Origin of the sequence: Pedobacter sp. SG908 (assembly GCF_011759615.1) — a bacterium.
Classification (GTDB): Bacteria; Bacteroidota; Bacteroidia; order Sphingobacteriales; family Sphingobacteriaceae; genus Pedobacter; species Pedobacter riviphilus.
The window spans coordinates 2,869,599-2,927,269 of the sequence record NZ_JAAOYY010000001.1; the positions used below are offsets into that span (position 1 = coordinate 2,869,599).

Here is a 57,671-nt window from a genome sequence, read left to right on the forward strand (position 1 = left end):
TTCTTCCACATCCTGTGCTTTTACCGAAAAGCTACCAAACATAACAGAAAAAACAGATAAGCTAAGTATTTTAAAATTCATCGTAAATAATTAAATAATGATTTACGAATGTATCGCGATGAATTGTTAAATTTTGTTATTTAACAGGCTTTAACATTAGCTGAGTTTGGAGTTAAGCGTTTTGCGGTTGGGGTTAATTAACCATCCCCTCAATAGGTCACCCTGAGCGGAGTCGAAGGGGCTGGTAGATGTTCTAAAGTTGAATGCAATGCGTTTGGCGTCAATTAACCGATTAACCAATTTAAACAGTTAACCCATTTACAAATGACAAATGAACCAGTGAACGAATGAACCATATAAAAACAAAAAAAGTCCCGATTTACATCGGGACTTTCCTTTTATAACTTGTTACCAATTATTCTGCAGATGCAGCTTCTTCAGTAGTTTCGTCTTTTTTAGCTGCTTTTTTAGCTGGAGCTTTTTTTACAGGAGCAGCTTCTTCAGCTACAACTTCTTTTTTAGCAACCGCTTTTTTAGCAACTGGTGCTTTAGCTACTGCTGCTTCGATCTCTGCATCAGTGATAGGAAGAATAGAAACGTATGATTTGTTATCTTGTTTCTTTTTGAAAACAACCGTACCATCAACTAAAGCGAATAAAGTATGGTCTTTACCAATACCTACGCCTTTATCAGGATGGTGTTTTGTACCACGTTGACGTACTAAAATGTTTCCTGCGATAGCTAACTGACCACCGAAAACTTTAATACCTAAACGCTTACTATGCGATTCACGTCCGTTTTTCGAACTACCGGCTCCTTTTTTGTGTGCCATGATTTTATATTTTGTAACCCGCCAAAAAGCGGATTATTGGGTTAACAATTAATTATAACGTGATGTCAGAGATCTGAATCTTAGTGAAAAACTGGCGGTGACCGTTTTTCTTTTTGTAACCTTTTCTACGTTTTTTGTGGAAAACGATTACTTTATCACCTTTTAAATGAGATACGATCTTAGCTGAAACTTTAGCACCTTTAACTGCAGGAGCACCTACAGTAATTGCACCACCGTTATCAACCAACAATACATTATCAAATTCAATACTAGCGCCTTCATCTCCTTGTAATCTGTGTACAAAAAGGTGCTGGTCTTTAGCAACTTTAAATTGCTGCCCTGCTATATTTACTATTGCGTACATTGTTTAAATATTAGTTTTTTAATTTTTATTTAACGAGGTGCAAATATAGAACAAATTCAATTAACACACAAACACATATCGAAAATATTTTTAACTAAAATCGTACAAGATTAGGATTTGGAAGATTTTAGGATTTCAAGATCGATTTTAAATTACACTTTTCAGAAATTTCTTAAGCTAACCTGCTGCTTAAATGCAGCTAAAACACTAACATTATTTGGAACGCAATGCCAGTACAAAACATTCAGTTCCTCTCCCGTTTTCCGCTTATACGCTCCGCTGCCTCGTTGCTGCAGGGATAACACTTCAACCGTCTGCCTGTAACGGGCAGGGGGGCTAATTGGCCTAATCAGCTTTCCATTTTTAAGGTTGCAGGGCGCAAAAACCGCTGTTCCTAAACCCGATTGCAGCGAACATCCCGATTTTTTCATCGGGATAAAGCGCAAAGCGGGACTGAAGCCTGCCAGGAACCACTACCCGCTCCTTTCCAAATAATAATTAAGTATTATAAGAACATACCACTGGGACCTGGTCAGTGAGACACCAACCGATAGATTTATCGCCATTCATTTCCAAATCATAAAACATTTGCCTCTGCGCTATTCAAGCTCCGAAGTAGATCTTTCGACGCCGTTCAGAATGACAAACTGAAAAGAACTTATGTATTATGAATATTCGTGACTAAAATATTGTCACCCTTCATTGCCTATTATCCATTTTACATCTTCGCTTCGTTAAAAAATGTTAAAGCGCTCTTCTTATTACGAATATTTCGTAGATTTACGAAAATTAAATAGACAATTAAAAACAAAACTCATGAAACTAACCCTAACCATCTGTTTAGCAACAGCTTTAACCATTTCGGCAAAAGCCCAAAGTCCTGATAAGGCCCTGGCAAGAGTAAGATATACTTTTACCCATATTGCGGATACAACGCAGAGAGATAAACCCCGTAAGGAGAATATGTTGCTTGTAACTGGAAAAAATGCTTCTGTGTACACCAGTTACGATAAGCTGAACCAGGCATTAAATACCCAAAAGCAGATACAAGAGCAGATTAAAAACCAAACGGGCAACGGTAACATAAAAATTGAAGTAAAAAGCGAAATGAAAGCCCCGCTTACCCAGGAAGACTATTTCTTTTTTGCCAATGAACATAAAATGATTACCAAAGAGCGCCTGTTTAACAATTACCTTATTGAAGAAACCACTCCACAAATTGACTGGAAGATTTTGAAAGATACGATGAGCTTTTCGGGGGTTGCCTGCCAGAAAGCAACTACTCATTTTAAAGGCCGCAATTGGACAGCCTGGTTTGCAACCGAAATTCCTTTTCAAAGCGGTCCGTGGAAATTGAATGGCCTACCGGGCTTAATTATAGAGGCTTATGACGATAAAAAGGAAGTGAAATTTGAATTTGCAGGGCTTGAAAATGTAAAAGATGCAGATGCTGCCTCCAATTCTGATGGCGACGTTAAAATAGCGGCTCCAAATGGCGGAGTGGGTTCGGTAAAAATTATGGGCATAGATGTAAGCACGAGCTACCTTGGAGCCGAAATTAAGTTACCTGCCGACGCCATAAAAACTACCCGTAAAGAGTTGGATAAACTTAAAGCGGCGCGTGATAAGGACCCACAGGGCTTTATGCAGGCACAAATGGCAGCAAGTGGCATGCAGGGTTCGTTCAGGAGCAACCAGGCACCCCGCCCTGCAGGAACAACTGCAGTTAAAGCCGAAGTTAACAATCCGATAGAAATTAATGACAAAAAATGAAAAAGCTCGCTTTAACCTATTGGCTCTTACTAGCAGCTTTTTCAGTTTTTGCCCAAAAGCCACTTAAAGGTGTAGTAAAAGATACCGGTGGGAAAGGTGTAGAATCGGTTAATGTAACTTTAAAAGATACTGAAGGTAACATCATTAGCTTTACGCGCAGCAACAAAAACGGTGCTTTTAGCATGGAGCTCAAAAACGACCAGATTGGAGGTTACAAAATTGAAGCATCGAGCATTGGCTATAAAAAGCTGACTACCACGGTAACAGATGCCACTAAAAATTACGAACTTACTTTACAACCCAGCGAAACCACACTGGAAACGATTAACGTTAAAAACCGGCCATCGTTAACGGCCAGGGGCGATACTTTAAATTACCGCACATCTGACTTTGCAGACAAACAAGACAGAAGCATTGGCGATGTGCTGAAAAAAATGCCCGGCGTAGAGGTTGCTGAGGATGGCAAGATTAGCTACAACGGCAAATCGATTTCAAACCTGTATGTGGATGGCGATAATTTGCTAGACGATAAATACAATATTGGTACCAAAAGTATTCCCCATGGCGCGGTTGATAAGGTTCAGGTAATCCAAAACGATCAGCCCATTAAAATGATGCGCAAAAATAATACGAGTGATGATGTTGCCCTAAACCTGGTGATAAAAGATGAAGCCAAGCTTAAAGTAATGGGCGATGCTACCGTTGGCGCAGGTATGCCCAACCGCTTTGACGAAAACCTGACAGCTATGTTGTTCAATAAAAAACTGAAGTTTATTAACAACATTAAAGGCAATAACATTGGCAGCGATCCGGGTGGCGACCTTATTGCGCACAATTTTTCTGATTATTTAAAAAAACTGGATAACGATAAACCCAGTGGACTCCTTTCAACAGGCGCTGCCGGGGTACCCTCGCTACCGCAAAGTAGGTATCTTTTTAATAAAGCTGGGTTGATTAATCTCAACAATTTATACAAATTTAACACCGACCTGCAACTAAGGGCCAATATTTCATATTTATATGATCAACGACATCAGGAATACAATAAGTTTTCGGAAACTTATCTCCCCGGTCAAACCATCCGCTACACGGAAACGCAGAACAATACCATTAACCCGCAAAAGCTGAGGGCGCAGTTTAACTTAAATGGGAATGCCGATAAATATTACTTGAACAATAACCTGATATTGGAATATGCACCTTTTAAAACCACATCGGGTTTTGTAATTAACAATGTAGCAGCCAACCAGGTACTTAAACAGGAGACCTTCGATTTATCGAACGAATTTAATTACCGAAAAAAATTAAAATCGGAAGATGTAATTAACCTCTACTCTTTTTTAAACCGCACTACGCAACCAGAAACATTAAATATTACACCCGGACTAAACTCCGACATCCTAAACAACGGAAACAGTTATCTTGGTTTAACACAATACATTAAAATACCAACCTGGTACACCAACAACTATGTATCTTTCGCCTTTGTAAAAAACAATTTCGTTCAAACTTATAAAGCGGGGTTCAATATACAGCAGCAACAGCTTAATTCGGAACTTTATCGTACACAGAACAACCAGCAAACAGAGCTGGTTACCGGCAATATGATAAATGATCTTGACTGGCTAAAAACCAAACTCTATACCGAGGCCACCTACGAGTACACTACTGATAAGCTAAAGGCAGGTTTGAGCTTACCGTTAAGCTACAACCGGATCAACTACAGTGATGCGTTAAACCAGCTGGATAACAGCCTGAACAGACTATTTATAAATCCCGCTTTTAATTTAAAATACCAAACCAGTACCGAAAATTATGTAACGGCTAATTATAATTTCAAAAATGACCTGGGGGGTATTAACGATATTTACCGTGGTACTATTTTAAAAAATTACCGCTCGCTGTTTTCGAACGATGCACCGATTGCTGAATCCAAATCGCATAATGTTGGGGCAGGCTTTAATTTTAGAAAAGCCATGCAAATGCTGTTTGCTAACTTAACGGCCAATTATAGTGATACAGAGTTGAGTACCATTTCGGCCTACAACCTAAGCAACAATATTCAGCAAAAGATTGTACTGCCACTTAATAACCATATCCGCAGCCTATCTTTAGCCGCAAATGCAAGCAAATACCTGTTTAGCTTAAAAAGTACAATAAACGCTGGTGTAAATTTTGCACAAAGCAAATACAGTCAGCTGCAGAATAATGCACTTCTACCATTTAACACGCAAACAGTGGCTTATAAAGTTGGCATTGAAGCAAAGCTAACCAACTTCATTAACTGGTCTTACGCGGCTAATTTTGCTATTACCGATAATAAAGCCCTGGTAGCAGATGGGATAAAGACCAATTTTAAACAATTGAGACAACAGTCTGCTTTAGCCATTACTACAGTTAAAAATCTTTACATAAATCTATCTGCGGAACACCTTTTAACCCAGCAGTCATCGCAGCCCGATTTGAAATACCTCTTTGCCGATGTGAACATGCGGTATAAATGGTTAAAAATGAAAACCGATATTGAATTTGGGATCACCAACCTTACCGATATTAAAAGCTTTGATGCAATTTATCTTTCGGCAAACTCACTTACAACTGGAACATATTATATTCCAGGAAGGGTGGCCATGCTAAAGGCTACGTTTAATTTCTAAGTATTTTGATCAGCGGGAGAAATGGCAATATGCTAACCATCTCCCGCTCATTTAATGCTAACGCAAATTATTATGGAAACATTTATTGGATTGGCAAATTCTGTATAACCTGTAAAAAAAAGCAAGTGATTAAGGTTTAGTAGTAATCTGGATAAATTGCCTGTTTTGATCCATTTTGAGGCCCATAATCATATTCGGATTAAGCTTTTCCAACTCTGCTTTGCTTACCTTTTTCCCGTTTAAATAATAACCGGTATTGGTAACCGACGGTTCATTTACTTCTGGCTTGTCTTTTCCATCCCCACCAGTTCCTTTTGTATTGAAGGTAGATTGCATGACAAAAACAGCGGTTATCCTTTTCCCTTTGCCGTCAGTCAAATTTCCAAAATCCTTATTTACCTGATCGGCCAGGATAGCCTGTTCAATTTTCTCATTGGTAGGTACCGAATCAGTAAAGCTAAAATGTTTAACAAAGGTTCTTTTACTTAGCTTGCCATCTGTTTTAAAATCGAATTTAACATTGCCAACCATTTTTTTCATCACCTCACCAATCTGGTGCTGTACCGAATCTCCTTCCTTTCCGATCATTTTAAAAACAAAAGTCAGCTTGTTGGCCGTATCTATTTTTTTAATCAATGGTAAAACGGCCCTTCTCTTATTCCTTATTTTTGTACTTGTTTTGGCCGGTACAATAGATTCGGCCTCCTTATGCGGCATAACATTAACCACCATTTTACTAAGGGGAACCAAACTTTTCTGCATTGCTTTTTTATCGATGGTAAAAGCGAGTGTGATGCAAAGCAATACAGGTAGCACAAATAAATACCGGGTTAGGTTTACTTTCGAAGAACGTTTCGCATTCATCATTTTAATCCGTTTTTTAAGATCAGAGAGATTAAAATTATTTACGATAGCAACAGATGGCTGTAATGTCCCTACATCTAACAAACTGTACTGATAAGCTTTTTTATCGATACCTTTCTTCAAAATTTTCGCATCGGTAATAAATTCAATGTTCTCCCTTACCGCTTTTTTCATTAACCAAACTCCTGGATTAAACCAGTAAAAAACCACACAGATCTCAGCCAAAATAATATCTAAAGTATGCCATTCTTCTACATGTACACGTTCATGCTCAAGAATATTATCCAAATCCTGTTTTTTATGTAAACGCGGATTGATATAAATGGTCTGCCAAAAGCTAAATGGACTTACTTCATCATTTAAAATCCGTACCTTATAATCATTTAGCTGATCCGGTGAAGATTTTTGATGCATCTTGTAAAGTGAAAAAAACTGCACCAACAATCTCATGGCCATTAATACAACACCAACATAAAAAAGTACGGTTAAACCTTGCCAAAATATCGAAACGGCATCTTGTTGCACCAATTTACTTACCTGTTGATTAAATTGTGGAACGAAGGCAGGCATGGCTTTTTGAGCAGTAAAAAAATCGGTGAGATTAATAAATGGATAAGCTGAAGAAAAGACGATCCCAAACAACAGAAATACCCTGTTGATGGAGTAGAAAGTTAGTCTCCGCAATACCAGGTAATAGGCTGCCGAAAACAAGACCAGTACCAGATTAATTTTGAATAAGATGATAAAGAAATGTGGCATGGCATTTACTTTTCAGGGTTCTCTATTAAACTTATAATCTCTTTAAGTTCCTCCGCACTTATTTTTTTATCCTTAGCAAAAAAAGCAACTAACTCTTTATAAGAACTTTGGAAATAATTATTCACAAAACCGCTCATAAAGCGCTTTTTATATTCTACCTCTTTCACTTTTGCACTATAGCGGTTGGCATTGGCAAAACGTTCGCTCATCAGGTAGCCTTTACGTTCTAAATTCTTGATGGTTGATGCCAGTGTAGTATATGGTGGTTTCGGATCGGGAAGTACATCCATAAAATCTTTGATAAACCCCTTACCTATCTGCCAAACAGCCAGCATGGCTTCCTCTTCCTGTAATGTTAATTTTTCCATTATTACGAATATATCGTAAATATACGAAAATATCCTAAAATAAAACTATTACAAAAAAAGTCGTCATCTCCACTGAAATGCAGCGAAATGACGACCTTGTGTATTGTATTTTCCTTCCTTGACTCAAGACTACAGACCGAGGACTCAGGAATTCGGACTAACCTACTTCCCGCTTCTTTTTTCAGCTTGTAATAAAGTTTCCTGAATGATTTTTCTCATTTGTACTGCAGCATCCAGTAGTTTTGGATTGCCATCAAAGTCGCCATAAATGATTACATGTTTTGATTTTTTTTTATAATTGAAAGTAATATCGTAACGCGGTACTAACCTTGATTTATCACTTTTTTTACCAATGGTATCCGGAAAATTCCAAAGGCCAATTTCATTTGCTTTTCTGTGCATGTATAACACATCATTGCTCGTTAAAAAGAACTTTTTGTTAACCACTGAATCCTTATTATTTACGTACCTGTAAACACCAGTTTTTGAATCATATGTGTTTTCCAAAGTATCTTTTAAGCCATAGCTATACTGCATTGACACAAAATCGTCCTTACGGAAAGGCGCATTCTGTATAATTGGCTTGTAATAGATATAACAATAAATGATCATCGGAACGATAATAGTAATGGCTAAGAATATTTTTTTTCCCCTGCTTGACACTTTTTATATTAATTAATTATTGAATGAATGAATTACTGAATTATTTAATGACCAGTATTTTGAATGATTGCATGTTTTTGACTCAAGACCCCAAACTTTAAGCCTCCGAACTCTCTTTAAGCTCTCCTTCCCACTTACTTACTACTGCTGTAGCAATGCTATTTCCAACAACATTAGTTGCAGAACGGCCCATATCCAATAAAGGATCAATACCAATTAACAAAGCTAGCCCTGCTTCCGGAATATTAAAGCTCGCGATAGTGCCAGCAATTACCACTAATGATGCTCTCGGTACACCTGCAATTCCTTTGCTGGTTAACATGAGGATTAAAAGCATAGAAATTTGCTGTTCGAAACTTAAATGAATGCCATAGGCCTGTGCAATAAATAAGGAAGCAAAAGTCATGTACATCATCGAACCATCTAGGTTAAACGAGTAACCCAATGGCAGCACAAAGCTTACAATTTTATCTTTACAACCAAAACGTTCTAACAACAGCATGGTTTTAGGGTAAGCAGCTTCGCTACTGGCTGTACTAAAAGCCAATACTGCCGGCTCTTTCATATCGTTTACCAAACGGAAGATACGTTTTTTCAGTACCAGGAAGCCAAGGAATATCAATAATCCCCAAAGAATGGCTAACCCAAAGTAAAACTCACCGATAAAAATGGCATAAGTATTTAACACACTTAAGCCTTGTTTGGCAATAATAGCCGTCATGGCGCCAAAAACAGCTAGCGGTGCAAAGTTCATTACATAGCCTGTCATTTTTAAGATGACGTGTGCAATGGCATCAAAAGCTTTAATCACAATCTGCCCTAAATCGCCGATTGCTGCTGTAGCCACCCCAAAGAATAATGAGAAAACTACAATTTGAAGAATTTCGTTATCCGCCATCGACTCTACAATACTCTTTGGGAATACGTGCGCAATAAAATCTTTTACACTCATGGCTGCCTTTTGTATCCCCGTATCAACCAAATGATCAGGCAGCGATAATTTCATGTGTTTTCCGGGCTCAAATAAATTCACCAAAATCATTCCCAGTACAAGCGACATTAGCGACATGGTTAAAAACCAGCCCAGCGTTTTACCGCCAATACGGCCCACTGCTTTAATATCGCCTACTTTAGCAACACCAACAACCAGGGTAGTAAATACCAATGGTGCAACAATCATTTTAATCAGGCGTAGAAAAATATCACTCAACAAGGTAAAAAATTCCAGTTTTTTCTCTCTTATCCCCTCGTTTTCTTTTTTGATTTTAGCGGCAGCTTTTTTGTCAGCCTTGAGTTGTGCATAAACCGCACTGGTCGTATCGGTCGATTTTGCAATATTTACTTCTATACTTTTAACCTTTGCGTCAGCATTAAGGATATTCTGGTTGTAAACGTTAATGGAATTTACATTTAAAATATAGCCCAGTGCAATTCCTGCAATCAGCGCTATAAAAATAAAAAGCGTGAGTTTGTTTTTCTTCATGAATATAAAAAGTTTGTGGCAACTTAATTTGGTAAAACTACGATATTTACAGCGTGTAACAAATTTTGATAATAGGAGAGATCAAAAAATGCATCAATGCTGGCGAGTAGAACCACTCGGCAAAGAAGAAAAAAATTAACCAGAGATAGAAAGGATGCGCAGAGATATGAAAATCAGTGCTTATCTGTGCACATCTGTGGTTAAGAACTTTTAACTCAATGACATTAAAAAATATATTATTTTTGATTCCTGCTGTAACAAAAAACGTACATCACCATCTAAAACGCAACTATAAACCCCTAAATGGAACAAAAAGACAAGTTATTTAAAGAGATCTTCGATTCAAATTCCAAAAAGATATTCCATTTATGTTATGGTTATACTGGCGATACCGACGCTGCAAATGATCTTTTACAAGAAACTTTTTTAAAGGTTTGGCAAAATCTGGATAAGTTCAGGAACAAATCTTTAATTTCTACCTGGATTTATAGAATTGCAGTAAACACCTGTTTAACCTATTTGAGATCAGAAAAAAGACAGGCAAAAGATGAATTAACCGATAACATTATAGAAAATAAGGTAGAAGAGTTTTCAGAGAAAAATGAACAGGTTGCTCTACTCTATAAATGTATATCGAAGCTCGAAGAGAATGACCGTTTGATTATTACGATGGTACTTGATGAGTTACCATACCACGAAATTGCCGATATATCAGGAATAAGCGAGGGCAATTTAAGGGTAAAAATTCACCGAATTAAACAAAAATTAACAGAATTATATAGCCAGTATGCAAGCGTTTGATCAAATACAGGAGTTGTGGCAAAAGCACGAGGTAGAAGTTAAAGTTTCTGCTGATGAGATGTTGCAGCAAGCGAAGAAAGAAGTAAATGGATTAAAGCTAAAATCTGCTTTAAATATTTTTGGAATGCTGGCATCTTTTATTGCCATTGCCGCACTGTGGATATTTATGCATTTCGAATCATGGACAACCCATGTTGGTATCAGCATTACCATTGTTGCCATTGGTGTATATACGCTTATCCTATATCGCGATCACCGTTTGATTGCGAAAAATGATGCTACCGCTCATCCACACGAATACCTGAACAACTTAAAAACATATCAATTAAACCGTTTCAAACTATACAATTCTTTATATTGGTTTTACGCCATTGCACTATCACTCGGAATTATATTTTATTTTATCGAAATTTTAACCTATTTGAGTATGCCGCAAAAAGTAGCCGCAATTGTGTTAACTTTTTCATGGATACTATTCTGCTCAACAATATTGCGAAAGGCTGTAATGAGTAGAGAAAAAGAACGGATAGCTTTATTAATTGAGAAATTTGAGCGCATTAGCGGACAGATTTCTGTTACAGAGTAATTTTAGGCACGGTTTTTTCGTTGTAAAATTCAACACACAAAATCCTGATGATCGTGGTGCGACATCGTTGAAAAAAAAATTACGACCTTGAAAAAACTGATTATACCGATATTATTACTATTAACCCTGCCCTTTTCATTTGCCTTTAAACAAGATTTAACCCAACCGGTTCAGCTGAATTGGGAAACACACTTTAAAGGTAAAGCTGATATGCGCTCGCCCTTTTTTGCTTTAACTGCCATGACCTGGAAGTATAGTTACGAAAGTACCGTTTACCGTAACCGTGTTGTTATTAAGCTTAAAAATGATGTGAGTATAGATAAAACCAGATCGTGGGTAAAGTGGGATAAAATTAAAGACCCCGAAATTAGGGCCAGTCTTTTACATCACGAACAGGGGCATGCCGATATTCAATATATTTTACTTTTAGAAGCCGAAAGGGTGTTGAAGAACAGAAACTACGCTGTAAATAACTATAAAGCTCAAATATCTGAGCTCGCCAATCAGATCAGTAGTTATTTTGATACTATGCAACGTAATTATGATGAAGAAACCGAGCATGGCAGTAATCATAAAATGCAGGCCCGATGGGATGAGATTATCCAGGATAAGATTGAAGAATCGAGGGCTGCTATGGCCGAATTACAAAAATAGTTTTGGAATAAAGACAATAAAACCAACCGTTACCGCCAGGAACGCAGCCACCAAAACCGCAGCAGCAGCCAAATCTTTTACCACTTTAATTTTGGGATGATGTGCCGGTGAAACTACATCAGCCAGTTTTTCAATAGCAGAGTTTAATATTTCGGCTACAAAAACAGCAGAAATAACAGATAGAATAGCAATCCACTCCAAATCGGAGATCTTGAGGTAAAAAGATAGGCCAATGGCCACGATGGCTGCAAACAAATGAACTCTTCCGTTATGATCGTTAACAAAAAACAGTTTTAGCCCGTTAAAAGCAAATTTAAAGCTTTTAATGCGATCGATAATTGAAAATTTTTGGTTGTTCATTGTTTATTAAATTTACCCTTTTGGCAATAAAGATGCTGAAACGGGTCGGCATAACGACCGTCGAAGTGGATATAACTAAAATATGTTATCCTGAATTCATTTCAGGATCTCTTGATACAGAGATAGCTGCTGAAACAAGTTCAGCATGATGCTTTGTATGCTGTACGCCCTATCCTTTTTATCCTAAACCTTTTGCCCTACTCCTTACCTCTACCTTTCCCCTCCTCAGACTTCACCTCAGTCGTAGAAAAACTATTTCCGCTTAATTTATATTGATAGGTCTTAGTAATCGTTTTAGTACTATCTGTGCTATCCTTTACCGGGAAAGAACGGAATAGGTCTCCATTTTTAATAAAAAAATTATCGTTACCAGTATAACCTTTCTTTTGATTGGCGCTTAAAGAAGGAAAGCTGATTTTATTGAAATTGCCGCCTGCATATTCAAAAACATTTAAATCTGAAACTGTTTTTTTGCTTAAGAGCTGAATATAAAATTCAGGATTTCCATCATTGTCTAAATCCATATTCCAGGCATCGATCAAAATACCTTTACGATCTATGGCAGCAGACCTGTAATTATTACGAACCGAATCAGACATTAAAATCTGATATCCCCCTATAGAATCTACCCCTTTTCCCCAGCTCACAATTTCGAAATTTAATCCTGGTTTTACTTCTATATCCTTATAAAAATGAAAAGGATTCTTTTGAACTTTTGTAGCTTCCGTCTTAACTTCTTTCGGTTTTTCTTCTTTGCATGCAAAACAAAACAGCATCCCTGTTATTAACAAAAGATGCTGTAATGTATATTTCGGTAGTTTCATTCTATTTGGGGACGTTTTGGTTGCCCCAAATTAAGTATTTTAGCTTTTTAAAGCAACAATTTATTTCTTTGCATCTGCTTTAACTTCGGGTGCTCCGTTATTTAAAACGGTTTCTGCGACTACACTTCTTCTACCACTTGGTGCAACAACAACTGTTTTTAATACTCTTTTTTCGCCTTGCGGTACGGTAATTTTAAATGGCGAGGTGTACAAAAATGCATTTTCTGATGGACGTGACAAATCAATAGAATAATAAATTTTAGCTCCGGCAACAGGCGCTTTTAAATCAATTGTAAATTCTCCTCCAGTTAAAGGTTTATCGCTCTGCCCAATTGGTGTAGGTACCCAGAAATTAACATTCATTTTATCTAAACGGGCCAAATGTACAGGTAAACGCTGCTCGGAAAAGTTTTTCAAATCTTTACGCTCAACCGGCGACCATGCGATTTCGGCTAAGGCCAATAAACGTGGGAAAGCATGATTTTCTGCTTTTGCTGTGGTTTTAATATACTCAGACCACATATTTGCCTGTACACCTTTAATGTATTTTCGCTCATCAGCGGTTAATACTTTCGGAATCGGATCGTAAGCATAAATCTTTTGATAAGGAGCGAATCCACCAATGGTTACCGGCTCATCAGGAGAATTAGACTGTTTATGGTCGATATATAAGCCCATAGAACCTGGCGTCATAATTACATCGTGTTTTTGTTGTGCAGCAGCGATTCCACCATCTTCACCCCTCCAACTCATTACTGTTGCATTTGGGGCCAAACCACCTTCCAAAATCTCGTCCCAGCCTATAATCGATCGTCCTTTTGCATTAACATGTTTTTCTATGGTCTGGATGAAATAACTCTGCAATTCATGCTCATCTTTCAAACCTTTTTCTTTCATCAGGTTTTGGCAAAAGGTAGATTCCTTCCAATAGGTTTTAGGTGCCTCATCGCCACCGATATGGATGTATTTTGAAGGGAAAATAGCAATCACTTCATCTAACACATTTTCTAAGAAAGTAAAAGTATTTGCTGATGGTACAAAAATATCATCAAAAACACCCCAGGTTTGTTGTACCTGTTTACCTTTCCTGCTACCTGCCCATGGTGTTTTATCGCTGATAAAGGTATCACGGTCAGGGAAACAGCTTAACTCTGGATACGAGGCAATTGCTGCAGAAGCGTGGCCTGGCAATTCGATTTCGGGTATTACCGTAATGTATTTAGCAGCGGCATATTTAACAATGTCTTTGGCTTCTTCTTGTGTATAATAACCTTTAACCGGTGTAAGGTAATTGCCATTGCCTGGATAATTGCCAATAATTGTCCCGTTACGGGAAGAACCGATTTCAATTAGTTTTGGATATTTTTTAATCTCCAATCTCCAGCCCTGATCATCAGTTAAATGCCAATGGAAAGTATTAATTTTATAATAAGCCAGCTGATCGATGTATTTTTTGATAAAAGAAATCGGGAAGAAATGACGGCCTACATCCAACATCGTTCCCCTGTAAGCAAAACGCGGATAATCGTTAATATCAACGGCTGGGATAGTAATTTTATCAGCAACTTTATCAGGCATCATTTGCATTGCCGATTGAACGGCATAAAACAGACCTGCACCTTTTCCGGTTAAAACAATTTGTTTCGGGGTAACTTTAATGGTATAACCTTCTGCAGGCAATTGATCTGCACCAACAGATGTTAAAACAATTGCTTTTTGGTTAGGTTGGGTAATTTTAGTTTCACGTAAGGCAAAACCTGCCTTGGTAACGATAAAAGCGTTTAATAAATCGGTCATCTTTGCGCCGTCGATGCTTTGATTTACTAAAACTGTGGTTTTATCTAAAATGAAATTTCCGTTTGCCCTGGTAATGGCTACAGGTGCAGGTATGATACCCAGATTAGGATCACTCTGCGCAAATGCACTCGTGCTGATTAATACTCCAATAAAAATCGATAATGCTTTGTTCATGTTGTGTTTTGGTTTTTATAGATTTATTTTGATTATTTGAACCAAGATAGAGATTATGGATACATTACAAATCCCACATTTTTGTTACAATATGGATCAAACGTTTGATTTCAGCGATTTTCATCATAAATCGATTTATTAACTAATGAATTATGCTATTCAAACCCTCAATAGTAGCAAAATTCTGCGTATGTAAACCTGATTGCAATGCAAAGCCCGGAGCGCAGCGAGGACTTGTAATGGAAAGCAGGACTGATAATAAAAAGAGCTGCTGCATTTACTTTCCAAAAAACATCAATCACAAAAAAGAGCCCCCTAGAACTTCTACTGACAGATCCCCCCATTGCACTGCATCGAGATGACGATTTTGTTTTAGCCAACTAATTTTTTCTGGAAAATCGGGTACAGTAGCATTTGGATTACGATAGTCCCGCCATCCGTTATAGTCCCGATGAAAAATCGGGAGCTGCCACTACTGTCGCGTTTAGGTGGCACAGCCGGTGGTACTATTTGGGTTTGCAAGGTGCAGAAAGATTAAATTAACTCAGTACCATCCAACCCTTAATAGTAGCAAAATTCTGCGTATTTAAACCTGATTGCAATGCAAAGCCCGGAGCGCAGCGAGGACTTGTAATGGAAAGCAGGACTGACAATAAAAAGAGCTGCTGCATTTGCTTTCCAAAAAACATCAATCACAAAAAAGAGAAATCATCTCTTAGAACTCCTACTGATAGCTATCGTATAGAGCGGACGGTTCTAACAAAAAAAGAGAAACCGTTGCTGATTTCTCTTCTTCAAAATATTTTAAAATTGTTTTTATGCCTCTACAGGATGTTCCTTAGCAGCCAAATACCTTTCTGCATCAAGTGCGGCCATACATCCAGAACCTGCAGCAGTAACTGCCTGACGGTAATACATATCCTGAACGTCGCCACAAGCAAAAACGCCTTCGATATTGGTTAAAGTAGAACCGGGTTTAGTAGCTAAATAACCTGTTTCATCCATATCTAACTGGCCTTTAAAGATATCAGTATTAGGCTTATGACCGATAGCTACGAAGAAACCTTCTACCGCGATATCAGACTCAACACCAGTTTTGTTATTTAAAACTTTAACTGCGGTTACATTTTTACCGTTACCTAAAATTTCTTGTGTTTCGGTATTGTAATGAACCACAATATTTGGTGTCGCCAATACACGGCTCACCATTGCTTTAGAAGCCCTGAACTCGTCTCTACGCACCAATAAGTGCACCGTTTTACAAAGTTTGGCTAAATAAGTTGCTTCTTCGGCAGCAGTATCTCCTGCGCCTACAATGGCTACATCCTGTCCTTTAAAGAAGAAACCATCACACACTGCACAGGCCGAAACACCAAAACCATTGTATTGTTGCTCACTTGGCAATCCTAGCCATTTAGCAGTAGCCCCAGTGGCAATAATTACGGTATCAGCTGTAATGGTCTTAATTTCGTCAACCACTACTTTATGTGGTGTTGAAGAGAAATCTACCGAACTTACATAACCAAAACGGATATCAGTACCAAAACGCTCTGCCTGCTTACGGAAATCTTCCATCATTTCTGGCCCCATAATTCCTTGTGGGTAGCCTGGAAAATTTTCTACATCTGTAGTTTGCGTAAGCTGCCCACCAGCTTGCATACCAGTATACATAATTGGTTTTAAATCGGCTCTGGCTGCGTAAATTGCAGCAGTATAACCCGCAGGACCTGAACCTATAATTAAACACTGAACGTGTTCGTTTTCTTGTGACATTATATTGTGTGTTTGAAATTCATTAATCGTAACGCAAATTTAATGCTTTAAATATTTGCTGGCAAGTGCACATTGTCAACATAGTTTACTTATTAACATCATAAGCCAAGCGAAAAGCACTGTTTTAGGTCAGATGTTTCCATCTGGCTCTGCCTATTACACATGCACAAAAAATTACTCCCCTTTATTTTCCCTAATCAACCGAATTACGTTACCTCCCAGAATTTTCCGAATATCTTGTTCGGAGTAACCATTTTTAATAAGTTCTTCTGTAATTTTAGGGTAATCGGCTACGCTATTTATTCCCAGGGGGAAAGATTCGGCACCATCAAAATCGGCACCCAAGCCTACATGATCAATGCCAATTAATTTTACTACATGATTGATGTGTTTAACCAGCAACGATACTGGCGGACGTGAAGTATCAGCATCAACCTGGTGGTTATAAATTAATGTATCTATTGCATTGCTCCTGCCATATTTGGCGCTCAATGTTTTAAGCTCGCTATCATATTTTGCGAAGAAAGCTTTCTGTTTAGTATTAAAAGTAGAATCTAAGAAACCACTGTAGAAATTAATACAGACTACCCCGTCGTTTTTGCCAACAGCTTTAATCTGATCATCTTTTAAATTTCGCGGAACGGGGTTTATTGTATAAGCACAGCTATGAGAAACAATTACAGGCTTGGTTGAAACTTTGATGGCATCATAAAATGTTCTTTCACCCACATGTGATAAATCGACCATTACACCTAGTTTATTCAACCGTTTTACAACCTCTTTTCCAAAATTATTTAAGCCTGCATTTCCAGGTTTTACTTTACCCGAAGTTTCTTCGGCTGCCGAACTCGACCATGATGTACTATTGTTCCAGGTTAAAGTAAGATAGGCCATTCCCCGCTTTGCTAAGCTATCGATATAATCTAACCGGTTTTCGATCATATGTCCACCCTCTACACCAATCAATGCAGCCAGTTTTTTTTGCTTAACCACTTGTTCTAATTCTTTAGCGCTTGTTACCAATTTAATTTTATCGGGATATCGTTTAATTAAATTATAAAGCGAATCTATTTCACGGTTAGCCACGGCATATCCACCGGTTTCATCGCACCAAATGGAGAAAAACTGAACATCCAAACCGCCTTGTCTGGCCCTCACTAAATCGAAATTTCCTTTTGGCTGAAGCTTACCAATATCAACACCAGATTTGATCTGATTGAAGAGTATATCTCCGTGGGTATCCACAACGATTGCATCTTGATGAATTTTAGAAATTTGGGCAAAAAGATTGATTTGTAAAACAACTAGGCCAAGAAAAAGGTAAATATTCTTCATACTTAAAGATAATATTAATTGTTTTTCAACACTAAAAAACAGGGCAACTTATGCTCAAAAACTAGGTGTACCGTATTATCGAGGTGATAAAATGTATATAGTTTTTAACTGTCAGATGCTACCATCTAACAGCACATTAGAGCTAAGTCTGTATCACACCAACATTAAACTTCCTGGTAATCGGCGATTGATTTGCGGCCTCAATACCCATCGAAATCACCTTCCTGGTTTCCAACGGATCGATAACACCATCTACCCAAAGGCGCGATGCAGCATAATAAGGTGTGGTTTGGCTATTATATTTATCAGTAATTTCTTTTAACAATTCAGCTTCTTTTTCTGATGTAATTACCTCGCCTTTGGCTTTTAAAGATGCCTCCTGAATTTGAAGCAGGGTTTTTGCAGCCTGCGAGCCACCCATTACCGCAATCTTTGCTGTTGGCCAGGCATAAATTAACCTGGGGTCGTAAGCTTTACCGCACATTGCATAATTGCCTGCACCATAAGAATTTCCCAATACTATTGTAAATTTTGGCACCACCGAATTAGCAACAGCATTAACCATTTTAGCACCATCTTTAATAATACCACCATGTTCTGATCGGCTGCCCACCATAAAACCGGTAACATCTTGTAAAAAAACCAATGGAATTTTCTTCTGGTTACAATTCATAATAAAACGGGCAGCTTTATCGGCGCTATCGGAATAAATTACACCGCCAAACTGCATCTCCCCTTTTTTCGATTTCACCACTGTGCGCTGGTTGGCCACAATGCCAACTGCCCAACCATCAATACGTGCTAAACCACAAACAATACTTTGTCCGTAACCCTTTTTGTATTCTTCAAATTCAGATTGATCAACCAAACGGTTAATGACATCCATAATTTCGTAAGGTTTATCTCTGTTTTCGGGTAAAATACCATATAATTCCTCTTCCTTTTCTTTAGGTTTAGCAGGTTTAATCCTATCGAAACCTGCATTTTGAGGACTACCCAGCATACTCATGATATTCCTGATACTATCTAAACAAGCCTGATCATTGGGATGCTTATAATCGGTAACACCAGAAATTTCGCAATGTGTAGTGGCACCACCTAAAGTTTCATTATCAACATCTTCCCCTATAGCCGATTTTACCAGATAAGAACCTGCTAAAAATACAGACCCGGTTTTATCAACAATCATTGCTTCATCGCTCATAATTGGCAAATAGGCACCTCCAGCGACACAAGCCCCCATTATGGCAGAAATTTGCACGATCCCTTCTGACGACATGATGGCATTATTACGGAACATTCTTCCAAAGTGTTCTTTATCTGGAAAAATCTCGTCCTGCATAGGCAAATATACGCCAGCACTATCAACCAGGTAAATTACAGGCAAGCGGTTTTCCATGGCAATTTCTTGTGCACGGAGGTTCTTTTTTGCGGTCATGGGGAACCAGGCTCCGGCTTTTACAGTGGCATCGTTCGCCACAATCATACATTGCCTCCCGCTTACATAACCTATACCGCACACCACTCCAGCCGAAGGACATCCGCCCTGCTCGGCGTACATTCCATCAGCAGTAAAGGCCCCAACCTCTAAAAAATTAGAATCTTTATCAATTAAATAAGCAATCCGCTCGCGGGCCAGCAGCTTGCCTTTTTCTTTTTGTTTGGCAGCGTTTTTTTCGCCACCACCCAAGTATATTTTTTTGAGTCTGGTTTTAAGTTCGTAAACCAGCTGTTTATTTACATCCTCGTTTTTGTTGAATTCGATATTCATAGTGGCAATTTAAATTTAATTTTAGAAAAACAATATTGACCAAAACGGTTTCTGGTCTATCGGTTAGTTTAACCGCAAAGCGAGCTAAGTTTTTTAACCATAAAGATCCTGAAAATAAATTCAGGATCACGATCGGTTATGTAATTTGTTGTGCACCCAACAGGCAAGATATCAACATAAAATGATATTTTTGGGTAAACCCTAAGAATGGAACTAACCATAAATATACCGGCATTATTATTTCCTGCCATCAGCTTAATTATGCTGGCTTATACCAACCGGTTTCTGGCACTGGCGAGTTTGGTGAGAAGTTTAAAGTCGAAATATGAAGATGGCGATAAAAATGCAGCACTTCATCAACAGATTGAAAACTTGCGTTACCGGTTAAGGTTAATTAAAAACATGCAGGCTTTTGGCGTACTCAGTTTCGCGAGCTGTCTTTTTTGTATGTTTTTTATTTACCTGGAATGGAATACGATTGCCGAAATTCTTTTCGCATTGAGTTTGATTTTCTTTATGATCTCCCTTATCCTCTCGTTGATTGAAATCCAGATCAGTACAAAAGCGCTGGAGCTGGAATTGAGCAGTTTAGAGGAACTCGATAATCCATCAATTGTAAGTAGGTTTAAAAAGAAATTTGATAAAAATTGATATGCAACTATCTGTTAATACACCAGAAGAATATTTAAGCAGCCTTCCTGAAGAAAGGAAAGCACCCGTTTCGAAATTGAGAGATACTATTTTAGAAAACCTGCCAGCTGGCTTCGAAGAACAGATTACCTATGGCATGCTGGGCTATATTATTCCTTTAACACTTTACCCTGCAGGTTATCACTGTAAACCAGAACAAGCTTTACCTTTTATCAATATTGGTTCGCAAAAGAATTTTATTGTTATGCACCATTTGGGTTTATATGCATTTACCGATTTATTGGAATGGTTTCAGGCTGAATATCCTAAACACTGTAAATACAAACTCGATATGGGAAAAGGTTGCGTCCGTTTTAAAAAGCCAGACGATATTCCGTATGCTTTAATTGCGGAGCTGTCCAGAAAAATTACGCCTGCACAATGGATTGAACAATATGAAAAAGTATATAAACGTAAAGGCTAATTTTGATAAACTACACCATCAATCTTCAGCTTTTTAAACTTTTCGGCCCAGCCTTTACCTTTTATGTATTTTACCTGCGATGGATGTCCTTTTAAATTTGGATGATAAATTGGATCAAACGAAAAAGTCATTTCAGTATCCGTTTTTTGAACCACAGTTACTTCATTATCATTTTCATCCTTTTCTCCTGTAGTGAAAAACTTATCGCCCATTTTTGCATTAAAATCAGCTCTTGTATAAGTTTTCAAAGGACTATCGGGATAGCCCTCAATCAATTTATTTTGCTCGTCGATCCTTAAATAAACTGTACTCACTGCATCGCCTCCTACCAATGAATAAAACTTATAAAAAAGCTTCTTATTAATCCGAACAGTATCCTGAATTTCGGTATAGGATTGAGCATTCATATACCATAAATTGCCAATCTGCATCGGCAAGAACGAATCAGCTGCTGCATGTTGTTCCTTATTGCTCTGGCAGTACAGCATAAACAGGCTCATTAAAACGATACTTAAGAATTTAAAGATTTTTATCATGAGCGCATTTGCTTTTTTCTAATTTAAACGTTAAAAACAAACAATCCGCTACATGGTAATAATTAGTTGATAAAATGATACAAGAAAACAACCTCACCACTAAATGCAGGCTTTTTCTGGTCTTCAATTTCCATTTCTATACCCATATTCACTTTAGTTACGCCGCGAAGATTAATGATAGAAGCCAGTTTAGCTTTCAACCTTACCTTACTATTTACCGTAACGGCCTGTGCAAACCTTAAACTTTCAATCCCATAATTGATCTCCATTTTTAAATTCTGGATATCAACTATTTCTTTCCATAAATAAGGGATTAACGATAAAGTTAAATAACCATGTGCTATGGTTGCTTTAAAAGGACCTTCATTTTGGGCTCTTTCTTCGTCAACATGAATCCATTGATGATCTAATGTAGCATCGGCGAATTTATTAATTTGTTCTTGTGTAATGGTGTGCCATGACGAAACACCTAATTCCTTGCCAAGGTATTGTTCAAACTCTGCGTGGGAGGTAATGATTTGCATTTGGTATATATATTTTTAGCGCCAAGCGTATGGCGGATTGATAATTTCTTAGTCTAACTTGGTGCTCGATACTTACTACTTGATACTTACGACTTGATACTTTTTCTAACTCAAATTTCTTTCTCTAAACCAAACCTCATCCGGAATAGCAGAAAAGTCATCCATTTTATCGATTAAAGTTTCAGCATTTGCTTCATTAAAAACTAAATCTCGATTGGCCGGTTTCAAAAATTTACTTTGCACCATCATATCCATTTGGGCAAACAAGGGATCGTAAAAACCATTTACATTTAATACACCGATTGGCTTGTTATGTAAACCGAGCTGCAACCAGGTTAATACTTCAAAAAATTCTTCAAGTGTACCGAAACCACCAGGCAAAATTACAAAACCATCACTTAAATCGGCCATTTTCTGTTTTCGCTGATGCATATTTTCGGTAACAAGCATTTCTGTTAAACCCCGATGACCTACTTCCTTATCCATTAAAAACTGAGGAATTACCCCCGTTACCAAACCACCCAAACCCAATACATCGTTAGCTAAAACGCCCATTACACCAACGCTTCCCCCTCCATAAACCAATCTGATCTGCTGTTTTACAAGCGTTTCTGCTAATTGCTTTATTGCATTGCGTAGCGCTACATCGCCATTAAAGTTTGAGCCGCAATACACGCAAACCGAATTAAGCTTATTCATTTAGTTAAAAATTTACCGAAGTTAAGATTTTATCGGCTTTCTATAAATTTTAATTCTGCACAAAGCTGTTACAGGTGTATTTTCTGAAGTTTAAACCACCAAAAACAATGGCTTATTTTAATTTTTCATTCCAGCCCCATACCTCCTGGTCACAGAGAAAATTAATTCCTAGTATTTTTGGTCCTTACAAGAACCACTGGCAAATGTAAAATAGACCTGATGGAAGTGGACACGAAGCCAATTCTTCATTGGCGAAGTAAAACACACAGCAGGACTACATCACCGAAAAGCACAGAAGCCCGCTCTCCCTAAAACAAAAAAGGAGCAGCATTAACGCCACTCCTTTTAACCAAATATAAGAGAAAAGATTTTTTTGTTAAATGATCTTAGAAAGCATAGCGGATTGTGGCCCCATAAGTTCTTGGATCGCCAAGTACACCTGCATATAAACCAGAGTTGCCTGCTGCAGCCTGTAATTGCTCATAGTAATTTTTGTTTGCAATATTTCTGCTCCAAACAAATAAAGAGAACTTATCCGATTTGAAACCTAACCTTGCATTAAATAAAGCATAACCTTTAACATTCAGTACGCTTGATGGTGTAGGATTTGAAGAGTACTCTGAACGATAACTGGCATCACCAGCGATGAAATACCTACCCGTTCTAGTTGCTAAATTACCTGCCGTACTAAGTTCCGAACCGCCAGAAATATTCCATTTCGAAATACCTGGTAATCTACCTCCCGAAGCATCTTTAAATGCCACTTGGGTAGCAACGCCATTTACCAATTCGGTATGCCCGGTTTCTTCTAAGGGAAGAGGAGCATTTGTAAATTTCACATATTTGCCATCTAGATAAGCCAAAGCAGCATTTAAAGTTAAAAATCTCTCCAGCTGGTAAGTACCGTCTATTTCTAATCCTTTTACCCTTACTTTTTCAGCATTTGCCAGATAACCTCTATTTACGCCTAGTTGTGGCGATTGCACATTGGTCTGGTAATCTTTAATATCAGTATTAAATGCACTAATATTTACAATAGCCCCTTTAAACGGCTTTGTTTTAGCCCCTAATTCATAGTGTTGCACATATTCCGGTTTAACAACAGCTACTGATAAATCGGCTGCTCCGGTTGAGGTAGTTGGCAAACCACCTACGTTAACACCCACCGGTTTGTAAGCGGTAGAAAAAGTTCCATAAACATTTAAGTTATGGGTTGGACGGTAAGATAAGGTAAAGTTACCCGACAAATTGTTATTATCTACCTTTGTTGTAAACTGCTGATTTGCATATACTGCTGCTTTAAGCGCCAATAATGCTGCATCATTAGTTTGTAAACCACCGTAAGTAACCCTATCATAATCAACATCTTTTTTATCATATGTATACCTTAAACCTGGCAATACATGCAGATTTTTTAAAACTTCCCAATCAACCTGTGCAAAAACAGCAGCACTTAACGATTTGATGGTAGAGTTGGTTTTAATACCAAAACCATCCAATAAACCTGGTGTTGAATATAAAGCCTGATTTCCGGTATTGCTGGTCTGTACAAATCTCCACTGATCTTTACCTACTTCTTCTGTTTGTGACAAACCTTTTAAATTCTGACCCAAGAAATAAACACCGATTACGCCACTTAATTTGTCGGTAATATTACCCGCGTATCTTACTTCCTGCGAGTATTGATCGTGACGTGAAGTACCCTGCGATTTGGTTAGCGCTGCTAATTCTGAGAAATCCCGATCGTTTGTAGGATCCCAGTTCCAGAATCTCCAGGCGGTGGTTGAAGTAAGTGTTCCATTGCCGATTTTGTAATCTACATTTAATGATATACCACCGATTGATTGGTTGTGTCTCCAAGGGGTATTGGTATTGATTTCTCTTGAAAAAGGATCGATTTTAGGTTGTTGATAGCCTAAATCAGAAACAATTTTAGCATACTGGCGGTATGCACTTCTTTCGGTTGTGGTAACACCGGCAATTACCAATGGATAACCTGCCGGATGCTGAATGCTTACATCGCCACTTAACAATACCTGTAATTTCTCTGAAGGGGTATAATATAGCTGACCTTTAAAGCCCAGGTTGTTCTGTCCGCTGTATCTTCGTTCTTCTCTCGTATTCCAGATGGTACCATCGCGCTGTGTACCAGAAATTGAAATTTTTGCAGCAAGATCCTTAGCAAGTGCACCAGAAACTGAAGTTTTGGCCTGAATAAAATTATAATTCCCTGCGCTCAATTCTATTTTTGCACTAGGTGTTAAAGTTGGTTTACTTGTAGTGATGTTAAACGCACCTGCTGTTGTATTTTTACCAAATAAGGTACCTTGTGGACCACGTAAAATTTCGATCTGGTCGATATCAAGAAAATCGGTAGAGGTAGCAGCCGGGCGGGCATGATAAACACCATCTACATAAAAACCCACCCCAGGATCAATACCATCATTGGTTAAACCAAAAGTAGAGCCCAAACCCCTGATATTTAAAGTGGTATTTCTGGCATTCGATGCATATAATTGTACTGAAGGCACCAATTCTTTCAAACGGTTAACGTTAAAAGCACCTGCATTTTCTGCTGCACGGCCACCAATAACCGTAATTGGAATCGGCACATCCTGTAAAACCTCCGAGCGCCTTCTAGATGTTACCACAATCTCATCCAATAGTGCATTTTCTACCAAAACCAATTCTATTGGAGTATCCTGAAGTTTTAGTATCTGAAAATCCTGTGGTTTATAGCCTACCGAACTTACCTGTAAGTAAAATGGTGTTTCTTGTTTTACATTAATACTGAAGACACCTTTTTCATCGGCCACTACGGCTTGGTTTGTTCCCCTTACCTTTACGGTTGCATTAGGGATTGTAGTGCCATTGGTTGTTTTAATTACCCCAGTTACGGGACTTTGGGCAAAAGCAGAACCTGCCGCAAGTAAAAATGAAAAGAGAAAAAGTAAACTTTTGTTCATGATTAGTTATATAGTTTGTTTAAATGTTGTTGATTAATGACGCGTTCGAGAGTATCTGATTACTGTTTTAGAATGGCTACAACAACAATACAAGCGTGTTTTTTGGTTTGTTTTCATAATTATTATATAAATCCTATGGATTTAGTCGACAAATATATTAAAAAAATTTAGCTGCCAAATTTTATTTTGTGATTTTTATATTAATTAAAAACCTCGCAGGTTTTGAAATAAATTGAGCATAACGATTAATACAAAAAAACGGGGCTATCGTAAACCGATGCCCCGTTTTTTTGTTCTTAAATATCTGGATATTATATTTTACTTTATGCGGTCCACCTTATCTGGTGTAATTAGGTGCTTCTTTAGTAATGGTAATATCGTGCGGATGGCTTTCGCGCATACCGGCAGCTGTAATCTGTACAAACTGCGCTTCTTGTAAAGCTTCTATAGTTGCCGCTCCACAATAGCCCATACTCGCACGTAAACCACCTATATACTGGTACATTACTTCAGCTAAAGTACCTTTAAATGGCACACGACCAACAATACCTTCTGGAACTAGTTTTTTAATATCATCTTCCACATCCTGAAAGTAGCGGTCTTTAGAACCTTGTTCCATCGCTTCAATTGAGCCCATTCCACGGTAAGATTTAAATTTACGTCCTTCGTAAATAATGGTTTCGCCTGGCGATTCTTCTACTCCTGCAAATAACGAACCTGCCATCACTGTGCTTGCACCCGATGCAATCGCTTTGGCAATGTCGCCAGTGTGTTTAATACCACCATCAGCAATAACAGGTACACCTGTACCTTTTAAAGCTTTGGCACATTCGTATACAGCATATAACTGAGGTACACCAACACCTGCAATAATTCTGGTGGTACAGATAGAACCTGGGCCAATACCTACTTTAACGGCATCAGCACCGGCATCTGCTAAAAATTTCGCAGCAGCACCAGTGGCAATATTACCAACAATCACTTGTAAATCAGGATACTTAGCTTTAACTTCTTTTAATTTATCAACTACACCTTTGGTATGGCCATGAGCAGTATCGATGGTAATTACATCAACACCGGCATGAACTAAAGCATCAACACGCTGTAAAGTATCTGCTGTAACGCCTACCGCAGCTCCTACCCTTAAACGGCCACGTTCATCTTTACAGGCTACAGGATAATTTTTAACTTTCGAAATATCTTTAAAAGTGATTAAACCACTTAAGTAACCATCTTTGCTAACCACTGGAAGTTTCTCGATTTTATGGTTCTGAAGAATCTCTTCTGCCTGAACCAAAGTGGTTCCTTCTGGTGCAATGATTAAATTTTCTTTAGTCATTACCTCAGAAATTGGTCTCTTCATATCCTTTTGGAAGCGTAGATCTCTGTTTGTAATAATACCAACTAGTTTATTATCGCTACTAACAACCGGAATACCACCAATTTTATGCTCTTTCATGATCTTAAAAGCATCGGCCACTACAGCTGTTTCCAACAAGGTTACAGGATCTTGAATCATACCGCTTTCCGAGCGCTTAACTTTACGCACTTCTGCAGCTTGTCTGTCTATGGTCATGTTTTTATGTAACATACCAATACCACCGTTTTGCGCAATGGCAATGGCAAGTTCGGCTTCAGTTACAGTATCCATTGCTGCAGAAATCAATGGAACATTAAGTTTAATTTTTTTTGTTAAAAAAGTGGCTGTATTTACTTCACGGGGCAGAATTTCCGAATACGCGGGTACTAAAAGTACGTCGTCATACGTTAAACCTGTGGCAATAAACTTTGTGGAATCGAGTTGCATAGCAAATAAATTAGGATTTATTATTTGCCAGGCAAAGATACAAAAATTAAGGGAAAATAAAAGCATAAAGATAAAAATGCTTAAATATTGAGCTTGTCTGACAATTGCTATCATTTTAAAACACAAACCAAGGTTTAATGAATATATGGTAACAATAACCTATTATTTAAGTGATTTAATTTGATTAAACTCTAGATTTATATAAATTCATCGAACCAAATATATAAACATGATTGATTTTCTTGAAGGCACTAAAGAATGGCTGATTGGCTTTTTTGGCTTATCGGCACTTTTACAGTTGTTGCAAACTAATGATTATAGCCAGTTTATGAGCTGGAAAGGAATTAGCGCACTTATTGGTCCTTTAATCCCTTTTTTATTGGTTTTTGAAATCATTAGAATGACATTTTACCGCCGTTTTAAGGTAGTAGATTACCGCATCTCTTTCTTCTCGCTGGTACTCAACTCCTTTATTGGCCGTATTATTTCAATCGGAATGGTTTCCATTTGTATTGGTTTATTTGGAAAATATGCCATTTTTAAAACCGAAATTACCTGGTACTGGCTCATTTATGGATATGTAATATGGGAATTTGGTCATTTCATTTACCATTTTTTAGCACATAAAGTTAGACTGTTTTGGTGTTTGCATTCTACACATCATGCACCAGAAACCATGAATCTATCGGTAAATTTTGCTCACTTTTTTCTTGAAGCACCTTATGCTGATCTAATTAGAACAACAACATGTATTCTTTTAGGCGTAAGCCCATCACTCCTCTTTTTAATTATGTTTATTGATGGAGTTTGGGGCTCTTTTATCCATATTGGAGAAAATATTTCTAAAGATGGCCGTTTCGGCTTTTTAAATAAAATAATCCTTACCCCCTCTCATCATCGTGTACACCATGCCAAAAATGCATTGTATATGGATACCAACTTCTGCAACCTGTTGCCCATCTGGGATCATGTCTTTAAAACCTACCAGGAAGAGGATAAAACAATAAAAATTGAATATGGTATTACCAGGGAGATGAAAAAACACAGTTTTTTAGATGCTTATTTCGGCGAAATTGTTCTTTTGGCCAAAGATGTTTGGCACGCACCAGGTATTAAAAACAAGTTTCTATACATTTTTATGCCTCCGGGATGGAGCCACACCAAAGACCATAAAACAGCAAAAATAGTAAGAACAGCATATCTGAAAACCTACAAAACTGAAATGGCCGCGCCATAAAGAAGGGAACAGAGGCAGTTTATAAAATTTTGTGATGGCCATATAGACTAATTTAAAAGTTTATGAAATATGTTGTCAATTAATTGATCATATTTCAATGAATCTTTTTAATATTGCACAACCAAAAAACTAATTTTATAAATGCAGAAAAATGCTCTCAAATTTCTGACTTTAATGCTATGCATTGGAGTTACCACCCTTTATGCCCAAACTATTCAACCTGTAAAAAGAGAATTCAAGTTTGGAAAAATTGCACCGACAGAATTCGAAGTGAAAGCCTCTGGTCAGGACTCGTCTGCCTCAGCAATTAAACTGTTTGATGTTGGTGACTGTTATTTCGAATACAATACCACTGGAGGATTTATTTATGTGTTTGAACGACATATACGCTACAAAATCTTAAACAAAAATGGTTACGATCTGGCCAATTTCCAAGTAGAACTTTACAGAAATGGTAACTCTGCAAAAGAGGATCTCAGTTTTATGGATGCTGCAACCTATAATATGGTTGATGGCAAAATGGTTACCAGTAAACTGAATAAGGATGCCAAGTTTACCGAAGAGTTTAACAAAAATTATGTAATCAAAAAATTTGCATTACCTAATGTTAAAGAAGGATCGATTATCGAGTTTAAGTATAAAATCAGATCAGATTTTACATTTACACTTCGCGGGTGGAAATTCCAATCAAGTATTCCGACGCTATGGTCTGAGTACAATGTTAAAATTCCGGAATACTTCATATATAAAAACAATACGAGTGGGTACTACCAAATTGAGCATCCAGTTCATGAAACTGTAACTGCAGCTTATATCCCTGGCTTAAGTTCTAATGCAGCTTACGACAAATATTGTGCAGCAAATGTACCTGCCTTAAAAGAGGAGCCATATGTAACTACAATGGATGATTATACCCCTAAAATTGAATTTGAACTTAGGGGCACCCAATTTCCAGGCCAAATGTATCAAGATTTTAATGGTTCGTGGCCAAAAATCATCAATGGGCTGGCTGAAGATGAAAACTTTGGTGGCTTTATTAACAAAAACAGTTATGCCAAATCTGTACTGCCAGGCATTTTAAAAGGAGAGAAAGATACCCTTGCTGCAGTAAAACTCATTTTCAACTATGTTAAAAACAACCTAAAATGGAATAAGCAATATTCGAAGTATGCTAATGAAACCAATCCAAAGAGCATCTTCGAAAAGAAAACAGGTTCATCTGCAGATATTAACCTTGCTTTGTTGAGTTTATTAAAAGAAGCTAAAATTGAGGCCTTCCCTGTTCTGATCAGTACAAGAGAAAATGGCGAACACCCAGGTTATCCTGTAGTATCGGCGTTCAATAATGTAATTGGTGTTACGCAGATCGGAAATACACTTTATTTTCTTGATGCCACAGATAAAGATCTTCCTGCAGGTATGTTAGATTATGAAAACCTGAGTCACCAGGGCTTTTACATGGATTTAAAAAGCTTTAATGGAAAGTGGCTTTCTACAGAACCAAGTGTATCGAGCGAAAAGATTTTTGTTTACAACATGACGCTCGATAAAGACCATAAACTAACCGGAAAGATTAACCAATATTCAAAAGGTTATGCGGCACTAAATCTTCGAAACAAGTATAGAAAAACAAATAACGAGACTGAGTTTATTAAAAACTTTAAAAAAGATAAAGCTGGTCTTGAAATCTCGACATACAAGATCGATAATTTGGACAATCTTGACGAGTTATTAACCGAAAATATGGACGTTGTGATTGAAGATAATGTAGAAGAAGCTGGAAACCTGGTGTATTTTACACCTCTCCTTTTCGAAAGAACCAAAGAAAATTTATTTAAACTGGAACAACGAAAATTCCCGGTCGATTTTGCTTATCCATTTAAAGAAAGCTACCGCATTACGGTGAACTTTCCAGATGATTATGAAATAGACAAACTTCCTAAAGGAGGTATTTACAAACTTCCCGAAAACAACGGAACCTTTACCATTAATTATGTAACAGAAGGTAAAACCCTGATGGTGAAAAGTATCATTAATGTAAGTAAATCGCTTTATACGCCTGAAGAATATTTTGATTTAAAAGAATTATTTAAAACGGTTGTAGAAAAACAGGCCGAACAGATCGTATTTAAAAAGAAAGTATAATGAAATACTATTTAAGTTTGGCGCTTGCGCTTGTAAGTATTAACAGTGCGTTAGCACAGATGGATTATGATGTAGCAAAGATCCTTGAAAACCTGAAAAAAGATGCTGTTGCTGTAATTAGAAACGAAGAATCTTTTTTTGATGTTAAGGGTTTAGGTGAGGCAAAAATGGATTATAAAGTGGCAATAACCATTTTGAACAAGGCTGGCGAAGAATATGGCGAAATGGCTAAAGTTTACGATAAATTTAGCAGTATATACAACATTAAGGCTACCCTTTACGATGCAGCAGGAAAAAAAATAAAAGATTATAAAAGTTCAGACATTAAAGACCAAAGCCTGATTTCGGATTTTTCGATCTTCGAAGACAATAGGCTTAAACTCTTGAAATTTGTAAGTATAACTTATCCCTACACTATAGAGTACAGTTATAGTCAGGATTATAAAGGATTGCTTTCTTTTCCTTCTTGGCACGACCTGAAAGATTTTGGAGTGTCAGTAGAAAAATCGGCTTACACTATCCAGAAGGCAAAAAATTACAAAATGAGGTACATTACGAGTTCCAATTTACAAACCGACTCGGTAATTAATGGAGAAAAAGTACAGTACAAATGGAAAAGTGCCAATGTTGCAGCGGTTGCTGAAGAACCTTTAAGTACCGGTATTGATAACATTTCTGCATGGGTAAAGGCTTCCCCTAATCAGTTTGAATATGATGGTTCTACAGGTAATTTTGACAACTGGAAAAATTTCGGCTCATGGCTTTTTACCTTAAATCAAGGAGGAAATAAACTTCCTGAAACAACCAAATTAATGGTACAGAATTTAATAAAAGATGCCAAGACGCCAAAAGAGAAGATCAGAATTTTGTATAACCATTTGCAACAAAACACCCGTTATGTAAGTGTTCAATTGGGAATTGGTGGTTTTAGACCTATTTTAGCAGAAAAGGTTGCACAGGTAAATTACGGCGATTGTAAAGCGCTTTCTAATTATATGAAGGCCCTACTAAACGAAGCGGGAATTGCCTCAAATTTAATTGTCATCGGAAATGATATGCCCAGTTTAAACCCGAATTATTCGAGTATGGGGCAGGCGAACCACATGATTTTATGTGTTCCATTAGAAAAAGATACTACATTTTTAGAGTGTACCAGTCAATATAAACCAATGGGGTTTATTGGCTATAGCAACTCTGACCGCAATGTATTGATGGTTACTGAAAGTGGAGGGAAAATAGTGCATACCCCTGCTTACAATGCCAAAGAAAATTATCAGATCAGAAAAACCAAAATTACATTAGCTGAAGACGGTACAGCAAGTTCTGAAATAAAATCTACTTATGGCAGCGCCCAGTTTGAAGAGAATTTTTCGATGACATTGATGGAGCCTGTTGATCTCAGAAAAAAAATAATAGAAGAGAGCCCCATTCCAGTGGCTGAGCTCATTAGCTACAAGTATGCACAACCAGATAAAACAGTACCTGTGCTTACCGAAGAGATTAACTTTAAAACCAACACATTGTTAACCAAAGGTGGAGATAAGTTGTTTTTGGTGGTAAACCAGGTTAACCGCCGTGAGAGCATTCCACTTAAAGTAGAAGCAAGAAAAACATACTTTGCTGTTCCCTTTAGTTATAATGACGATGATGAAATTAGCTATATCTTACCAAAGGGCTATAATGTAGAGTTTATTCCAAAAGATATTGCAATTAACTCTGAGTTTGGATCGTACACAGCGAAATTTAGTGTTAAGGATAATATGATTGTTTATAATAGAACACAAACCATGAACAATAAAAAGTATCCGCCAGAAAAGTATAGTGAATATGTAGATTTTTACAAAAAGATTTACCAGGCTGATAAACAAAAAGCTGTTTTATCGAAAACTTTATAATTTAGCATATGATTACTGAAAACCAATATTTTGATGGCAACGTTAAATCGTTAGGCTATGAAACCGCTGAAGGAAAATCGACTATCGGCGTTATAAATCCAGGAGAATATACCTTTGGAACAGCTCAGAAAGAAATTATGCATGTTATAGAGGGTGAATTAGCAGCGCTTTTACCAGACACTACAGATTGGCAAAGCATTAAAGCGGGCAGCAATTTCGAAGTTCCTGCAAATTCATCTTTTAAAGTAAAAGCTACTGTACAAACGGCCTATTTATGCCAATATAGGTAGCTGAATTTATTACAAAAAAGTCGTCATCTTGACTGAAACGTAGTGAAATGGCGAGATCTATCTCGACAGATTTCTCGACTTCGCTGCAATTCACTCGAAATGACGACCTTTTGCGGCCTTACTTACTTCTTCCCGATCACTACCTCAGTGAAATTCTCTGTAGTAAAGTATTTATTAGCCAATGCCAACAACTCTTCGGCAGTAATGGTCTTCACTTTTTCAATGTATTTGGTATAATAATCGTAATCCAGTCCCGAAAAATAAATGTTCTTAAATTTATCGGCATGCGAAAAAACATTCTCCAAACTACCCAACATTGATCCGAGCATATAGTTCCTAACCAGGTTCAGTTCTTCTTCTCCTATTGGTTCATTTTTCAAGATCTCGATCTCTTTATAAATCTCAGTTAAAGCAGCCGAACACACATCAGCACCAACTTCGGTTGCGATAAAAAGATAACCTGCCTGTTGCAGCGAAGAAATTCCGGAGCCAATTCCGTAGGTATAGCCTTTATCTTCGCGGATGTTGTTCATTAAACGTGAACCAAAATACCCACCTAAAACCGTATTTAGAATCTGAAGTCCGGAGAAATCCTCATGTTTACGGTTTATGGCCAATTGGCCTATACGGATAGCTGATTGTAATGCCTCTGGTTTTTCGATATACACAAGCTGTTTTGCCGTCGAAGCAAAATCGAAACTATTCTTTATTGCATCGCTTTTTTTCCAGTCGCGGCCAAAAGCTTCGTTTAAAAGATTAAACCCAGCATCATCAAACTTACCAGATATCACAATGGTACAATTATTAGGAGCATAGGCAGCTTTAAAATATTCAATTAAATCTTCGCGCTTTAATGCATCGTAGTGCTCAGCTTTAATATTTACCCCGTAGGCTGTATCGCCAAATAAAGCATGGGCAAATTCCTTTCTCGAAAGGATATCATTTTTCTTCAGGTTTACCTGTAGCTTTTGCTTTTGGTTTTGGATGTAAATATCAAGCTCATGCTGTGGAAACTGACTTTCTGATAAAACATCTTTCACAATGGGTAATACCGAATGTAAATGTTTATTTAAAGTATACAGCGTAACCGATGACTGATCCTGGGCATATTCTGTTTGGAAAAATGCACCATAAAAATCAATTTGTTCAGCTATCTCTTTTGCCGATAATTTATTTGTTCCATTATTGATTAATGCGCTTACCGCAATAGCCTGTAATGGTTTTTCGAGTTTCCAGTTTACGTTATCAAAAATAAATTCGATACGTACCAGATCTTGTTCTCCAGAGTAAATAGTAAAAACGGGTACACCATTATCTAGCACTTTTTTTTCGGGCTGGATAAAATTTATTGTAGATACCTGCTTAAAATCAGGCGCCTGTTGTCTGTTAAGCATTTTCTTCAGTTAGGTAATATAAAGTAGATGATGATTTATGATTAAAAGTTTCGTTAGATATCCTTTTGATATCTGCTGCCCCTACTTTTAAAAATTCTTCGGTTTCCCGGTTCAATATAGCAGCATCGCCCAACAGTTCGTAATAAGCCAGATTCATTGCTTTATCAAGCAGGCTCATCTCAGAAAAAACAAGTACCGATTCTACCTTGTTTTTTACTTTGGTTAATTCAGTTTCAGAAACCACTTCGGCCTTTAATTTTTCCAGTTCAACCCAGATTGCCTTTTCTGCCGTTTCGATTGTTACTCCTTCTACCAATTTACCTTCAACAATAAACAAACCCGGATCTAAACTGCTCGAAATATAGGCGTTGATATCACTAAAAAGTTTTTGTTCTTTTAACAGGCTATTGTACAAACGCGAAGACTGTCCACGAGATAAAATATCCGATAATAAATCAAAGGCATAATAATCCTGATTTAATCGTCCTGGCATTTTAAAAGCCATATAAATCGCATTTAAAGGCACGTTTGCCCTCACAGTTTCTTGTCTGGCTTCTGTTTGCGGCTCTTCCTGAACTAAATCACGGTTGTACTTCTCTCCCGCCGGGATCGGTTCGAACCATTTTTCGGCCAGCTTTTTTACCTCTTCGGTTTTCACATTGCCACCTACTACCAAAATTGCATTTTGTGGGGTATAATGTTTTTTGAAGAATGCTTTTACATCATCCATTGTTGCATTTTCGATGTGCGAAAGTTCTTTCCCTATAGTTGCCCAGCGGTAAGAATGCTTTTTATAAGCCAGTGGACGTAACTTTAACCAAACATCGCCATAAGGCTGGTTCAGATAACGTTGCTTAAATTCTTCGCTCACTACGTTTCGCTGTGTTTCTAAACTCTTGTCAGAAAAAGCCAGGCTCAACATCCGGTCGCTCTCCAGCCAAAATGCCGTTTCTATATTTTCAGCAGGCAAAGTGATATAATAATTAGTAATATCGTTACTTGTAAAAGCATTATTCTCACCCCCTACGCGTTGCAAAGGTTCGTCATAATTGGGGATGTTTACCGATCCGCCGAACATCAGGTGCTCAAATAAGTGCGCGAAACCCGTTTTTTCAGGATCCTCATCACGAGCACCCACATCATATAAAATATTTAAAACAGCCATTGGCGTCGTAGCATCTTCATGCACTAAAACTTTTAAGCCATTGGCCAGTGTAAAACGATTAAAATCTACCATATTTATTTTTAGAACCGTAAAGATATAATAAATGATTTCACTGATGGGGAAGATTTAATAGAATTTGGAGTATTAGCTGTGTTTGTTATTTTTTTGACAAACCTTAAACCTTACACCTTCAACCTTCCCTCCCTTTTCCTTATCTTTGTAGTATGAATACAGCCGATTTACTGCAACGGGCATTACATTTTGACTTTTTAAGCCTCGAAGAAGGTGTACATTTATATCACAATGCAGATACTGCATCTTTAATGTTTGTAGCCAATGAGCTAAGAAAAATTCAAGTGCCCAGTGGAAAAGTAACCTGGCAGATAGACCGTAATGTAAACACCACTAATGTTTGTATTGCCAATTGTAAATTCTGTAATTTCTTTCGCAGGCCTGGGCATGATGAAAGTTATATTACTGATATCGAAACCTATAAGGTAAAGATTGAAGAGACTTTCCGCTTAGGTGGAGATCAATTATTATTGCAGGGTGGGCACCACCCCGATTTAGGTTTAGCGTTTTACGCTGACTTATTCAGAAAATTAAAAGAATTATATCCTGATTTAAAACTTCACGCCTTAGGACCGCCAGAAATTGCACACGTAGCAAAACTGGAGGGCATGACGCATACCGAGGTATTAAAAGCGTTAAAAGAAGCAGGTATGGATTCTTTACCAGGTGCAGGTGCTGAAATTTTAAATGATCGTGTGAGGCGTTTAATCTCGAAAGGTAAATGTGGCGGACAAGAATGGCTTGATGTAATGCGCGCATGCCATCAATTAGACATCACTACTTCGGCTACAATGATGTTTGGTCATGTTGAAACTATAGAAGAACGTTTTGAACATCTGGTTTGGATCCGCCAGGTACAAAGTGAAAAACCTGCCGATGCAAACGGATTTTTAGCCTTTATCCCTTGGCCTTTCCAGGATGACGGTACTTTATTAAAGAGATTGCGTGGAATTAGCAACAATGTAACAGCTGATGAATATATCCGTATGATTGCGTTGAGCCGTATCATGTTGCCAAACATCAAAAATATCCAGGCCAGTTGGTTAACTGTTGGAAAAACTACGGCCCAATTGTGTTTACATGCTGGAGCAAATGATTTTGGATCGATTATGATTGAAGAAAATGTAGTTTCAGCTGCAGGTGCGCCACACCGTTTTACAGCAAACGGCATTCAGCAATCTATTAAAGCCGCAGGCTTTGAACCCCAGTTACGCGGACAAAAATACAACTATAGAGATTTGCCTGAACATTTAGAAGAGCAGGTGATCACCTATTAAATGATGTAACAAGGAGGATTTGAGCGGATGATCGAAGGATCAATGACCAACTCTTACAATGATCAATAGCAACTGGTTTACTAGAAGTTAATTCTTTATTCCATAATGTAGGCAGAAGAAAAGACACGCTTATTTCTTTATCGATCCTAAAATCTCATAATCTTGAAAATCCTGATCAAATAAAAGGAAGTAGAATCAAAGCTCTACTTCCCTACCTTAAACTAAACATTACCTAATTAATAATGTCAATATTTTAGAGTGCTGTTATAGTTTTTTACCGTCTCTTAAAAATAAGTTGGCGATAGTAATTACGCTGGCCTTATCTAAAGGTTCATCAAAACTTTCTACCGCTGCAGCTTTGGTAATACCTGCATTACCACCAATACCCACAATGTTTGCACCAGCTTGTACGGTTAAATCCTCACCGGCATAAACAGCATCAACAGCTGCAACACCTGAGTCGTTTGCCTGTCCAGAAGCACCAAGGCTAACCCATGGTTTATAAACGGCAGAACCTGCAGCAGTCCGCATTTGACGAATATGAGATGCATGGCGCGCTTCTACCGAGTGGATCTGCAAAGCTGTTTGTAACACACCTGGGCTAACCAATAGGTTTCCTGCCTGCCCTTTATATGCCCTTACTCCTGTATCTTCAAAACCCTGGGCTACCGCTAAAAAGGTATTATAATCAGAATATACGGTAGCAAATGCCCCACCTGCTCTAAAATCAGTATCTGCATAGGCGATTGGTGCGCGGGCAGAACTACCCAGAGCACCTACCAATAAATCAACGTGTGCTTTTTCGTGATCGCGAATGGTAGTAATGGCAGCTTGGCTGGCTGCATTAGGAAAATTAAAAGTAACATCAGTTACTGCCGATCCCGGGGTTTTGCCTACGATACAGTGATTATAAAAATGGTATTCCAAATACTCTAGCGATAAAGCAAAGTTTAATACATCAACAACCGCAGCAGGTAAAGCTGTTTGTCCGTACGCTTTTTGAAACATTGAACCTAGGGCTAGCGGCATAGCAGCCAAAGAGATTTTTTTGCCCATATTGAAAAAGCTTTTCATAGCGGCTCTTCTCGGATTTAATCTCTCATAGATTTCACCGTCAACTTTTTCAATTTCTTCTAATATATTTACGATATTCATGATTTTCTGATTTAAAAAATTAAAGATTGATTACATTAATTTTAGTTTTGATGTATTTCTGAGCAGCAGTCAAAACCTTATCTGGTGTTAAAGCAGCATCTAATCCAGCTGAGTTATTGGCTCCCAATGAAGCAAGACTATTAAGGTCTGCAAATGATCCGTTTGAAATTAAATCACGAACATAGGCAGCATGACGGGCTTCAACTGAAACAATTTTACCGGCTAATAATAAATAAGTTCCGTTTTTAATTCTTGGCCCTGCTCCGTTATAAGCAGAAACGCCTAAATCTTCAAAAGCCATAGCAGCACCTAATACACTACTTGCGCTGGTAAAATCAATTGATGAAAAATCTACCTCTAAACTTCCAATTGCAGCTGTACCTAAAGCAGCTTTAAAAAACTCCCTGTGGGCAATTTCATGAAACTGGATATCCTGAAAATATGCTTTTTGTGCTGTGGTGAAAGTTGCAGGAGGTGCTGAAGCAACCTTAACATAAAATGCAGCCTCTAATTGCTCCAAAGCATAAGCATAATTTAACACACCGAAATCATCTTTAAAATCTAACGTTACACCTCCCATAACCGGATTGTCGTAACCACGATCTTTTTTACAACCGGCGGCTACCAAAGCAATACCTGCAGCGCCTGCACCTGCGTACTGAAGAAAAGATCTTCTGCCTACAGTTTTGTCAAATAAACTTCCTTCACGAAGTTCACTTTTTGTTTCTAGTTCATTGTTTTTCATACTCATCTAATGTTTAGTGGTTTTGAATTCGTTTGATGATACATACGTGACAATCAGAACACTGGTTTTTTTGATTTGCATTTTTTTTTATAAGCGCATTTTAATACATTCACCAACCTATAGTTATGACAACATTAAAAGCCATTATTGTTGATGACGAGGAGTTTGCCCGGTCATCATTGTTTTTTTTACTGCAACAGAACTGTGCACAGGTAGAAATTACTGGTATTGCAAGGTCTGTAGCGGAGGCAAAAGATATTCTGGCACACCACCCTATTGATTTAATTTTTTTGGATATAGCCATGCCCGGAGGCAATGGCTTTGAACTGATTCCTGATGCACAAAAACACAATGCAGCCGTTATATTTACCACTGCTTACGATCAATATGCATTAAAAGCGATTAAGGCAAATGCATTGGATTATTTGTTAAAGCCAATTGATATTGATGAACTTAAAATAGCTGTGGATAAGGTTTTTCAGCACATTAAACGCTTTAGAGGTCAGAATGAAAACGACGAAAGAATCAATAATCTGGCATCCAGTTTAAGTTCGAGATCAGAAATAAGGAAACTTACACTCCCTTATGGCCAGGGTTTTAAAATGATTGATATTGATGATATTATTTATATTGAAGCCGATAGCAATTATTCTATTGTACACTTAAACAACCATGATAAAATAACGGTTTCGAAAGTTTTACGGGAATTTGAGGAGCTTTTGCCAGGTGATCAATTTGTTCGGATCCACAAGTCGAGCATTATCAACCTTAACCATTTAAAAGAATATAATTCTAAAAACGGACTTCAGGTTTTCTTAAAAAATGGAGAAAGCATTAATATTTCGAGAAGAAGAGCAAGCGATTTTTTTGAAAAAATAAAGTTATTTACAAAGGCAAACAGTGACCATTAAACGACGCATAAAAGCGCTTTTATTTGCTCAAAAAGCAATTCTGAGGTTAAACTTCGGCCGTGTTTTTATTGCTTTTTTATTCGGGATCATTGTACTTGGCATACCGGAAATACTGCTTGCCCAAACCACTTATCTCCCTCATTATAATACTAAAAGTGGGCTTGCCAGCAATAACTGTTATTACATTTTACAAGATAAAAAAGGTTTTATATGGATCGCCACCGATAATGGATTGAGCCGTTTTGACGGGACAAATTTTCAGAATTTTACCATCGAAGACGGACTTCCAGATACCCAGATCCTTCAGATGAAAGAAGATAAAGAGGGACGGTTGTGGTTTTTTGCCCTGAATGGTCAGCTGAGTTACTTAAAAGAAGGAAAGTTTTATAACCAGGATAACGATGAACTGCTTAAAAAACTAAACTTTAATACTGTAATTGTTTCCTTTTTAGTAGATAAATCGGGGCGGATCTGGCTTGGAACAAACGCCAACCTGATTGTTTGCTGGGATGGTAAGACCATCAAAAAATACATTTCCCCAAATTTAAACGATAAGTTTATCAATGCTTTTATTCATGAGGATGAGCAAGGTAATATATTTGCATACAGCGACTTAAGCGTACAGAAATTCAATGGAAAAACTTTTTCCGTGATCAGTTCAAAAGTACAGCCCCTTTCTTACATGACTGCTGCGAACAGCAGCCACAGATCTATGTTTTACCTAGACAGTGGAGGATTAAAACAATATAGGCATGGAAGCATCAACGATCTCATCCCTATCCCTCAAAATCTGATCAAGAACATGTCGGGATATTTTTATTACGATGTTACAACCAAAGAAGTTTGGTTGTCTAATGCCAATGGAGCCTTTGCACTCGATAAAAGCGGAAAAACAGTGCAATATCTTCAGGATATTTCGGTTAATCAGGTCATCAAGGATAATAACCAGAATATGTGGTTTGCCACCAATCAGGGAATTTACATGCTCCCTAATGCGAATAACCGATTATCGATTATTGATGCAGAATCTGGTCTGAGCAGCAATGTAATCAAAAGCATTACCAAAGATGGAAAAAATCGCCTGTGGCTGGGTACCGATGATGCAGTAATTGACGTATTAACCATCAACAATTATCAGGTTGATGAGATTGGGTTAGATGATTTTAAGAAATATAAAACCATTAAACAGATTACTTTCGACCCAAAAGACCAATCTATATATTTTGCATCCGATTATGGAATGGGTGTTTTCAAAAATATTTATAACAGCAGTAATGAAGCAAGTTATTTAAAGGAATCTAACAACTCGATGTTCGTAATTAAACACTTTAGCTTGAGTGAAAATAACAATCATCTTGCCTTAGCCTTATCGTCTGGCGTTGTTTTCTTATCAGACAGGAGAAAGAAATTTGAGTTTAACGCTGCAAAATACCGTGAAAAAGAAGATTTTTTTAAAGATAGATCTTACCATGTTTTTTATGACCGGGAAGGCAATTTGTGGTTTTCAAATATTAATGGACTTTCTCAATTTTCGAAAGGAAAATTAATTAAACACTACGAAAATCATCCTTTACTTACCAAAAGGATAAACGACATTCAGCAGCTTACCGATGGTACATTAATTTTAGCTACTGATGGCTATGGTTTAATTTTTTATAAGAACAATCAGATCACCCGGCAGATTACCCAAAAAGATGGCCTAACCAATAATATCTGTACCAAAATATTTGTAAAAAACAATGAAATATGGGTATTAACCAATAAAGGTGTTAACAAAATAGCCGATTATCCCAGTCAACCCACTGTAGCTAATTTCGACTATGGCAAAGATCTTTTAAGTGATGATATCAACAGTTTGTTCATTGATGATAGCACCGCCTATTTTGCAACAAATAAAGGCTTAATCTTGTTTAAATACAATAATAAAAATATCGTTAGGAATCTTCCTAAAGTGTATGTTACTTCTATTATTAAAGATAACGAGCGCTTGCCTGTTGATCAAGACAATTTTACTTTCGAAACTGGTAACAATACCATTCTGTTTACCTTTAGTGCAGTCGATTTTACGACCAGCGATATTACCTATCGTTACCGTTTAAATGAAAATTCGGCCTGGGTAGAAACCCGTACGAGGCGATTGGATTTTTCTTCGCTACAATCAGGCGATTATGTCTTCGAAGTAAGCGCAAAAAGCCAAAATGGCAATTGGGGCGAATCTGCAAAAATCGCATTTACCATTAAAAAGCATTTTTGGCAAAGCCTATGGTTTTTATCTATTTTAATATTGTTAGTTGCCTATATCTTTTACAAGGTAGCCGTTTACATTACCCGCAAGCAAAAAGATAAGGAGCAAGCACAATTGTTATTAAAAAACAAAGTACTCATGCTGGAGCAGCAGGCTTTGCAGGCGATGATGAATCCACACTTTGTATTTAATGTGATGAACTCCATTCAGCATTACATAAATACGCAGAATACGGCTTCTGCCAATAAAGTTTTAACGGGATTTGCCAGGTTGATCAGAAAAAACCTGGAAATCTGTACAAAGAGCTATATATCACTTGAAGAAGAACTAGAATACTTAAACCTGTATCTGAAACTGGAGAAGAACCGCTTTGGTAATAAATTAGCCTATATTTTTAATGTGGATGAAGACATCGACAAAGAAGAAACCTTTATCCCATCTATGTTGCTTCAACCCTATGTAGAAAATGCAATATGGCATGGCATTATGCCAAAAGAAACCGGTGGTGAAATTCAGATCAACATTAAACTGAAAGATAAATTCTATCTTAACATCGAAATTATTGATGATGGGATTGGAATAGATAATTCTTTAAAAGATAAAAAGGAAACACATATTAGTAAGGGGATGCAGCTAACCAAAGAAAGATTGCACCTTTTAGGTCAGATTGGAGCAAAACCTATACACTTAAATGTTAGGCAGAATGCCACAAATGGCACAACAGTATCCATTTCTATACCGTTAAAATAGAGAATTTACCGTTTACTCAATTATTAATACCACTCACTAAATAGAATCTTGATCGAGCCTTGTTTAGCCTTAAACTTGTATTAGAAATAAACGATAGTGTTTATCAAAGACGTTCTTATAGAATTGATATAGATATTTAATAACCTAACCTAAAACTATATCTTAATTCAGGTTTCATTTGTGTGTTGAAAGCGGTCTTGTTTTTAAAAGCGAGACCGCTTTTTTTATGACCAAAAATTCTATTTTTGTATATGCCCAATCACAACATCACCAGGCACATCGAAGCCCTTGTATTTTCTTCCAGCCAAAGCATAGGTACGCAAGAAATTATACTTGCCTTAAATGCAGTTTTCAATGAAGAATTTACCGAAGCACAGGTGTTCGAAAGCATAGAACAGATTAAGGAAAAATATAGCCATGATGATTTGTCAATCGAATTGGTATTCTTAAACAATGGTTATCAGTTTCTCACCAAAAAAGATTACCATGAAACGGTTAACCAGCTTCAGTTACATCGCTCAAAGAAAAAATTAAGTCAGGCTGCTATGGAAACGCTGGCCATTATTGCCTACCGACAGCCCATTACTAAGTTAGAAATTGAACAAATAAGAGGTGTAAATTCAGACTATTCAGTGCAACGCCTACTAGAAAAAGAGCTCATCAGTATCGATGGAAAAGCAGAAACGCCCGGTCGACCTATTCTGTACAGCACCAGTACACTATTTATGGATTATTTTGGCTTAAACAATCTAAACCAGCTTCCTCAGTTAAAAGATATCGTAAAAGAAGAAAATGCTGTTGGAGAAAATGTGGAATAAATAAATTAATTAATTTACTTCCAGGTTGTTATTAAAAAAAGTTTTTTTGTATTTTTAAACTATAAAAGCAATTTTTATTTTTGTGTTATGAAAGCGCCAAAGAAACTCCCAACTAAGCCGACTACTAAGAAACAGGTAGACGAAGATGATGATCTTGAAGATGACGATATTCAAACAACAAAAAAGAAGCCTCAAGATGATGACGATGATGATTTTGATATCCCATTAGATGATCTTGATAATTTCGATAATTTCGACGATGACGACGACGATTATTAATATTTAAAAAGCATATATTTGAAAAAGCATCCGACCGCTTGGTAGGATGCTTTTTATTTTAAAATCTGCCCATGCAAGTTATATCTGTAAGCAATTCATCATTAAAAAAAGACTTTCTAAACACCCCAAAAATCCTGTATAAAAACGATAAAAACTGGATCTGTCCATTGGATAGTGAAGTAGAAAATGTTTTTAATCCTGAAAAAAACACCTTTTTTGCGCATGGAAAATGTACCCGCTGGGTTTTAAAAGATGATGCAGGAAAACTGATCGGCCGTGTAGCAGCTTTTATAAATGAGAAAAAAGCTTACCATTACGACCAGCCAACCGGCGGGATGGGTTTTTTTGAATGTATTGATGATGAAAAAGCTGCCTTTCTTTTATTCGATACAGCTAAAAACTGGTTAACCGAAAATGGCATGAAAGCAATGGACGGTCCCATTAATTTTGGCGAAAATGATAGCTTCTGGGGCCTACTGGTTGAGGGCTTCACTCCCCCATCGTTTGGTATGAACTATAACTTTCCATACTATCAGAAATTTTTCGAGAAATATGGTTTTGTTACTGAATATGAGCAATTAACCAATCACATAAACCTTACTATTCCTTTTCCAGAGCGCTTTACCAAAATTGCCAACTGGGTAAGAAATAAACCAGGTTATACTTTCGAATATTTCAGCAAAGCCAATTCCAGTAAATACATTAATGATTTAATGGAAATTTACAATGATGGCTGGCAAAGTTTTGAAAACTTTGTTCCTATTAAAAAAGAAACCCTCGAAGAGAGTTTTAAAAGCATGGAACCCATTATGGACGAACATTTGATCCAGTTTGCCTACTTTAACGGCGAACCAGCATCATTTGTAGTGTTGATTCCTGATGCAAACCAGATGATAAAAGGTTTTGATGGAAAACTGGGTTTAATCGAAAAAATAAAGTTTGCTTACCGTCGTTGGGTGGGGGTTACGCGCATGCGCGCCATTGTTATGGGTACTAAACCTAAATTCCAGAAACACGGCCTAGAATCAGTTCTCTTTATCCGTTTGGGAGAATATGTATTGCCTAAAAATCAGTACAAAGAACTCGAATTGAGTTGGGTAGGCGATTTTAATGAACAGATGATTGCCATACATAAAGCTACAGGTGCAACCTTTGGCAAAAAACATTTGACGATGCGCAAGATATTTTAGTTATTTATCGTCATTTCGGCTGAAACTTACTGATTTTTTCATCAGAGGCGAAATGGATAAATCTTTAAACTGTACTTATAGATTTATCCATTCCGTTATACTTCAACCGAAACGACGGTTTTGAGATATTCCATCATCCTCGTTAAAAACGAGCATGCACGAGAACAGCGATTTTATCGCCATCTCCCTTTCCACATTTCTAAATGTGTAGATCTCGCTGGCCCTCATTATAAATAACCTACGCGCTTTTATATTTCGGCAGATTAATTAACAGTACACTTCCCAAAATAATCACCAGCCCGATCACCTGGGTAAGGCCAATTACCTCATTGGTAAAGGTTAAGCTTAATAACACCGCTACTACTGGGTTTACATAAGCATAAGTACTCACCTGTGTAGCCGGACGCACTTTTAACAACCACACATAGGCACTAAACGCTGCAATTGAACCAAACAGAATAAGGTAAACGATAGATAACCAAGCATCAAGCGTTATGTTTCCCCAATCGAGTAATTTAAATTCTGATTTCAAAATACTACCTGGAAAGAAAGCCAAACTGGCCATCAACATCTGCCAGCCTGTGTTAACAGAAACCGAGCTACCGGTAGTGGGATGATATTTTGAATAAAGCGATCCTCCAGCCCAGGCAATCGGCCCAAAAACAAGCAGTACCATGCCAATAATCTGTAGATTACTTTGAGGTTTATCAAGCGACTGCCTAATCTGATCGCCAAACAAGAGCACAACCCCTAGAAATCCGATGATCAAACCTGAAACGATATATTTATTACTCAGATTTTCTTTCCAGTGTGATTTATCTAAAATAACAAACCATATTGCTGCCGAGGCCACCATAATAGCCACTAAACCGCTGGGAATAAACTGCTCTACCCAAATTACGATACCATTCCCCAAGCCAAGCATTAAAATTCCACTTACCGCAGCAATTTTTATCGTTTTTTTATTAAAAATGTCCTCTCCTTTTATTTTGCACCAAGTTAACATCAAAACTCCCGCAATTGAAAAACGGACTGTTCCCAATATAAATGGCGGAAACCCAGCCAAAGCTTTTTGGATAAAAAAATAGGTAGAACCCCATACGATATATACGATGGCAAATGCGAGGTAAACCATTACCGGAGATGCCTTTTTATTTAAATTTGTCATGATTTTTATTTTTCGGGAATAATCAATTGTTGCTGTTCTTTTACCGTTTCTAATACAATAGTTGTCTTCACCGATAAAATATTAGGAACCTTGCTAAACTCATCGCGTAACAAAGCCATTAACGATGCCGAATCAGTGGTTCTTACTTTTACCAAAAAACAATCATCACCAGCTATTACATGCACCTCCTGCACATCAGGGATTTTCGCTAATTCGCTTGCGGTATCATTACAACTGAAGCTTTGCGAAGATTTAATGGAGATAAAAGCCAACAACTTCAAGTTAACCGCAACAGGATTTACCTTGGCATTGTATCCGGTAATTACATTCTTTTTTTCCAGCTTTTTTACGCGTTCCAATACGGCTGAAGGAACAAGATCCAATGCCTTTGCTAAATCTACATTCGAGATCCGGGCATTATCTTGCATAAGTTTAAGTATAGCCAGATCGATATGATCCAAACTAAAATTGTTTTCGATTACCATTCTATAAAACTATAAATATTTAGAATAAAATTCAAAATATTTTAATAAAAAATGAATTTTATTCTTTTAATATAATTTTACAATGACAATTAGTCGGAAAAACAATAAACAAGCCGCATTTTATATTCCCAGCTTATCATACAGATCGATCACTTTTTTACGAAGTTTATTAATCTCCTCTTCTTTTTCTATCAGTTCCTTTTTAAGCGCAATCAGTTCTTCAGATGAATTAGATCCTTCTGATTGTCCAGCAATCAGCTGCATTACCGGAACCTTAAAAGTTTTGGAAATCTGGAGTAAACGGGAAATATTGAGATCGGTCTGACCCGTCTCTATTTTGCAGAAAGCTGGAGTAGAAATATTAAGCTTTTTAGCGGCATCCGCCTGACTTAAACCTAAGGCCAACCTACTTTGCTTAATGTGATCTCCAATGCTTTTCATAGTTTTTTAGATTAGATATGGGATACTAGATTTGAGATATGAGAGACTGAATCACTCTCAAATCTCATGTCTCATAGCTATTTCTTCAATGCAGCTGCCAGTTCGGGTAGATCGAAACCAGCATAATTGCCAGAGCTCATCATAAGCAAGTTAGCATCTTTATAGTTGAGGCTTAACAAATAGTCTTTTAATTTTGCTGCATCATTAAAAAACTTCAGTTTTGGATTAGCAAAAGCCTGCTGAACATCGTCTTCAGAAAAAGGTTCCATCCGTTTTTGTTCGAAAGATTTAATATCAATAAATACGATTGCCTCATCGGCTTTATCCATCGCGCCTGTATATTCTTTCAGGAAATCCTTGTTCAAACTGCTAAAAGTATGCAATTCGATACAGGCTACTAATTTACGGTTGGCAAACTGTGCTTTAACAGCATCTATAGTGGCTTTTAACTTTGATGGCGAATGCGCAAAGTCTTTGTAAACGTTGGTCGATTCATCAGCTGATATGACCTCTAAACGCTTAGCTGCACCAGTAAACGAAGAAATAGCTGCATCAAACTCGGCTTCATTAATTTCCAATTGTTTGCAGACTAATTTTGCTGCATTCAGGTTCATTAGGTTGTGATCACCAAAAATTTTTAAAGCTGTTTCTTCGGGAAGCAGATAAGTTACCCCGTTTCTAATTTCATGTGCTGGAATGGCATAACCAATTTTTGAAACATTAGCTTTTGATTGCGTTACAATTTCATTTAAATCAGCGTCAGCCTTACAGTAAATCAAGGTACCATTAGGCTCAATCGTATCTATAAATTTATCAAACTGCAAAGTATAATCAGCATAAGTAGGAAAAACATTGATATGATCCCATGCAATACCACTAATTACAGCCACATTTGCTTTGTAAAGATGAAATTTAGGTCTTCTATCAATCGGCGAAGACAAATATTCGTCACCCTCAATAACCATTATAGGCGCTTCTTCGGTAACTTTCACCATAGTTTCGAAACCAGCCAGCTGTGCGCCCACCAAATAATCGAAATCGCGTTTATAATAATTAAGCACATGCAAAATCATACTGGTAATAGTTGTTTTACCATGGCTACCACCAATTACGACGCGTAATTTATTTTTACTTTGCTCGTATATATATTCAGGATAAGAATAGATTTTAACACCTAATTCTTGTGCCTTCAATAACTCTGGATTATCTATGCGGGCATGCATGCCTAAAATCACAGCATCTAAATCATTTGAAATGCGATTTTCGTCCCAACCCATTTCAGCCGGTAATAAACCATATTTATCCAAGCGGGATTTTGCAGGCTCGAAAATCACATCATCAGATCCTGAAATTTGATATCCTTTTTTATGTAAGGCGATGGCCAGATTGTGCATCGCACTTCCACCAATCGCAATAAAATGTATGCGCATATAATTTAATTATTGAAAAAGAGAAAGGTTGAATGAGAGAATGGGTATGGTGTTAAAAATCAATCATTTTCTCATTTAAAATTCAATCATTATTTTTTCTCGAACTGAGCCGCAACCCAATCGCCATTTTGTTTATGATCAACATATTTAATGCCATATTTAGCACATTCCGCGGTAATCATGCTCAAATCCGGATCGAGGTAAAAACCACTGAAGAAAATCTTACCCCCTCCTTTTAATACTTCAGCGTAGCGATGGATCTGATCCAGCAGGATATTTCTATTAATATTGGCAAAGATTACATCGTATTCATCATCAGGAATCACTTCTTTACTACCACAAAGCGCCTTTAAGTTATCTACCTGGTTAAGCGCAGCATTTTCTACCGTACTCTCGTAACAGATATCATCATAATCGATAGCCAGTAAACTTTTAGCACCTAGTTTTGCAGCCAGAATAGCTAAAATTCCGGTTCCGCAGCCCATATCGAGGATGTTTTTATCCTTTAAATCGGCTGCCAAAATATACTGCATCACCATGGTGGTAGTTTGGTGGTGCCCAGTACCGAAAGCCATTTTAGGATCGATCACGATCTCGTACGGATATGATGGCTGAGGCTCATGAAAGGTTGCCCTTACATAACATACATCATCAATAATCAACGGACTAAAATTTTTCTCCCATTCGGCATTCCAGTTTTCATCCGCAACATCTTCTAGAGTATAATCCGTTACAAACTCTTCGTTATAATTACCCAGCAGGTCTTTTAATTCCTGCTCGTTAAAGTTGTCTTTGATTACGAAAGCCGTAAAACCACCCTCACTATCTTCAAAAGTATCGAAACCTAAATCGGCAAGATCACTAATAAGCAGATCCTGTTGATAGTCTTCGATACTTTTGAATGTAAATATTGCTTTTATGTATTGCATCTAGCTGTTTAATGCTTTAATAATATCTGTAAAATCGCGCGACTTTAATGATGCACCACCAATTAGACCGCCATCAATATCGTTTTGAGAAAATAAGCTCGCCGCATTGCTTGGGTTACAGCTTCCGCCATATAAAATGGTCGTATCATCAGCCACATTAAAACCATAGTTAGCTTGGATTTCACTGCGGATAAAAGCATGAATATCTTGCGCCTGCTCTGGAGAAGCGGTTAAACCAGTGCCAATAGCCCAAACTGGCTCGTAAGCAATAACCAATTTTTTAAAGTCTTCTTCAGCTAAACTAAAAATACCTTCTACCAATTGTTTTTTTAATACTTCGTAATAACTGCCGTTGTTACGCTCGTCTAAAGTTTCGCCGATACAGAAAATCGGGGTTAAGCCATTGGCTAAAGCAACTTTAGTTTTTTCAGCTAATAAAGCATCGCTTTCAGCGAAATACTGCCTGCGTTCTGAGTGGCCTAAAATCACATATTCTGCACCAACAGATTTCACCATTTTAGCCGAAGTTTCGCCTGTATATGCACCACTTTCTTTATCGCTAATATTTTGAGCGCCAATTTTAACATCGTTACCACCCAATTTTGCCAAGCTGTTTAAATGAATAAACGGTGAGCAAATAATAGCCAGCTGATCGCCTTTGCGTTCATCTTTAACCATATTTACGATTTCGCTGAATAACGAAACACCTTCGTTATAATCTAAGTTCATTTTCCAGTTACCGGCAACAATCTTTTTTCTCATTTTGTATTATTTAATGCTTGGTTGATCTTTCCAGATCAGATTTTATATTAAAATCGCCTATACGATTCAGTTAATTCAAATACTTTAGTAATGATATCTTTTTCTACTTCATCAAAAACTATATTTTTTCTGGCAAATACCTTTTCGGTTGTTTCGAACATTTTATTCAGTTTATAGGTATCGAAACCGCTAGCACCTCCCCAACTAAAATCGGGCATATGGTGTGGAGGAAAGCCCGCACCAAAAACATTAGCCCCAATACCAACCACACTACCTGTGTTAAACATGGTATTTATGCCCGATTTAGCATGATCGGCCATAATTAAACCACAAAACTGCAGGTTAGTATTGCGCATTTTTTTGCCTTCGTAATCGTAAAGTTTTACTTCGGCATAGTTGTTTTTTAAATTAGAATTGTTGGTATCGGCACCTATATTGCACCACTCGCCCATTACCGAATTGCCCAGATACCCCTCATGGCCTTTGGCCGAATTGCCCCAAATTACCGAATTATTAATTTCGCCACCGGCACGACTGTTTGGACCAATGGTAGTGCCCGAGTATATTTTAGCCCCCATTTTTACAGATGAATTTTCGCAAAGAGCAAAAGAGCCTCTTATTAAACTACCTTCCCACACTTCAGCATTTTTACCAATGTAAATAGGTCCGTAGGTACTATTTAAAACACTGCATTCTACTTTGGTACCTTCTTCAAGAAAAATATCATCGCCGAGCAACTGATTGGTACTGCTTAACTTTGTCGAACTGCGTCCTTCGGTTAACAATTTAAAATCTTTTCTGATCTCGGTTGGATTATTTCCGAAAATATGCTCTGGATAAACAATATGTGTAAAATCACCTGTGTACTCTATCGGCTTTAGCGATTTAACCGATTCTAAGTCGTGCTGATCTGCGATATATGCGATTATGACATCTCTTTTGTAAAGCACTTCACCTGCTTTAAGCTTATCTACGGCGTTTAGCAAAACTTCATCCGGGCAAACAGAACCGTTTATAAACAAATCGGCATTAGGTTTTGGTGCAAATTTTACAGAGAGGTAATCTTGGGTATGAAAGCCAAAATCAGCCTTTAAATATTTAGCCCATTTCTCGGCAATGGTTAAAATACCAATGCGTAAGTCGGCAACAGGCCTGGTAAACGTAAGTGGACGTAGGGACATCCAAGAAGAATCATCAAATAGATTGATTGTCATAAGTAGCAAAAATAAAAAAAGTCCCGATGCTTTTGGCAAAGGGACTTCAAAAAATGCTTTTTGTTGCTAAAATTATTTCTTAGCGTAACGGTTTTTGAATTTATCGATACGTCCTGCTGTATCAACCAATTTCATTTTACCAGTATAAAAAGGGTGAGAAGTATGTGAAATCTCTAATTTGTAAAGAGGATACTCGTTACCATCTTCCCATTTAATTGTTTCTTTAGTATCTACGCAAGATTTTGTTAAGAAAGCATACTCGTTAGACATGTCTTTAAAAACAACTGGTCTGTAGCTTGTTGGGTGCAAATCTTTTTTCATTTGAATATTATTTTTAGTTATTTGTGTGAAAGCATCAAGAACATTCTTGCAATTTGCTGGCAACAACGCTTATGACATTTCCTATTAGTCTTTCTACCTCTATTTTAGAGGATGCAAATATCTTAATTTTATTTTTGATTTACAAGCCTAAATAAAGAATTTTAAATTATATGTTTTTTCTTCCTGTGGAAGAGCTAAAACACATCAGTGGCCCATTAAGGCAAATTAAACTTTTTAAGCTGAATATTGTTTTTCAGATATTTAAAAAATATATGTAAATTTGGTATATGAGAAAACACGGCGAATTAGATGGCATCATCCATGCAGATAGCAGCGGAAAGCTCTACATTAAAAGTCCTGATTTTTTTGCACAGCCAAGGGTTATCCAAATGGTGGGCGCATTAATGCAATCGAGTATTTTTAAAAAGATAGAAAAGGATAAAAACAAGAAATAGCCTTATAGATGCCTTTTAACCTACTTTTATTCCCTCTTGTAGGCGGCTACTATATATTAATCAGGTTCAGGTACCTGCGGTATGTACAATATCGGCTCGAAAGCCAGCGTATATTATTAAACTCCGCTTTTGCAGGTATCTTATTACTCGGCGCATGTTTTATACTAAGAGCGATTTTTATTGCCATCTGGCCGGAAACCATTGAACACCTTAGCAAATTACTCCCGATCCATGCACCTTATTTCGGCACTACCAGCCTATCGTTATTGGTTGCTGTAGCCGCCACAGAAATTGCCAATCTTTTTATCAACCGACTAAAAGCCATTAAAAGAGCTATAGCAACATCAGGAAATGAATTTGAATTATTACTGAGTTCATCTTTTTTTGATGCCCACCTTTTACAGTTTACTATGGATAGTGGAAAATTCTATATTGGGTGGGTAAAAGAATTACCAAAACCATTTACCACCAGCTATATCCGCATTACCCCCGCCTTTAGCGGTTACCGCAAGGCTGACGATAAGGAATTGGTTTTTACCACACAGTATTTAACGGTTTATGCCAGTTATATTGAGGACGGCTCTGTAGCGAATACCGATGAATTGAAAACAGATCTTGTACTGAAAGCGGATAAGATCAATTCTATTTCTTTTTTTGATATGGATATGTACAACCGCTTTAATCCATCACAGGAAGAAGCATCCTAATCCTTTTTCGGACTGTACTTGTTCCAGGTTTCTATTTTAGCCTTCTGACGGGCAATATAGGCATCGGCAATTACTTCTGCAGAACTTGAGCCTTCTACGGTTTCTAACAACTCCTTTAATTTATACTGATCTACATCGGCTTTGTACAAAATCTGGATGAGCTTCGGAAAATCGTTATCAATCAGGTAAGCAAAGGCATCAACCATCGCATCCCGCAACTGATCCTCAGAAAGATGATCTGGTATATCGAAATCTTTATTTATTATCTTTATCAAAGGCAAAATATCATCCATGCTATTGAGCTTGTTCAGATCCCAAATTAAACATATTATCGCCATAACCTATTATCTCGAGTACAATAGCTTCTTTTTCTAACTCGTGTAAAGCAACTGGTGTTAATTCAGTAACAGAGGGCATAAGTCCCCGCTTAATAATTCCATTATGAAGGTATTCTTTACAGTAAATGATATCTCCTATCCTTTTGATCATATCTCCACGAAAGCAGAATGCTCTACCGCGGTTACCCGACACGCTACCGATATAAATTTTATGTTTCTCATGATAAATAAAAGTTAAATATTCGCCAACCCATTCTATCAAATGGCAGTCAAAATGCTCATCGGTATCTTCCCTGCTGGTAACGGCTATCCAGCTCGAAACATTTTTTTCATCGTAAATCACAAGCCGTTTCACATCTCCCGAATCTACCTGAAACCAGGCCAATCGTCCATTATCGTAAGCAATATCGTTTACATAAATCCAGTAACGTTGATTACCTGTATCGTACGCTATATGCAAACCATCATAATTCACACTATTACAATGCGTTTTTAATAGATCGATAACAAGCGAAGCTAATTTCATCTAAATATTTTTTATATTTATTAATTTAAAGATAATGCCTGTTTTTAAATTAAAACACAGCCCAAAGTTAAATAAACCTGATAAAAACGGCAGCTCCCGATTCTTCATCGAAACTATAGCGGTTAGCAGAGCTACAGATACTATGGAATACAGAACCGTTCGTTTTCAAAAAAGTAAATATATTTAAATTGACACCCCGCCTTGCAGATACCCCTCTAAAAGAGGGAAATAAAGCAATCGCATCTACATTCTTCTACACCCATTTAATTTCCTGGCAGATTTCGATCAGTACGCCATTGGTATCTTTTGGATGCACAAAACACACCATTTTATTATCAGCCCCTTTTTTTGGCGATTCGTTAAGCAGCACGAAGCCTTCTTTGTGCAAACGCTCCATTTCGGCAAGAATATCATCAACCAGAAACGCAATGTGATGGATCCCCTCTCCTTTTTTCTCGATAAATTTGGCAATTGCACTATCAGGAGCTGTAGATTGGAGCAATTCTACCTTATTTTCGCCAGTTTTAAAGAAAGCTGTATTTACAAATTCGGATGCAACCTGCTCTGTTTTATAGCAATCGGTATTGAGTAGTTTCTGATAAATGTTTATAGAACTATTGAGGTCTTTTACCGCGATGCCGATGTGTTCTATCTTATTCATAGATTATAAGGTTATGTGAATGTAAAAATGCGGCTTTTCTCTATAAGGTCATAGCTATTATTTATAATTGTTAAATAAGTTTTTTCGTATCTTTGTGTTATAATTAACAGAATAGAGATGAAACAGCCGATATATTTAGATAATAATGCTACAACCCCGTTAGATCCGAGGGTGTTGGAAGCAATGCTACCTTACTTTACTGAGAAATTTGGAAATGCTGCGAGCCGCAACCATGCGTTTGGCTGGGTAGCAGAAGAAGGAGTAGATTATGCTCGTGAACAGGTAGCCAAACTAATCGGCTGTACTGAAAAAGAAATTATTTTTACATCAGGTGCTACTGAAGCCGATAACCTGGCTATTAAAGGTGTATTTGAAATGTACAAAGAAAAAGGTAACCACATCATTACTGCGGTTACTGAACATAAAGCGGTTTTAGATACTTGCAAACACCTAGAGAAAAACGGTGCACGTGTAACTTATTTAGGCGTTAAAGAAGACGGTTTAATTGATTTAGCTGAATTAGAAGCTGCCATGACTCCTGAAACTATTTTGGTTTCGATTATGTATGGTAACAACGAAATTGGTGTAATTCAACCGGTAAAAGAAATTGCAGCAATTGCACACAAACACGGTGCTTTATTTATGACTGACGCGACACAGGCGGTTGGTAAAATCCCTGTTGATGTTAATGCGGACGGTATTGACTTAATGGCTTTCTCGGCACATAAAATGTACGGACCGAAAGGTGTTGGTGTACTTTATGTTCGCCGTAAAAACCCAAGGGTTAAAGTTACTGCACAAATGGACGGTGGCGGCCATGAACGCGGAATGCGTTCTGGTACTTTAAACGTTCCTGGTATTGTTGGTTTAGGTAAAGCCTGCGAACTTTGCCGCTTAGAAATGGAAACTGAATCAGTTCGTTTGGCTGCTTTACGTGACAAATTAGAGTCTACTTTAAGCAAAATGGAAGAGAGTTATGTTAATGGTAATACACAACACCGTTTACCACACGTAGCCAATATCTCTTTCAAATATGTTGAGGGTGAAGGTTTAATGATGGCAATGAGTGATTTAGCGGTATCTTCAGGATCAGCTTGTACTTCAGCATCTTTAGAACCATCTTATGTATTGAAAAGTTTAGGTTTATCTGATGATTTAGCACACTCTTCTATCCGTTACGGTTTAGGAAGGTTTACTACAGAAGCAGAAATTGATCAGGCAATTGAAGTGACTCAAAAAGCAGTTAATCACTTAAGAGAACTTTCTCCACTTTGGGAAATGTTTAAAGAGGGAATCGATTTGAGTAAAATTGAATGGGCAGAACACTAGTTCAGTTTGAAGTTGGCAGTTTGCAATTTTGAGTAGGCAAACTGATAATTGAAAATTGATAATTGATAACTAAAAATAAAATTGCTCCGTAAGGAGATAAAAAAATAAAATCATGGCATATTCAGAAAAAGTAATTGACCATTACAATAACCCACGTAACGTAGGTACATTAAATAAAGACAGCAAATTTGTAGGAACAGGATTAGTTGGTGCACCAGAGTGTGGTGACGTAATGCGTTTACAGATTGAAGTTGGAGAAGATAACGTAATCACTGATGCTAAATTTAAAACATTTGGTTGTGGTTCGGCTATTGCTTCTTCTTCTTTAGCTACCGAATGGTTAAAAGGAAAAACAATTGATGAGGCTTTATCTATTGATAATATGGATATTGTTGAAGAATTGGCTTTACCTCCGGTAAAAATTCACTGCTCAGTTTTAGCAGAAGATGCAATTAAATCGGCCATTAACGATTATCGTGTTAAAAATGGTTTAGAAGCAATTGTATTAGAAAAATCGCACCATTAAGACTAGTATAAAGTATTATAGTATCAAGTATCAAGACTGTAGTAGTTCAATCTTGATACTTGATACTAACAACTCGATACTAAATACTTGATACTAAATACTCGATACTATGATAACGATAACAGATAAAGCAAAAGACAAAATAGACCATTTAATGCAGGATTCGGAGATGGGTTCTGATTACTTTTTACGTGTTTCAGTAAAAGGTGGTGGCTGTTCGGGCTTATCATACAATCTGGATTTTGATAACGAAGAGCAAAAAGGCGATCAGTTTTTTGAAGACAAAGGAATTAAAATTGCTTTAGATATGAAATCTTTCCTTTACCTAGCTGGAACGGAATTAGATTTTACAGATGGTTTAAACGGAAAAGGTTTCAACTTTATAAATCCAAATGCCAGCCGTAGCTGTGGCTGTGGCGAAAGTTTCTCTGTTTAAAATCTTATAAAACATATTATTTAAGGGCCCCGAAAATTTCGGGGCCCTTTTGTATTTTTAATCCAAAAAGCCTTATTATTGTTAATTATAATTAGCGGACCAAATTACGAGCATGCCATTAATAAACGAATTTTCAACTGTTCCTACCTTATTGCGGAATGTTGTCAAAAATATTCACAAACCTCAGGAAACCTTTTTAATCCATAAACAGGGTGCGGAATGGGCTGAAATTTCTTATGAAGACACCTTAAAAAGAGCTGATGCTGTTTCTGCATTTTTCTTGGAAAAAGGAATAAAAAAAGGCGATCGTTTAGGCTTAATGATCGAGAATTCGCCTGAATATGTATACTATGATCAGGGAATCCAGCAAATTGGTGTAATTAATGTATCTATTTACCCTACGCTTTCTGAGCAAGAGGTGGCCTATATTATTAACGACTCGGGCATAAAAGCTATTCTTGTTGGGAACAACTTTCTATACCGTAAAGTATTAAAGGTAGCGGCCAATTGTAAACAGTTAAAATATATTATTCCTGCTTTTAAAGATTTTGAAAAAGTTGTTATTCCCGAGGATGTACACGTAGAAGTTATTGCCTTTTCTGATATCCTGGCACTTAAACATCAAATTACTGCTGCCGAAAGGGCTGATATTGACCAATGCAGAAGCTTGGTTTTACCTGAGGATGTTTCCTCTTTAATTTATACTTCGGGAACAACAGGCACCCCAAAAGGTGTAATGCTTACCCATCATAACTTTGTTAAAAATGTGGAGGTTTGTTTACAACAGATCCCTGTGATTGACCAAACCGAAACTTTCCTTTCCTTTCTGCCGCTGTCGCACGTATTCGAGCGTACAGCCACTTACCATGTTTGCTGTGCACAAGGCTGTAA

At 37.3% G+C, this 57,671-nt stretch carries 57 protein-coding genes (2 of these 57 cut by a window edge); 23 read left to right on the forward strand and 34 right to left on the reverse strand.

From position 1 onward, the window contains the following. From FHT21_RS24855 to FHT21_RS11680, 4 genes are all read right to left on the reverse strand, one after another. A protein-coding gene (locus tag FHT21_RS24855; RefSeq protein ID WP_208398910.1) for a hypothetical protein crosses the window boundary here: on the reverse strand, positions 1 to 81 show its start. 762 nt of this gene lie to the left of the window's left edge; only the first 81 of its 843 coding nucleotides appear in the window; its start codon is at positions 79 to 81; its stop codon lies off the left edge, out of view. 334 nt (positions 82 to 415) lie between these two features. After that, a complete protein-coding gene (gene rpmA, locus FHT21_RS11670; protein WP_167294835.1) occupies positions 416 to 832 on the reverse strand; it encodes a 50S ribosomal protein L27 in 417 nt (138 codons plus the stop codon). Between the two features lie 52 nt (positions 833 to 884). Continuing rightward, positions 885 to 1,196: a 50S ribosomal protein L21 gene (gene rplU, locus FHT21_RS11675; protein ID WP_039476071.1), complete on the reverse strand. Its 312-nt coding sequence runs from the start codon at positions 1,194 to 1,196 to the stop codon at positions 885 to 887. Positions 1,197 to 1,357: 161 nt separating this feature from the next. After that, entirely contained in the window at positions 1,358 to 1,627 is a 270-nt protein-coding gene (locus FHT21_RS11680; protein ID WP_167294836.1) for a hypothetical protein, read from the reverse strand. A 385-nt stretch (positions 1,628 to 2,012) separates the two neighbouring features. Between FHT21_RS11680 and FHT21_RS11685 the strand changes: the two genes are divergently transcribed. Both FHT21_RS11685 and FHT21_RS11690 read left to right on the forward strand, forming a co-directional pair. Continuing rightward, positions 2,013 to 2,969 (forward strand): GLPGLI family protein, encoded by a 957-nt coding sequence (locus FHT21_RS11685; protein WP_167294837.1) that lies wholly within the window; start codon positions 2,013 to 2,015, stop codon positions 2,967 to 2,969. Beyond that, on the forward strand, positions 2,966 to 5,626 hold the full coding sequence (locus FHT21_RS11690) for a carboxypeptidase-like regulatory domain-containing protein (RefSeq protein ID WP_167294838.1): 2,661 nt from the start codon (positions 2,966 to 2,968) through the stop codon (positions 5,624 to 5,626). Before FHT21_RS11685 ends, FHT21_RS11690 begins: the two co-directional genes overlap by 4 nt. 129 nt (positions 5,627 to 5,755) lie before the next feature. Here FHT21_RS11690 and FHT21_RS11695 read toward each other — a convergent pair whose 3' ends face one another. The 4 genes from FHT21_RS11695 to FHT21_RS11710 all read right to left on the reverse strand — a co-directional run bounded on the left by FHT21_RS11695 (position 5,756) and on the right by FHT21_RS11710 (position 9,763). Further along, complete coding sequence (locus tag FHT21_RS11695; protein ID WP_167294839.1) at positions 5,756 to 7,249, reverse strand: M56 family metallopeptidase; 1,494 nt, start codon at positions 7,247 to 7,249, stop codon at positions 5,756 to 5,758. A 5-nt stretch (positions 7,250 to 7,254) separates the two neighbouring features. Then, positions 7,255 to 7,617, reverse strand: a complete 363-nt coding sequence (locus FHT21_RS11700) for a BlaI/MecI/CopY family transcriptional regulator (protein WP_167294840.1) — start codon at positions 7,615 to 7,617, stop codon at positions 7,255 to 7,257. 162 nt (positions 7,618 to 7,779) lie between these two features. Beyond that, positions 7,780 to 8,280, reverse strand: coding sequence for a hypothetical protein (locus FHT21_RS11705; RefSeq protein WP_167294841.1), 501 nt, complete (start codon positions 8,278 to 8,280; stop codon positions 7,780 to 7,782). Between the two features lie 97 nt (positions 8,281 to 8,377). Beyond that, positions 8,378 to 9,763 carry a dicarboxylate/amino acid:cation symporter gene (locus FHT21_RS11710; RefSeq protein WP_167294842.1) on the reverse strand — a complete coding sequence of 462 codons (1,386 nt, stop codon included), beginning with the start codon at positions 9,761 to 9,763 and terminating at the stop codon, positions 8,378 to 8,380. A 303-nt stretch (positions 9,764 to 10,066) separates the two neighbouring features. Here FHT21_RS11710 and FHT21_RS11715 point away from each other — a divergent pair, with 303 nt between their 5' ends. From FHT21_RS11715 to FHT21_RS11725, 3 genes are all read left to right on the forward strand, one after another. Beyond that, positions 10,067 to 10,564, forward strand: coding sequence for an RNA polymerase sigma factor (locus tag FHT21_RS11715; protein WP_086546642.1), 498 nt, complete (start codon positions 10,067 to 10,069; stop codon positions 10,562 to 10,564). After that, on the forward strand, positions 10,551 to 11,150 hold the full coding sequence (locus tag FHT21_RS11720; protein ID WP_167294843.1) for a hypothetical protein: 600 nt from the start codon (positions 10,551 to 10,553) through the stop codon (positions 11,148 to 11,150). Before FHT21_RS11715 ends, FHT21_RS11720 begins: the two co-directional genes overlap by 14 nt. 87 nt (positions 11,151 to 11,237) lie before the next feature. After that, positions 11,238 to 11,804: a DUF922 domain-containing protein gene (locus tag FHT21_RS11725; RefSeq protein ID WP_167294844.1), complete on the forward strand. Its 567-nt coding sequence runs from the start codon at positions 11,238 to 11,240 to the stop codon at positions 11,802 to 11,804. Here the strand turns inward: FHT21_RS11725 and FHT21_RS11730 are convergent. The 6 genes from FHT21_RS11730 to FHT21_RS11755 form a co-directional block, all read right to left on the reverse strand. Continuing rightward, positions 11,793 to 12,164, reverse strand: coding sequence for a diacylglycerol kinase family protein (locus FHT21_RS11730; RefSeq protein WP_167294845.1), 372 nt, complete (start codon positions 12,162 to 12,164; stop codon positions 11,793 to 11,795). The genes FHT21_RS11725 and FHT21_RS11730 overlap by 12 nt on opposite strands. 197 nt (positions 12,165 to 12,361) lie before the next feature. Continuing rightward, positions 12,362 to 12,988 carry a hypothetical protein gene (locus FHT21_RS11735; protein ID WP_167294846.1) on the reverse strand — a complete coding sequence of 209 codons (627 nt, stop codon included), beginning with the start codon at positions 12,986 to 12,988 and terminating at the stop codon, positions 12,362 to 12,364. Between the two features lie 60 nt (positions 12,989 to 13,048). Further along, complete coding sequence (locus FHT21_RS11740) at positions 13,049 to 14,959, reverse strand: family 20 glycosylhydrolase (protein ID WP_167294847.1); 1,911 nt, start codon at positions 14,957 to 14,959, stop codon at positions 13,049 to 13,051. A gap of 816 nt (positions 14,960 to 15,775) precedes the next feature. Further along, a complete protein-coding gene (gene trxB / locus FHT21_RS11745; protein ID WP_113951968.1) occupies positions 15,776 to 16,732 on the reverse strand; it encodes a thioredoxin-disulfide reductase in 957 nt (318 codons plus the stop codon). A gap of 174 nt (positions 16,733 to 16,906) precedes the next feature. Then, positions 16,907 to 18,067: a dipeptidase gene (locus FHT21_RS11750; protein WP_167294848.1), complete on the reverse strand. Its 1,161-nt coding sequence runs from the start codon at positions 18,065 to 18,067 to the stop codon at positions 16,907 to 16,909. 142 nt (positions 18,068 to 18,209) lie between these two features. Beyond that, positions 18,210 to 19,838, reverse strand: coding sequence for an acyl-CoA carboxylase subunit beta (locus FHT21_RS11755; protein WP_167294849.1), 1,629 nt, complete (start codon positions 19,836 to 19,838; stop codon positions 18,210 to 18,212). A 207-nt stretch (positions 19,839 to 20,045) separates the two neighbouring features. Here FHT21_RS11755 and FHT21_RS11760 point away from each other — a divergent pair, with 207 nt between their 5' ends. Further along, the gene (locus tag FHT21_RS11760) at positions 20,046 to 20,489 is read left to right on the forward strand and encodes a DUF2721 domain-containing protein (RefSeq protein WP_167294850.1); all 444 of its coding nucleotides are present in this window, start codon (positions 20,046 to 20,048) and stop codon (positions 20,487 to 20,489) included. A 1-nt stretch (position 20,490) separates the two neighbouring features. After that, on the forward strand, positions 20,491 to 20,952 hold the full coding sequence (locus tag FHT21_RS11765) for a DUF1801 domain-containing protein (RefSeq protein ID WP_167294851.1): 462 nt from the start codon (positions 20,491 to 20,493) through the stop codon (positions 20,950 to 20,952). Here FHT21_RS11765 and FHT21_RS11770 read toward each other — a convergent pair. From FHT21_RS11770 to guaB, 5 genes are all read right to left on the reverse strand, one after another. After that, positions 20,949 to 21,488, reverse strand: coding sequence for a hypothetical protein (locus FHT21_RS11770; RefSeq protein ID WP_167294852.1), 540 nt, complete (start codon positions 21,486 to 21,488; stop codon positions 20,949 to 20,951). The genes FHT21_RS11765 and FHT21_RS11770 overlap by 4 nt on opposite strands. A gap of 62 nt (positions 21,489 to 21,550) precedes the next feature. Next, complete coding sequence (locus tag FHT21_RS11775; protein ID WP_167294853.1) at positions 21,551 to 22,012, reverse strand: MaoC family dehydratase; 462 nt, start codon at positions 22,010 to 22,012, stop codon at positions 21,551 to 21,553. A 105-nt stretch (positions 22,013 to 22,117) separates the two neighbouring features. After that, a complete protein-coding gene (locus tag FHT21_RS11780) occupies positions 22,118 to 22,711 on the reverse strand; it encodes a TIGR00730 family Rossman fold protein (RefSeq protein ID WP_167294854.1) in 594 nt (197 codons plus the stop codon). 386 nt (positions 22,712 to 23,097) lie between these two features. Beyond that, entirely contained in the window at positions 23,098 to 25,677 is a 2,580-nt protein-coding gene (locus tag FHT21_RS11785) for a TonB-dependent receptor (RefSeq protein WP_167294855.1), read from the reverse strand. Positions 25,678 to 26,014: 337 nt separating this feature from the next. After that, the gene (gene guaB, locus FHT21_RS11790) at positions 26,015 to 27,484 is read right to left on the reverse strand and encodes an IMP dehydrogenase (RefSeq protein ID WP_086546656.1); all 1,470 of its coding nucleotides are present in this window, start codon (positions 27,482 to 27,484) and stop codon (positions 26,015 to 26,017) included. A gap of 229 nt (positions 27,485 to 27,713) precedes the next feature. Between guaB and FHT21_RS11795 the strand changes: the two genes are divergently transcribed. From FHT21_RS11795 to FHT21_RS11810, 4 genes are all read left to right on the forward strand, one after another. Continuing rightward, a complete protein-coding gene (locus FHT21_RS11795) occupies positions 27,714 to 28,721 on the forward strand; it encodes a sterol desaturase family protein (RefSeq protein ID WP_167294856.1) in 1,008 nt (335 codons plus the stop codon). A gap of 141 nt (positions 28,722 to 28,862) precedes the next feature. Next, a complete protein-coding gene (locus FHT21_RS11800; RefSeq protein WP_167294857.1) occupies positions 28,863 to 30,866 on the forward strand; it encodes a DUF3857 domain-containing protein in 2,004 nt (667 codons plus the stop codon). Then, the gene (locus tag FHT21_RS11805; RefSeq protein ID WP_167294858.1) at positions 30,866 to 32,761 is read left to right on the forward strand and encodes a DUF3857 domain-containing protein; all 1,896 of its coding nucleotides are present in this window, start codon (positions 30,866 to 30,868) and stop codon (positions 32,759 to 32,761) included. The genes FHT21_RS11800 and FHT21_RS11805 overlap by 1 nt, the downstream gene beginning before the upstream one ends. Positions 32,762 to 32,769: 8 nt before the next feature. Further along, the gene (locus FHT21_RS11810; protein ID WP_167294859.1) at positions 32,770 to 33,051 is read left to right on the forward strand and encodes a pyrimidine/purine nucleoside phosphorylase; all 282 of its coding nucleotides are present in this window, start codon (positions 32,770 to 32,772) and stop codon (positions 33,049 to 33,051) included. A gap of 122 nt (positions 33,052 to 33,173) precedes the next feature. Here FHT21_RS11810 and FHT21_RS11815 read toward each other — a convergent pair whose 3' ends face one another. Further along, entirely contained in the window at positions 33,174 to 34,445 is a 1,272-nt protein-coding gene (locus tag FHT21_RS11815; RefSeq protein ID WP_167294860.1) for a pitrilysin family protein, read from the reverse strand. Then, positions 34,438 to 35,682 (reverse strand): pitrilysin family protein, encoded by a 1,245-nt coding sequence (locus tag FHT21_RS11820; protein ID WP_167294861.1) that lies wholly within the window; start codon positions 35,680 to 35,682, stop codon positions 34,438 to 34,440. The genes FHT21_RS11815 and FHT21_RS11820 overlap by 8 nt, the downstream gene beginning before the upstream one ends. A gap of 152 nt (positions 35,683 to 35,834) precedes the next feature. Between FHT21_RS11820 and FHT21_RS11825 the strand changes: the two genes are divergently transcribed. Next, positions 35,835 to 36,959 carry a CofH family radical SAM protein gene (locus tag FHT21_RS11825; RefSeq protein ID WP_167294862.1) on the forward strand — a complete coding sequence of 375 codons (1,125 nt, stop codon included), beginning with the start codon at positions 35,835 to 35,837 and terminating at the stop codon, positions 36,957 to 36,959. Between the two features lie 264 nt (positions 36,960 to 37,223). On the opposite strand, the gene FHT21_RS11830 is transcribed toward FHT21_RS11825, so the two are convergent. Both FHT21_RS11830 and FHT21_RS11835 read right to left on the reverse strand, forming a co-directional pair. Continuing rightward, positions 37,224 to 38,114 (reverse strand): ferritin-like domain-containing protein, encoded by an 891-nt coding sequence (locus FHT21_RS11830; RefSeq protein WP_167294863.1) that lies wholly within the window; start codon positions 38,112 to 38,114, stop codon positions 37,224 to 37,226. A gap of 19 nt (positions 38,115 to 38,133) precedes the next feature. Continuing rightward, entirely contained in the window at positions 38,134 to 38,859 is a 726-nt protein-coding gene (locus FHT21_RS11835) for a ferritin-like domain-containing protein (protein WP_167294864.1), read from the reverse strand. Between the two features lie 125 nt (positions 38,860 to 38,984). Between FHT21_RS11835 and FHT21_RS11840 the strand changes: the two genes are divergently transcribed. The 5 genes from FHT21_RS11840 (at position 38,985) to FHT21_RS11860 (ending at position 45,052) form a co-directional block, all read left to right on the forward strand. Further along, positions 38,985 to 39,770, forward strand: a complete 786-nt coding sequence (locus tag FHT21_RS11840) for a LytTR family DNA-binding domain-containing protein (protein ID WP_167294865.1) — start codon at positions 38,985 to 38,987, stop codon at positions 39,768 to 39,770. After that, positions 39,760 to 42,765 carry a sensor histidine kinase gene (locus FHT21_RS11845; protein WP_167294866.1) on the forward strand — a complete coding sequence of 1,002 codons (3,006 nt, stop codon included), beginning with the start codon at positions 39,760 to 39,762 and terminating at the stop codon, positions 42,763 to 42,765. The genes FHT21_RS11840 and FHT21_RS11845 overlap by 11 nt, the downstream gene beginning before the upstream one ends. A gap of 251 nt (positions 42,766 to 43,016) precedes the next feature. Beyond that, entirely contained in the window at positions 43,017 to 43,583 is a 567-nt protein-coding gene (gene scpB / locus FHT21_RS11850; protein ID WP_167294867.1) for an SMC-Scp complex subunit ScpB, read from the forward strand. A gap of 87 nt (positions 43,584 to 43,670) precedes the next feature. Further along, a complete protein-coding gene (locus FHT21_RS11855; protein WP_167294868.1) occupies positions 43,671 to 43,862 on the forward strand; it encodes a hypothetical protein in 192 nt (63 codons plus the stop codon). 71 nt (positions 43,863 to 43,933) lie between these two features. Beyond that, positions 43,934 to 45,052: a GNAT family N-acetyltransferase gene (locus tag FHT21_RS11860; RefSeq protein WP_167294869.1), complete on the forward strand. Its 1,119-nt coding sequence runs from the start codon at positions 43,934 to 43,936 to the stop codon at positions 45,050 to 45,052. 238 nt (positions 45,053 to 45,290) lie between these two features. On the opposite strand, the gene FHT21_RS11865 is transcribed toward FHT21_RS11860, so the two are convergent. The 8 genes from FHT21_RS11865 to FHT21_RS11900 all read right to left on the reverse strand — a co-directional run bounded on the left by FHT21_RS11865 (position 45,291) and on the right by FHT21_RS11900 (position 51,802). Further along, positions 45,291 to 46,220, reverse strand: a complete 930-nt coding sequence (locus FHT21_RS11865; RefSeq protein ID WP_208398911.1) for an EamA family transporter — start codon at positions 46,218 to 46,220, stop codon at positions 45,291 to 45,293. Positions 46,221 to 46,225: 5 nt separating this feature from the next. Continuing rightward, complete coding sequence (locus FHT21_RS11870) at positions 46,226 to 46,705, reverse strand: Lrp/AsnC family transcriptional regulator (RefSeq protein WP_167294870.1); 480 nt, start codon at positions 46,703 to 46,705, stop codon at positions 46,226 to 46,228. A 120-nt stretch (positions 46,706 to 46,825) separates the two neighbouring features. Further along, complete coding sequence (locus tag FHT21_RS11875; protein ID WP_167294871.1) at positions 46,826 to 47,146, reverse strand: helix-turn-helix transcriptional regulator; 321 nt, start codon at positions 47,144 to 47,146, stop codon at positions 46,826 to 46,828. 77 nt (positions 47,147 to 47,223) lie between these two features. Continuing rightward, positions 47,224 to 48,576 carry a Mur ligase family protein gene (locus tag FHT21_RS11880; RefSeq protein ID WP_167294872.1) on the reverse strand — a complete coding sequence of 451 codons (1,353 nt, stop codon included), beginning with the start codon at positions 48,574 to 48,576 and terminating at the stop codon, positions 47,224 to 47,226. Between the two features lie 89 nt (positions 48,577 to 48,665). Then, positions 48,666 to 49,505, reverse strand: coding sequence for a 50S ribosomal protein L11 methyltransferase (prmA, locus tag FHT21_RS11885; RefSeq protein ID WP_167294873.1), 840 nt, complete (start codon positions 49,503 to 49,505; stop codon positions 48,666 to 48,668). Further along, positions 49,506 to 50,267, reverse strand: coding sequence for a triose-phosphate isomerase (gene tpiA / locus FHT21_RS11890; RefSeq protein ID WP_167294874.1), 762 nt, complete (start codon positions 50,265 to 50,267; stop codon positions 49,506 to 49,508). A 47-nt stretch (positions 50,268 to 50,314) separates the two neighbouring features. Next, positions 50,315 to 51,481, reverse strand: coding sequence for a putative sugar nucleotidyl transferase (locus FHT21_RS11895; protein WP_167294875.1), 1,167 nt, complete (start codon positions 51,479 to 51,481; stop codon positions 50,315 to 50,317). Positions 51,482 to 51,553: 72 nt separating this feature from the next. After that, a complete protein-coding gene (locus FHT21_RS11900; RefSeq protein WP_025142617.1) occupies positions 51,554 to 51,802 on the reverse strand; it encodes a type B 50S ribosomal protein L31 in 249 nt (82 codons plus the stop codon). Between the two features lie 287 nt (positions 51,803 to 52,089). On the opposite strand from FHT21_RS11900, the gene FHT21_RS11905 reads away from it, so the two are divergent. After that, positions 52,090 to 52,257, forward strand: coding sequence for a hypothetical protein (locus tag FHT21_RS11905; protein WP_167294876.1), 168 nt, complete (start codon positions 52,090 to 52,092; stop codon positions 52,255 to 52,257). 8 nt (positions 52,258 to 52,265) lie between these two features. Beyond that, positions 52,266 to 52,964: a hypothetical protein gene (locus FHT21_RS11910; RefSeq protein ID WP_167294877.1), complete on the forward strand. Its 699-nt coding sequence runs from the start codon at positions 52,266 to 52,268 to the stop codon at positions 52,962 to 52,964. Here the strand turns inward: FHT21_RS11910 and FHT21_RS11915 are convergent. From FHT21_RS11915 to mce, 3 genes are all read right to left on the reverse strand, one after another. Beyond that, positions 52,961 to 53,257, reverse strand: a complete 297-nt coding sequence (locus tag FHT21_RS11915; RefSeq protein WP_243853975.1) for a hypothetical protein — start codon at positions 53,255 to 53,257, stop codon at positions 52,961 to 52,963. The genes FHT21_RS11910 and FHT21_RS11915 overlap by 4 nt on opposite strands. Position 53,258: 1 nt before the next feature. Further along, positions 53,259 to 53,828: a hypothetical protein gene (locus FHT21_RS11920; RefSeq protein ID WP_167294878.1), complete on the reverse strand. Its 570-nt coding sequence runs from the start codon at positions 53,826 to 53,828 to the stop codon at positions 53,259 to 53,261. A 253-nt stretch (positions 53,829 to 54,081) separates the two neighbouring features. Next, the gene (gene mce / locus FHT21_RS11925) at positions 54,082 to 54,489 is read right to left on the reverse strand and encodes a methylmalonyl-CoA epimerase (protein ID WP_167294879.1); all 408 of its coding nucleotides are present in this window, start codon (positions 54,487 to 54,489) and stop codon (positions 54,082 to 54,084) included. Between the two features lie 117 nt (positions 54,490 to 54,606). Between mce and FHT21_RS11930 the strand changes: the two genes are divergently transcribed. The 4 genes from FHT21_RS11930 to FHT21_RS11945 form a co-directional block, all read left to right on the forward strand. Next, on the forward strand, positions 54,607 to 55,818 hold the full coding sequence (locus FHT21_RS11930; RefSeq protein WP_167294880.1) for an IscS subfamily cysteine desulfurase: 1,212 nt from the start codon (positions 54,607 to 54,609) through the stop codon (positions 55,816 to 55,818). A gap of 112 nt (positions 55,819 to 55,930) precedes the next feature. Continuing rightward, a complete protein-coding gene (gene iscU / locus FHT21_RS11935) occupies positions 55,931 to 56,344 on the forward strand; it encodes a Fe-S cluster assembly scaffold IscU (RefSeq protein ID WP_025142622.1) in 414 nt (137 codons plus the stop codon). 109 nt (positions 56,345 to 56,453) lie between these two features. Then, entirely contained in the window at positions 56,454 to 56,780 is a 327-nt protein-coding gene (locus FHT21_RS11940; RefSeq protein WP_121284726.1) for an iron-sulfur cluster assembly accessory protein, read from the forward strand. A 112-nt stretch (positions 56,781 to 56,892) separates the two neighbouring features. Beyond that, positions 56,893 to 57,671: the 5' portion of a long-chain fatty acid--CoA ligase gene (locus FHT21_RS11945; RefSeq protein ID WP_167294881.1), read on the forward strand. The gene runs 1,138 nt beyond the window's last position; only the first 779 of its 1,917 coding nucleotides appear in the window; its start codon is at positions 56,893 to 56,895; its stop codon lies beyond the right edge, outside the window.

Bases quoted from the DNA above. Each gene is read 5' to 3' on its own strand.
- FHT21_RS11860 (WP_167294869.1), top strand. From the start codon at position 43,934: ATGCAAGTTATATCTGTAAGCAATTCATCATTAAAAAAAGACTTTCTA.
- FHT21_RS11780 (WP_167294854.1), bottom strand. From the start codon at position 22,711: ATGAATAAGCTTAATTCGGTTTGCGTGTATTGCGGCTCAAACTTTAAT.
- FHT21_RS11905 (WP_167294876.1), top strand. From the start codon at position 52,090: ATGAGAAAACACGGCGAATTAGATGGCATCATCCATGCAGATAGCAGC.
- FHT21_RS11735 (WP_167294846.1), bottom strand. From the start codon at position 12,988: ATGAAACTACCGAAATATACATTACAGCATCTTTTGTTAATAACAGGG.
- FHT21_RS11775 (WP_167294853.1), bottom strand. From the start codon at position 22,012: ATGCAAATCATTACCTCCCACGCAGAGTTTGAACAATACCTTGGCAAG.
- FHT21_RS11795 (WP_167294856.1), top strand. From the start codon at position 27,714: ATGATTGATTTTCTTGAAGGCACTAAAGAATGGCTGATTGGCTTTTTT.
- FHT21_RS11830 (WP_167294863.1), bottom strand. From the start codon at position 38,114: ATGAATATCGTAAATATATTAGAAGAAATTGAAAAAGTTGACGGTGAA.
- FHT21_RS11690 (WP_167294838.1), top strand. From the start codon at position 2,966: ATGAAAAAGCTCGCTTTAACCTATTGGCTCTTACTAGCAGCTTTTTCA.
- prmA (WP_167294873.1), bottom strand. From the start codon at position 49,505: ATGCAATACATAAAAGCAATATTTACATTCAAAAGTATCGAAGACTAT.
- FHT21_RS11815 (WP_167294860.1), bottom strand. From the start codon at position 34,445: ATGCTTAACAGACAACAGGCGCCTGATTTTAAGCAGGTATCTACAATA.
- FHT21_RS11880 (WP_167294872.1), bottom strand. From the start codon at position 48,576: ATGCGCATACATTTTATTGCGATTGGTGGAAGTGCGATGCACAATCTG.
- FHT21_RS11800 (WP_167294857.1), top strand. From the start codon at position 28,863: ATGCAGAAAAATGCTCTCAAATTTCTGACTTTAATGCTATGCATTGGA.
- FHT21_RS11900 (WP_025142617.1), bottom strand. From the start codon at position 51,802: ATGAAAAAAGATTTGCACCCAACAAGCTACAGACCAGTTGTTTTTAAA.
- FHT21_RS11870 (WP_167294870.1), bottom strand. From the start codon at position 46,705: ATGGTAATCGAAAACAATTTTAGTTTGGATCATATCGATCTGGCTATA.
- trxB (WP_113951968.1), bottom strand. From the start codon at position 16,732: ATGTCACAAGAAAACGAACACGTTCAGTGTTTAATTATAGGTTCAGGT.
- FHT21_RS11840 (WP_167294865.1), top strand. From the start codon at position 38,985: ATGACAACATTAAAAGCCATTATTGTTGATGACGAGGAGTTTGCCCGG.
- FHT21_RS11785 (WP_167294855.1), bottom strand. From the start codon at position 25,677: ATGAACAAAAGTTTACTTTTTCTCTTTTCATTTTTACTTGCGGCAGGT.
- guaB (WP_086546656.1), bottom strand. From the start codon at position 27,484: ATGCAACTCGATTCCACAAAGTTTATTGCCACAGGTTTAACGTATGAC.
- FHT21_RS11715 (WP_086546642.1), top strand. From the start codon at position 10,067: ATGGAACAAAAAGACAAGTTATTTAAAGAGATCTTCGATTCAAATTCC.
- FHT21_RS11810 (WP_167294859.1), top strand. From the start codon at position 32,770: ATGATTACTGAAAACCAATATTTTGATGGCAACGTTAAATCGTTAGGC.
- FHT21_RS11730 (WP_167294845.1), bottom strand. From the start codon at position 12,164: ATGAACAACCAAAAATTTTCAATTATCGATCGCATTAAAAGCTTTAAA.
- mce (WP_167294879.1), bottom strand. From the start codon at position 54,489: ATGAATAAGATAGAACACATCGGCATCGCGGTAAAAGACCTCAATAGT.
- FHT21_RS11915 (WP_243853975.1), bottom strand. From the start codon at position 53,257: ATGGATGATATTTTGCCTTTGATAAAGATAATAAATAAAGATTTCGAT.
- FHT21_RS11940 (WP_121284726.1), top strand. From the start codon at position 56,454: ATGATAACGATAACAGATAAAGCAAAAGACAAAATAGACCATTTAATG.
- FHT21_RS11685 (WP_167294837.1), top strand. From the start codon at position 2,013: ATGAAACTAACCCTAACCATCTGTTTAGCAACAGCTTTAACCATTTCG.
- FHT21_RS11750 (WP_167294848.1), bottom strand. From the start codon at position 18,067: ATGAAGAATATTTACCTTTTTCTTGGCCTAGTTGTTTTACAAATCAAT.
- FHT21_RS11695 (WP_167294839.1), bottom strand. From the start codon at position 7,249: ATGCCACATTTCTTTATCATCTTATTCAAAATTAATCTGGTACTGGTC.
- FHT21_RS11875 (WP_167294871.1), bottom strand. From the start codon at position 47,146: ATGAAAAGCATTGGAGATCACATTAAGCAAAGTAGGTTGGCCTTAGGT.
- rplU (WP_039476071.1), bottom strand. From the start codon at position 1,196: ATGTACGCAATAGTAAATATAGCAGGGCAGCAATTTAAAGTTGCTAAA.
- FHT21_RS11765 (WP_167294851.1), top strand. From the start codon at position 20,491: ATGCAACTATCTGTTAATACACCAGAAGAATATTTAAGCAGCCTTCCT.
- FHT21_RS11895 (WP_167294875.1), bottom strand. From the start codon at position 51,481: ATGACAATCAATCTATTTGATGATTCTTCTTGGATGTCCCTACGTCCA.
- FHT21_RS11805 (WP_167294858.1), top strand. From the start codon at position 30,866: ATGAAATACTATTTAAGTTTGGCGCTTGCGCTTGTAAGTATTAACAGT.
- tpiA (WP_167294874.1), bottom strand. From the start codon at position 50,267: ATGAGAAAAAAGATTGTTGCCGGTAACTGGAAAATGAACTTAGATTAT.
- FHT21_RS11835 (WP_167294864.1), bottom strand. From the start codon at position 38,859: ATGAAAAACAATGAACTAGAAACAAAAAGTGAACTTCGTGAAGGAAGT.
- FHT21_RS11710 (WP_167294842.1), bottom strand. From the start codon at position 9,763: ATGAAGAAAAACAAACTCACGCTTTTTATTTTTATAGCGCTGATTGCA.
- scpB (WP_167294867.1), top strand. From the start codon at position 43,017: ATGCCCAATCACAACATCACCAGGCACATCGAAGCCCTTGTATTTTCT.
- rpmA (WP_167294835.1), bottom strand. From the start codon at position 832: ATGGCACACAAAAAAGGAGCCGGTAGTTCGAAAAACGGACGTGAATCG.
- FHT21_RS11680 (WP_167294836.1), bottom strand. From the start codon at position 1,627: ATGAAAAAATCGGGATGTTCGCTGCAATCGGGTTTAGGAACAGCGGTT.
- FHT21_RS11755 (WP_167294849.1), bottom strand. From the start codon at position 19,838: ATGAATATCGAATTCAACAAAAACGAGGATGTAAATAAACAGCTGGTT.
- FHT21_RS11865 (WP_208398911.1), bottom strand. From the start codon at position 46,220: ATGACAAATTTAAATAAAAAGGCATCTCCGGTAATGGTTTACCTCGCA.
- FHT21_RS11700 (WP_167294840.1), bottom strand. From the start codon at position 7,617: ATGGAAAAATTAACATTACAGGAAGAGGAAGCCATGCTGGCTGTTTGG.
- FHT21_RS11930 (WP_167294880.1), top strand. From the start codon at position 54,607: ATGAAACAGCCGATATATTTAGATAATAATGCTACAACCCCGTTAGAT.
- FHT21_RS11760 (WP_167294850.1), top strand. From the start codon at position 20,046: ATGGAACTAACCATAAATATACCGGCATTATTATTTCCTGCCATCAGC.
- FHT21_RS11910 (WP_167294877.1), top strand. From the start codon at position 52,266: ATGCCTTTTAACCTACTTTTATTCCCTCTTGTAGGCGGCTACTATATA.
- FHT21_RS11920 (WP_167294878.1), bottom strand. From the start codon at position 53,828: ATGAAATTAGCTTCGCTTGTTATCGATCTATTAAAAACGCATTGTAAT.
- FHT21_RS11770 (WP_167294852.1), bottom strand. From the start codon at position 21,488: ATGATAAAAATCTTTAAATTCTTAAGTATCGTTTTAATGAGCCTGTTT.
- FHT21_RS11820 (WP_167294861.1), bottom strand. From the start codon at position 35,682: ATGGTAGATTTTAATCGTTTTACACTGGCCAATGGCTTAAAAGTTTTA.
- FHT21_RS11740 (WP_167294847.1), bottom strand. From the start codon at position 14,959: ATGAACAAAGCATTATCGATTTTTATTGGAGTATTAATCAGCACGAGT.
- FHT21_RS11720 (WP_167294843.1), top strand. From the start codon at position 10,551: ATGCAAGCGTTTGATCAAATACAGGAGTTGTGGCAAAAGCACGAGGTA.
- iscU (WP_025142622.1), top strand. From the start codon at position 55,931: ATGGCATATTCAGAAAAAGTAATTGACCATTACAATAACCCACGTAAC.
- FHT21_RS11855 (WP_167294868.1), top strand. From the start codon at position 43,671: ATGAAAGCGCCAAAGAAACTCCCAACTAAGCCGACTACTAAGAAACAG.
- FHT21_RS11825 (WP_167294862.1), top strand. From the start codon at position 35,835: ATGAATACAGCCGATTTACTGCAACGGGCATTACATTTTGACTTTTTA.